The sequence below is a fragment of the uncultured Sphaerotilus sp. genome, assembly GCF_963924895.1.
Lineage (GTDB): Bacteria > Pseudomonadota > Gammaproteobacteria > Burkholderiales > Burkholderiaceae_C > Sphaerotilus.
The window spans coordinates 1-55,518 of record NZ_CAWURG010000015.1 but is presented as its reverse complement, the minus strand read 5'-3'; the positions used below and the strand labels follow the sequence as shown (position 1 = coordinate 55,518).

The 55,518-nt window shown below is 65.8% G+C and carries 57 protein-coding genes (1 of these 57 only partly in view); 39 read left to right on the top strand and 18 right to left on the bottom strand.

Translation table 11 applies throughout. The features are described from left to right. From typA to AABN02_RS06300, 3 genes are all read left to right on the top strand, one after another. Window positions 1–434, top strand: partial view of a translational GTPase TypA gene (gene typA, locus AABN02_RS06310; RefSeq protein WP_338414072.1) — the 3' end only. The gene continues 1,390 nt to the left of window position 1, outside the view; only the last 434 of its 1,824 coding nucleotides appear in the window; its start codon lies off the left edge, out of view; the stop codon is at window positions 432–434. A 96-nt stretch (window positions 435–530) separates the two neighbouring features. Beyond that, a complete protein-coding gene (locus AABN02_RS06305) occupies window positions 531–1,430 on the top strand; it encodes a DMT family transporter (RefSeq protein WP_338414071.1) in 900 nt (299 codons plus the stop codon). Window positions 1,431–1,454: 24 nt separating this feature from the next. Beyond that, window positions 1,455–2,585 carry an enoyl-CoA hydratase/isomerase family protein gene (locus AABN02_RS06300; RefSeq protein ID WP_338414070.1) on the top strand — a complete coding sequence of 377 codons (1,131 nt, stop codon included), beginning with the start codon at window positions 1,455–1,457 and terminating at the stop codon, window positions 2,583–2,585. Here AABN02_RS06300 and AABN02_RS06295 read toward each other — a convergent pair. Further along, window positions 2,539–3,603: a DUF1839 family protein gene (locus tag AABN02_RS06295; RefSeq protein ID WP_338414069.1), complete on the bottom strand. Its 1,065-nt coding sequence runs from the start codon at window positions 3,601–3,603 to the stop codon at window positions 2,539–2,541. The genes AABN02_RS06300 and AABN02_RS06295 overlap by 47 nt on opposite strands. A 100-nt stretch (window positions 3,604–3,703) precedes the next feature. On the opposite strand from AABN02_RS06295, the gene dusA reads away from it, so the two are divergent. From dusA to AABN02_RS06275, 4 genes are all read left to right on the top strand, one after another. Next, window positions 3,704–4,723: a tRNA dihydrouridine(20/20a) synthase DusA gene (dusA, locus tag AABN02_RS06290; protein WP_338414068.1), complete on the top strand. Its 1,020-nt coding sequence runs from the start codon at window positions 3,704–3,706 to the stop codon at window positions 4,721–4,723. 63 nt (window positions 4,724–4,786) lie between these two features. After that, window positions 4,787–5,218 (top strand): H-NS histone family protein, encoded by a 432-nt coding sequence (locus AABN02_RS06285; protein WP_338414067.1) that lies wholly within the window; start codon window positions 4,787–4,789, stop codon window positions 5,216–5,218. Between the two features lie 16 nt (window positions 5,219–5,234). Continuing rightward, window positions 5,235–6,515, top strand: a complete 1,281-nt coding sequence (locus AABN02_RS06280; RefSeq protein WP_338414066.1) for a DNA repair exonuclease — start codon at window positions 5,235–5,237, stop codon at window positions 6,513–6,515. Beyond that, the gene (locus tag AABN02_RS06275) at window positions 6,512–10,039 is read left to right on the top strand and encodes an AAA family ATPase (protein WP_338414065.1); all 3,528 of its coding nucleotides are present in this window, start codon (window positions 6,512–6,514) and stop codon (window positions 10,037–10,039) included. Before AABN02_RS06280 ends, AABN02_RS06275 begins: the two co-directional genes overlap by 4 nt. Here the strand turns inward: AABN02_RS06275 and AABN02_RS06270 are convergent. Then, window positions 9,999–10,823, bottom strand: a complete 825-nt coding sequence (locus tag AABN02_RS06270) for a metallophosphoesterase (RefSeq protein ID WP_338414064.1) — start codon at window positions 10,821–10,823, stop codon at window positions 9,999–10,001. The two genes, AABN02_RS06275 and AABN02_RS06270, sit on opposite strands and share 41 nt — an antisense overlap. A gap of 33 nt (window positions 10,824–10,856) precedes the next feature. On the opposite strand from AABN02_RS06270, the gene AABN02_RS06265 reads away from it, so the two are divergent. The 5 genes from AABN02_RS06265 (at window position 10,857) to AABN02_RS06245 (ending at window position 15,685) form a co-directional block, all read left to right on the top strand. After that, window positions 10,857–11,252: a hypothetical protein gene (locus AABN02_RS06265; protein WP_338414063.1), complete on the top strand. Its 396-nt coding sequence runs from the start codon at window positions 10,857–10,859 to the stop codon at window positions 11,250–11,252. Window positions 11,253–11,363: 111 nt separating this feature from the next. Continuing rightward, on the top strand, window positions 11,364–12,542 hold the full coding sequence (locus tag AABN02_RS06260) for an efflux RND transporter periplasmic adaptor subunit (protein ID WP_338414062.1): 1,179 nt from the start codon (window positions 11,364–11,366) through the stop codon (window positions 12,540–12,542). Next, on the top strand, window positions 12,539–13,258 hold the full coding sequence (locus tag AABN02_RS06255; protein ID WP_338414061.1) for an ABC transporter ATP-binding protein: 720 nt from the start codon (window positions 12,539–12,541) through the stop codon (window positions 13,256–13,258). The genes AABN02_RS06260 and AABN02_RS06255 overlap by 4 nt, the downstream gene beginning before the upstream one ends. Window position 13,259: 1 nt before the next feature. Next, window positions 13,260–14,468, top strand: a complete 1,209-nt coding sequence (locus AABN02_RS06250) for an ABC transporter permease (protein WP_338414060.1) — start codon at window positions 13,260–13,262, stop codon at window positions 14,466–14,468. A 14-nt stretch (window positions 14,469–14,482) separates the two neighbouring features. Further along, the gene (locus AABN02_RS06245; RefSeq protein ID WP_338414059.1) at window positions 14,483–15,685 is read left to right on the top strand and encodes an ABC transporter permease; all 1,203 of its coding nucleotides are present in this window, start codon (window positions 14,483–14,485) and stop codon (window positions 15,683–15,685) included. A 12-nt stretch (window positions 15,686–15,697) separates the two neighbouring features. Here AABN02_RS06245 and AABN02_RS06240 read toward each other — a convergent pair whose 3' ends face one another. Further along, the gene (locus AABN02_RS06240) at window positions 15,698–16,741 is read right to left on the bottom strand and encodes an acyltransferase (protein ID WP_338414058.1); all 1,044 of its coding nucleotides are present in this window, start codon (window positions 16,739–16,741) and stop codon (window positions 15,698–15,700) included. A gap of 4 nt (window positions 16,742–16,745) precedes the next feature. Continuing rightward, window positions 16,746–17,234, bottom strand: coding sequence for an SsrA-binding protein SmpB (gene smpB / locus AABN02_RS06235; RefSeq protein ID WP_338414057.1), 489 nt, complete (start codon window positions 17,232–17,234; stop codon window positions 16,746–16,748). Between the two features lie 27 nt (window positions 17,235–17,261). Between smpB and AABN02_RS06230 the strand changes: the two genes are divergently transcribed. Next, window positions 17,262–17,705: a type II toxin-antitoxin system RatA family toxin gene (locus tag AABN02_RS06230; protein WP_338414056.1), complete on the top strand. Its 444-nt coding sequence runs from the start codon at window positions 17,262–17,264 to the stop codon at window positions 17,703–17,705. Continuing rightward, the gene (locus AABN02_RS06225) at window positions 17,692–18,045 is read left to right on the top strand and encodes an RnfH family protein (protein ID WP_338414055.1); all 354 of its coding nucleotides are present in this window, start codon (window positions 17,692–17,694) and stop codon (window positions 18,043–18,045) included. Before AABN02_RS06230 ends, AABN02_RS06225 begins: the two co-directional genes overlap by 14 nt. Here the strand turns inward: AABN02_RS06225 and AABN02_RS06220 are convergent. Then, a complete protein-coding gene (locus AABN02_RS06220; RefSeq protein ID WP_338414054.1) occupies window positions 18,023–18,538 on the bottom strand; it encodes a DUF4124 domain-containing protein in 516 nt (171 codons plus the stop codon). The genes AABN02_RS06225 and AABN02_RS06220 overlap by 23 nt on opposite strands. A 110-nt stretch (window positions 18,539–18,648) precedes the next feature. On the opposite strand from AABN02_RS06220, the gene guaB reads away from it, so the two are divergent. From guaB to AABN02_RS06195, 5 genes are read left to right on the top strand one after another with little or no spacing between them, the layout of a single operon-like run. Beyond that, on the top strand, window positions 18,649–20,121 hold the full coding sequence (gene guaB, locus AABN02_RS06215) for an IMP dehydrogenase (RefSeq protein WP_338414053.1): 1,473 nt from the start codon (window positions 18,649–18,651) through the stop codon (window positions 20,119–20,121). Then, complete coding sequence (locus AABN02_RS06210) at window positions 20,121–21,404, top strand: TCR/Tet family MFS transporter (protein ID WP_338414052.1); 1,284 nt, start codon at window positions 20,121–20,123, stop codon at window positions 21,402–21,404. Before guaB ends, AABN02_RS06210 begins: the two co-directional genes overlap by 1 nt. Before the next feature lie 16 nt (window positions 21,405–21,420). Next, window positions 21,421–23,025, top strand: coding sequence for a glutamine-hydrolyzing GMP synthase (gene guaA, locus AABN02_RS06205; RefSeq protein WP_338414051.1), 1,605 nt, complete (start codon window positions 21,421–21,423; stop codon window positions 23,023–23,025). Between the two features lie 28 nt (window positions 23,026–23,053). Then, complete coding sequence (locus AABN02_RS06200) at window positions 23,054–23,662, top strand: 2-dehydro-3-deoxy-6-phosphogalactonate aldolase (RefSeq protein ID WP_338414050.1); 609 nt, start codon at window positions 23,054–23,056, stop codon at window positions 23,660–23,662. Next, entirely contained in the window at window positions 23,659–24,567 is a 909-nt protein-coding gene (locus AABN02_RS06195; RefSeq protein WP_338414049.1) for a 2-dehydro-3-deoxygalactonokinase, read from the top strand. The genes AABN02_RS06200 and AABN02_RS06195 overlap by 4 nt, the downstream gene beginning before the upstream one ends. A gap of 18 nt (window positions 24,568–24,585) precedes the next feature. Here the strand turns inward: AABN02_RS06195 and AABN02_RS06190 are convergent, their stop codons facing one another. Next, a complete protein-coding gene (locus AABN02_RS06190; protein WP_338414048.1) occupies window positions 24,586–24,852 on the bottom strand; it encodes a DUF1653 domain-containing protein in 267 nt (88 codons plus the stop codon). Then, the gene (locus AABN02_RS06185; protein WP_338414047.1) at window positions 24,849–25,898 is read right to left on the bottom strand and encodes a DUF72 domain-containing protein; all 1,050 of its coding nucleotides are present in this window, start codon (window positions 25,896–25,898) and stop codon (window positions 24,849–24,851) included. Before AABN02_RS06185 ends, AABN02_RS06190 begins: the two co-directional genes overlap by 4 nt. A gap of 22 nt (window positions 25,899–25,920) precedes the next feature. Here AABN02_RS06185 and tadA point away from each other — a divergent pair, with 22 nt between their 5' ends. After that, the gene (gene tadA, locus AABN02_RS06180) at window positions 25,921–26,583 is read left to right on the top strand and encodes a tRNA adenosine(34) deaminase TadA (protein WP_338414046.1); all 663 of its coding nucleotides are present in this window, start codon (window positions 25,921–25,923) and stop codon (window positions 26,581–26,583) included. Beyond that, complete coding sequence (locus AABN02_RS06175) at window positions 26,570–27,523, top strand: LD-carboxypeptidase (RefSeq protein ID WP_338414045.1); 954 nt, start codon at window positions 26,570–26,572, stop codon at window positions 27,521–27,523. The genes tadA and AABN02_RS06175 overlap by 14 nt, the downstream gene beginning before the upstream one ends. A 9-nt stretch (window positions 27,524–27,532) precedes the next feature. Here AABN02_RS06175 and AABN02_RS06170 read toward each other — a convergent pair whose 3' ends face one another. The 4 genes from AABN02_RS06170 to AABN02_RS06155 all read right to left on the bottom strand — a co-directional run bounded on the left by AABN02_RS06170 (window position 27,533) and on the right by AABN02_RS06155 (window position 32,239). After that, window positions 27,533–29,182, bottom strand: a complete 1,650-nt coding sequence (locus AABN02_RS06170; protein ID WP_338414044.1) for a GGDEF domain-containing protein — start codon at window positions 29,180–29,182, stop codon at window positions 27,533–27,535. A gap of 269 nt (window positions 29,183–29,451) precedes the next feature. Next, on the bottom strand, window positions 29,452–31,134 hold the full coding sequence (locus AABN02_RS06165) for a PhoH family protein (RefSeq protein ID WP_338414043.1): 1,683 nt from the start codon (window positions 31,132–31,134) through the stop codon (window positions 29,452–29,454). Window positions 31,135–31,266: 132 nt separating this feature from the next. After that, window positions 31,267–31,743 carry a peroxiredoxin gene (locus AABN02_RS06160; RefSeq protein WP_338414042.1) on the bottom strand — a complete coding sequence of 159 codons (477 nt, stop codon included), beginning with the start codon at window positions 31,741–31,743 and terminating at the stop codon, window positions 31,267–31,269. Window positions 31,744–31,855: 112 nt separating this feature from the next. Continuing rightward, entirely contained in the window at window positions 31,856–32,239 is a 384-nt protein-coding gene (locus AABN02_RS06155; RefSeq protein WP_310732877.1) for an Mth938-like domain-containing protein, read from the bottom strand. A gap of 105 nt (window positions 32,240–32,344) precedes the next feature. Here AABN02_RS06155 and AABN02_RS06150 point away from each other — a divergent pair, with 105 nt between their 5' ends. From AABN02_RS06150 to AABN02_RS06110, 9 genes are all read left to right on the top strand, one after another. Further along, on the top strand, window positions 32,345–33,574 hold the full coding sequence (locus tag AABN02_RS06150; protein WP_338414041.1) for a pyridoxal phosphate-dependent aminotransferase: 1,230 nt from the start codon (window positions 32,345–32,347) through the stop codon (window positions 33,572–33,574). A gap of 40 nt (window positions 33,575–33,614) precedes the next feature. Beyond that, the gene (locus AABN02_RS06145; protein ID WP_338414040.1) at window positions 33,615–34,925 is read left to right on the top strand and encodes a homoserine dehydrogenase; all 1,311 of its coding nucleotides are present in this window, start codon (window positions 33,615–33,617) and stop codon (window positions 34,923–34,925) included. A 30-nt stretch (window positions 34,926–34,955) separates the two neighbouring features. Continuing rightward, complete coding sequence (gene thrC / locus AABN02_RS06140) at window positions 34,956–36,374, top strand: threonine synthase (protein WP_338414039.1); 1,419 nt, start codon at window positions 34,956–34,958, stop codon at window positions 36,372–36,374. Continuing rightward, window positions 36,371–36,919 (top strand): molybdopterin-guanine dinucleotide biosynthesis protein B, encoded by a 549-nt coding sequence (mobB, locus tag AABN02_RS06135; RefSeq protein WP_338414038.1) that lies wholly within the window; start codon window positions 36,371–36,373, stop codon window positions 36,917–36,919. The genes thrC and mobB overlap by 4 nt, the downstream gene beginning before the upstream one ends. After that, a complete protein-coding gene (gene glp / locus AABN02_RS06130; RefSeq protein ID WP_338414037.1) occupies window positions 36,891–38,189 on the top strand; it encodes a gephyrin-like molybdotransferase Glp in 1,299 nt (432 codons plus the stop codon). Before mobB ends, glp begins: the two co-directional genes overlap by 29 nt. Window positions 38,190–38,212: 23 nt before the next feature. Beyond that, window positions 38,213–38,464 carry a molybdopterin converting factor subunit 1 gene (moaD, locus tag AABN02_RS06125; RefSeq protein WP_338414190.1) on the top strand — a complete coding sequence of 84 codons (252 nt, stop codon included), beginning with the start codon at window positions 38,213–38,215 and terminating at the stop codon, window positions 38,462–38,464. A 3-nt stretch (window positions 38,465–38,467) separates the two neighbouring features. After that, a complete protein-coding gene (locus tag AABN02_RS06120) occupies window positions 38,468–38,989 on the top strand; it encodes a molybdenum cofactor biosynthesis protein MoaE (RefSeq protein WP_338414036.1) in 522 nt (173 codons plus the stop codon). A gap of 5 nt (window positions 38,990–38,994) precedes the next feature. Then, complete coding sequence (gene crcB, locus AABN02_RS06115; protein WP_338414035.1) at window positions 38,995–39,384, top strand: fluoride efflux transporter CrcB; 390 nt, start codon at window positions 38,995–38,997, stop codon at window positions 39,382–39,384. A 101-nt stretch (window positions 39,385–39,485) separates the two neighbouring features. Continuing rightward, entirely contained in the window at window positions 39,486–40,466 is a 981-nt protein-coding gene (locus AABN02_RS06110) for an NADPH:quinone oxidoreductase family protein (RefSeq protein WP_338414034.1), read from the top strand. A gap of 86 nt (window positions 40,467–40,552) precedes the next feature. Here the strand turns inward: AABN02_RS06110 and AABN02_RS06105 are convergent, their stop codons facing one another. Beyond that, window positions 40,553–41,164, bottom strand: coding sequence for a PEP-CTERM sorting domain-containing protein (locus tag AABN02_RS06105; RefSeq protein ID WP_338414033.1), 612 nt, complete (start codon window positions 41,162–41,164; stop codon window positions 40,553–40,555). A gap of 417 nt (window positions 41,165–41,581) precedes the next feature. Between AABN02_RS06105 and carA the strand changes: the two genes are divergently transcribed. The 4 genes from carA to AABN02_RS06085 all read left to right on the top strand — a co-directional run bounded on the left by carA (window position 41,582) and on the right by AABN02_RS06085 (window position 47,354). Beyond that, a complete protein-coding gene (gene carA, locus AABN02_RS06100; protein ID WP_338414032.1) occupies window positions 41,582–42,769 on the top strand; it encodes a glutamine-hydrolyzing carbamoyl-phosphate synthase small subunit in 1,188 nt (395 codons plus the stop codon). After that, a complete protein-coding gene (gene carB / locus AABN02_RS06095; protein ID WP_338414031.1) occupies window positions 42,762–46,118 on the top strand; it encodes a carbamoyl-phosphate synthase large subunit in 3,357 nt (1,118 codons plus the stop codon). Before carA ends, carB begins: the two co-directional genes overlap by 8 nt. Window positions 46,119–46,233: 115 nt before the next feature. Beyond that, a complete protein-coding gene (greA, locus tag AABN02_RS06090; protein ID WP_338414030.1) occupies window positions 46,234–46,707 on the top strand; it encodes a transcription elongation factor GreA in 474 nt (157 codons plus the stop codon). 5 nt (window positions 46,708–46,712) lie between these two features. Beyond that, window positions 46,713–47,354 (top strand): rhomboid family intramembrane serine protease, encoded by a 642-nt coding sequence (locus tag AABN02_RS06085; RefSeq protein ID WP_338414029.1) that lies wholly within the window; start codon window positions 46,713–46,715, stop codon window positions 47,352–47,354. Here the strand turns inward: AABN02_RS06085 and AABN02_RS06080 are convergent. The 5 genes from AABN02_RS06080 to AABN02_RS06060 are packed head-to-tail and all read right to left on the bottom strand — an operon-like array spanning window position 47,351 to window position 49,432. Beyond that, window positions 47,351–47,587, bottom strand: a complete 237-nt coding sequence (locus tag AABN02_RS06080; protein WP_338414028.1) for a DUF4170 domain-containing protein — start codon at window positions 47,585–47,587, stop codon at window positions 47,351–47,353. The genes AABN02_RS06085 and AABN02_RS06080 overlap by 4 nt on opposite strands. Beyond that, window positions 47,584–48,123, bottom strand: coding sequence for a hypothetical protein (locus AABN02_RS06075; protein WP_338414027.1), 540 nt, complete (start codon window positions 48,121–48,123; stop codon window positions 47,584–47,586). The genes AABN02_RS06080 and AABN02_RS06075 overlap by 4 nt, the downstream gene beginning before the upstream one ends. Before the next feature lie 3 nt (window positions 48,124–48,126). Next, window positions 48,127–48,447 carry a hypothetical protein gene (locus tag AABN02_RS06070; protein ID WP_338414026.1) on the bottom strand — a complete coding sequence of 107 codons (321 nt, stop codon included), beginning with the start codon at window positions 48,445–48,447 and terminating at the stop codon, window positions 48,127–48,129. Window positions 48,448–48,449: 2 nt separating this feature from the next. Continuing rightward, complete coding sequence (locus tag AABN02_RS06065) at window positions 48,450–48,860, bottom strand: phage holin family protein (protein WP_338414025.1); 411 nt, start codon at window positions 48,858–48,860, stop codon at window positions 48,450–48,452. Between the two features lie 35 nt (window positions 48,861–48,895). Further along, window positions 48,896–49,432 carry a hypothetical protein gene (locus AABN02_RS06060; RefSeq protein WP_338414024.1) on the bottom strand — a complete coding sequence of 179 codons (537 nt, stop codon included), beginning with the start codon at window positions 49,430–49,432 and terminating at the stop codon, window positions 48,896–48,898. Window positions 49,433–49,638: 206 nt separating this feature from the next. Here AABN02_RS06060 and eno point away from each other — a divergent pair, with 206 nt between their 5' ends. From eno to AABN02_RS06040, 4 genes are all read left to right on the top strand, one after another. After that, window positions 49,639–50,913, top strand: a complete 1,275-nt coding sequence (gene eno / locus AABN02_RS06055; protein WP_338414023.1) for a phosphopyruvate hydratase — start codon at window positions 49,639–49,641, stop codon at window positions 50,911–50,913. Between the two features lie 101 nt (window positions 50,914–51,014). Continuing rightward, window positions 51,015–51,326: a septum formation initiator family protein gene (locus AABN02_RS06050; RefSeq protein WP_338414022.1), complete on the top strand. Its 312-nt coding sequence runs from the start codon at window positions 51,015–51,017 to the stop codon at window positions 51,324–51,326. A 117-nt stretch (window positions 51,327–51,443) separates the two neighbouring features. Further along, window positions 51,444–52,529, top strand: a complete 1,086-nt coding sequence (pdhA, locus tag AABN02_RS06045) for a pyruvate dehydrogenase (acetyl-transferring) E1 component subunit alpha (RefSeq protein WP_338414021.1) — start codon at window positions 51,444–51,446, stop codon at window positions 52,527–52,529. Then, window positions 52,529–53,911, top strand: coding sequence for a pyruvate dehydrogenase complex E1 component subunit beta (locus AABN02_RS06040; protein ID WP_338414020.1), 1,383 nt, complete (start codon window positions 52,529–52,531; stop codon window positions 53,909–53,911). The genes pdhA and AABN02_RS06040 overlap by 1 nt, the downstream gene beginning before the upstream one ends. A gap of 410 nt (window positions 53,912–54,321) precedes the next feature. On the opposite strand, the gene AABN02_RS06035 is transcribed toward AABN02_RS06040, so the two are convergent. Further along, window positions 54,322–54,747: a hypothetical protein gene (locus tag AABN02_RS06035; protein ID WP_338414019.1), complete on the bottom strand. Its 426-nt coding sequence runs from the start codon at window positions 54,745–54,747 to the stop codon at window positions 54,322–54,324. On the opposite strand from AABN02_RS06035, the gene AABN02_RS06030 reads away from it, so the two are divergent. Next, window positions 54,730–55,401 carry a hypothetical protein gene (locus AABN02_RS06030; RefSeq protein ID WP_338414018.1) on the top strand — a complete coding sequence of 224 codons (672 nt, stop codon included), beginning with the start codon at window positions 54,730–54,732 and terminating at the stop codon, window positions 55,399–55,401. The two genes, AABN02_RS06035 and AABN02_RS06030, sit on opposite strands and share 18 nt — an antisense overlap. Window positions 55,402–55,518 lie beyond the last annotated feature (117 nt).

Genomic DNA, 55,518 nt, shown 5'->3' with positions numbered 1-55,518 from the left:
CCCGTGGTTCGGGCCTGATCGCCAACATCTTCGAAGGCTACGAGCCGCACAAGGGCGACATCGCCAGCCGCAAGAACGGCGTGCTGATCTCGATGGACGCCGGTGAAATCTTCACCTACGCGCTGGGCAAGCTCGACGACCGTGGCCGCATGTTCGTGAAGCCGAACGATCCCGTCTACGAAGGCATGATCGTCGGCATCCACAGCCGCGACAACGATCTGGTCGTGAACGCCACGCGCACCAAGCAGCTCACGAACTTCCGTGTCTCCGGCAAGGAAGACGCCACGAAGATCACGCCCCCGATCGAGCTGTCGCTGGAATACGGCGTCGAGTTCATCGAGGACGACGAGCTGGTCGAGATCACCCCGAAGTCGATCCGCCTGCGCAAGCGCTTCCTGGCCGAGCACGAGCGCAAGCGCGCTGCCCGTTCCTGATCGACGACTGACCGACTGATCGCTTAGTCGTTAGTCGTTGTGCAGACCGAGCCCCGGAATTCCGCCGGGGCTTTTTTCATGGACGAAGGAAATCCCATGTCGCACCTGCGTGCGGTGTCGCTGATGGTGCTGGTCACGCTGCTGTGGAGCACGGCCGGCGTGGTCAGCCGCCATCTGGAGGCGGCCCAGAGTTTCGAGGTCACGTTCTGGCGCAGCGGCTTCAATGCCGTGGGGCTGGCGGTGGCGCTGTCGGCGCTGCGCGGCCCCGCGCTGTGGCGCGGACTGCTGCGGTCGCCGCGGGCGGTCTGGGTGTCGGGTGCCTGCTGGGCGGTGATGTTCACGGCCTTCATGGTGGCGCTGACGATGACGCGGGTGGCCAATGTGCTGGTGACCATGGCGATCGGACCGCTGGTGACGGCGCTGTTCGCGCGGCTGTTCCTGCACCACCGGCTGCCGGCGCGCACCTGGGTGGCGATCGCGGTGGCCGGGGCGGGCATTGCGTGGATGTTCGGCCACGAGGTGCAGGCCGCCGATGCGCGCAGCCTGCTGGGCATGGCGGTGGCGCTGGCCGTGCCGCTGGCGGCGGCCATCAACTTCACTGTGCTGCAGCACATCTCGCACGGCGAGGTGGCGGGCGAGTCGCAGGACATGCTGCCGGCGGTGCTGATCGGCGCCTTGCTCTCGGCGCTGTGCACGCTGCCGCTGGCCTGGCCGCTGCAGGCCTCCGCGCACGATCTCGTGCTGCTGGCCGGGCTGGGCGTGTTCCAGCTCGCGCTGCCGTGCCTGCTGGTGGTCGGGTTGACGCGCATCCTGCCGGCACCGGAAATCGCGCTGCTCGGGCTGCTGGAAGTCGTGTTCGGTGTGCTCTGGGCGTGGATCGGCGCGGGCGAGGCGCCGGGTCCGACCGCGCTGACCGGAGGCGCGCTCGTGCTGGGTGCCCTGATCGCCAATGAGCTGATCGCACTGCGGAGCCGGCCGGCTAGGATGGCTGCATGATCCACTCCAACGGAGCATTGCCCCATGCCTGCCCGATCGACTGCCTTGCCCCTGCCTGAACTGTGTGCTGCCGGCCACGTGCTGGCCGAAGTGCGTGGAGCCACTGGCTTCCTGACGCTGAACCGCCCCGGCGCGCTCAACGCCCTGTCGCTGCCCATGGTCCGCGACCTGACCACCGTGCTGCTGCACTGGGCGAGCGATCCGGCGGTGCAGGCCGTGGTGCTGCAAGGGCAGGGCCGCGAGGGCAAGCCGCCCGCCCTGTGTGCTGGCGGTGACATCCGCTTCTTCCACCAGGCGGCCCTGGCCGGAGATCCTCGTCTGGAGGATTTCTTCACCGAGGAGTACGCGCTCAACCACCTCGTCCACCGCTATCCGAAGCCCTACATCGCGGTGATGGACGGCATCACGATGGGCGGTGGCATGGGCATCAGCCAGGGCGCGAGCCTGCGCATCGTCACCGAACACAGCAAGCTGGCGATGCCGGAAACCCACATCGGCCTGTTCCCGGATGTGGGCGGGGGCTGGTTCCTGTCCCGCTGCCCGGGGCATGTCGGCGAATACCTGGCGATGACGGGCGAGACGCTGGGCGCCGCCGAGGCGATCGAGGTCGGGCTGGCCGATGTCCATGTGCGTGCCGCGGATCTGCCCGTGCTGCTGGCCCGCCTCGCCGCGGCGGAACTGGCGTCCGGCGAGGCCGTGCGTGCCTGTGTCGATGCGGTGGCCTCGCCGCCCGGGGCGTCGTCGATGGCGGCCCGGCGAGATGCCATCGACCTGCATTTCAGCCAGCCGACGCTGGCCGGTATCGCCGACTCGCTGGCGGCAGAGGCCAGCGAGTTCGCGCGCCACACGCTCGCCGCGCTGCACAAGCGCTCGCCGCTGATGCTGGCGGTGACGCTGTCGCAGACCCGCCGCGCCCGCACGATGACGCTGGCCGAGGACCTGCGCATGGAGCGCGATCTCGTGCGCCACTGTTTCCACCTGCGGCCGGGCACTGCCAGCGAGACGGTCGAGGGCATCCGCGCGCTGGTCATCGACAAGGACCACCAGCCGCGCTGGAACCCGGCGCACGGCGCGGACGTGACGGAGGCGATGGTGGCCGCGTTCTTCGTCAGTCCGTGGCCGGCGCACGTCCATCCGCTGCGGGCGCTGGCCTGAGCAGCGGCGTGGGCGGGTCGAGCACGATTTCGCCTGCGCCGAGCAGGTCCATGCCTCGGCTCCAGTGGCGGGTCATGCGCTCGACGAGGTCGTGCTCGTTGAAGGGCTGGCCCTTGGCCACGGCCCGTGCCCCCTTGAGCAGCAGCGCCCGGGCCAGCACGCTCAGTTGCCGGAAGGCATCGGCCGCCTGCACCAGATGGGCCGATCCGCTGGCATGTCCGGCGATCCACACCAGATAGAGCGCGGCCAGCTCGAAAGCCGCGCCGAGCTGGTGCGGACCTGCATCGGCCCAGTGCTGGTAGTGCGTCGGGCCGCCGGCCAGCAGCGGCGTGATCTCCTGGGCCAGGCGCCGTTTCCAGCGGCGCAGCGGATGGCGGGTCGGCACGCGCTCCAGGTACTTCTCCAGCAACTGGTGCGAGAGGTGGCGCAGCGTGTCGGGCGGGCGGCGCGCCAGATTGTGCAGATTGATGACCTCGGCGCGGCCCAGCAGGGTCTGCATGGCCGGACCGGCATCAGGGTGCAGGAGCCGCCGGTATTCCGCGCCTTGCAGCACCCGGTAGTCGGTCCGGTGGAAGCAGCCCAGGCGTTCCTGCGCGGTGTCGATCTCGTTGACGACGATGGTTTCCGTGGCATGGCGGGGATGCAGCAGTCCGCCACCCCCATCCGGCAGATGGCGCGCGGGAACGTCGACGATCACCAGCCGGCCCGCGCTGAGCTGCTCGTGCAGGTGATCGATCAGCGGGCGCCAGAGCGTGAGGGTCTGCACCTCGATGCCGTAGAGCAGGTAGAGGTCGTCGTGCGAGGGGCGGAACTGCGTCCACTGGTCGTCGAGAAAATCCACCGCCAGGGTATGGGGCAGGCAGGCCAAAGGATCCAGACGCAGCGCAGACAGCATCCCCAGCCAGAGATCCGTGAACCGATTGGTTTCTGGCCAGATCCGGTCTTGTGCTGGCCAGATGGGTGGAATGCCCAGGCGGTCCAGGCCGGTGATCAGGCAAAGCGGTCGGGCGGATGGCATGCATCAATGTAACACTACGTAAAAGAATGTCGCAATCGTTAACGGCGTCACGCGTCGTGGGGCAAACACCGGGTCGGCGGACTCCCGGGATAATGGGCGGGTGAATACTTCCGCCGCCCCCACTTCCCCCTGGCGCCTGTCCGTGGCCCCGATGCTCGATTGGACCGACCGGCATTGCCGTTACTTCCACCGCCTGCTCACCCGCGAGACCCGCCTCTATACCGAGATGGTCACGACGGGCGCCTTGCTGCACGGCGATGCGGCGCGGCACCTCGATTTCGACCCCGCCGAACATCCCGTCGCGCTGCAACTCGGCGGCAGCGATCCGGCCGATCTGGCCGCGTGCGCCCGGCTGGCGCTGCAGTGGGGCTATGACGAGGTCAATCTGAACTGCGGCTGCCCGAGCGAGCGGGTGCAGAAGGGGGCGTTCGGCGCCTGCCTGATGGCCGAGCCGCAACTGGTGGCCGATGGCGTGAAAGCCATGCGCGACGCGGTGGACCTGCCGGTGACCGTCAAGCACCGCATCGGCATCGACCAGGTCGAGCGCTACGACTTCGTGCGGGACTTTGTCGGCACCGTGGCCGAGGCCGGGTGTGGCGTCTTCATCGTCCATGCGCGCAACGCCTGGCTGAAGGGGCTGAGTCCGAAGGAGAACCGCGATATTCCGCCGCTGCGGCCGGAACTCGTCTACCGGCTCAAGCAGGACTTCCCGCACCTGACCATCGTGCTCAACGGCGGCGTGCGCAGCGATGACGAAATCGAGGCCCATCTGGCCCATGTCGATGGCGTGATGGTGGGCCGGCAGGCTTACCACGATCCCTGGATGATGTCGGGCTGGGACGCACGGTTTTTCGGCCAACCCGGCCCCGCAGGCAGCCGTGAATCCGTGGAAACCCAGTGGTTCGAATATCTGGACCGGATTCACCAGAGTGGCCGGCCATGGCCGACCGTCATGCGCCATGCACTGGGGCTCTGGAATGGCGAGCGGGGTGCGCGGCTGTGGCGCCAGTACTGGTCGGACCACCGCCACAAGTCCAGTCTCCCGTCGGAACTGGCCCGGCAATTCAACGCGCGGTCACGCCCGAATCCTGTGGAACTTCTGGCCATTCCTGTGGAATAAACCGCAGTCGGGTGTTTGCATGGCAGCACTGGGTTCATTCATTCCATTGGTTAATATTTTTTCATGAAATTGGTGGACTTTCATCGGGAAAAAGGCGGCATACTTCACCCTGAGCATGTGCTCTTCCTTCACCCAAAACCAATTTCAGCCATGACGACACTTCAGGAACTGATCGCACAGAAAGACGCATTGCTGCGCCAGCAGCAGGAAATCGCGAAATCGATCGCTGAATTCCAGTCGGCTCAGCGTGCCGGTGTGATCAACGAGATCAAGACCCTGATGGCGCAGCACGGCATCACTGCAGCCGACCTCACCGTGACCGGACGCAAGGCTGCCAATCCCGACAAGGAACCTTCCAAGGTTGCGGCCAAGTACCGTGATCCGATGACGGGTTCCACCTGGACCGGCCGTGGCCTGAAGCCGCGCTGGCTGGTGGCTGCACTGGAAAGCGGCCGCACGCAGGACGAATTCCTGATCGAAGCCCAGGCCCAGTGAGGCACTGCCGTCGCGCATGAAATTCCTGCACGCGGCGGATCTGCACATCGACAGCCCCTTGCGGGGGCTGAATGCCCAGGATGGGGCGCCGGTGGACCGCCTTCGAGGGGCTACCCGGCAGGCGTTTGTTGCGCTGATCGATCTGGCGGTGCGCCGGCAGGTGAATCTCGTGATTCTGGCCGGCGATCTCTATGACGGCGACTGGGTCGATTTCCGGACCGGCCTGTTTGTCCACGAACAACTGGCCCGACTGGCTGTTCACGGTATTTCCGTTTTTGTGGTGCGCGGCAACCATGATGCGGAAAGTGTCATTTCACGCCAATTGCCCCGACAGGACCATGTCCATGTCTTCAGTTCGCGCGCGGCGCAAACACGCGTATTGACCGAGCTGGGGGTGGCCGTGCATGGCCGCAGCTTCCCGAACCGGGCCGTCGCGGAAGACCTGGTGCCGGGTTATCCCGCTGCCGTGCGCGGATGCTTCAATATCGGCGTGTTGCACACCAGCCTCAGCGGCAGTCCCGACCACGGTACCTACGCGCCCACCCGGGTCGATCTCCTGGCCGCGACCGGATACGACTATCTGGCCCTCGGACATATCCATGCCCGACAGGTGGTGCGGGAATCGCAGCCCCGGATCGTGTTTCCCGGCAATCTGCAGGGGCGGCACGCACTGGAAACCGGGCCAAAAGGTTGCGAAATTGTTACCGTGCAGGACGGTCAAATCACGCAGACCGAGTTCGTGCCACTGGATGTCGTGCGCTGGCACGCATTGCCGCTTTCTTGCCAGCATTTGCACGATATCGACGCCCTGAGCGCGCAATTCCTCGCGGAACTGGCGACGCTGCTCGCTGGTGACCGCAACCGGCTGCACGTCGTGCGGGTCCGGCTGCTGGGCGAGTCGGTGCTCCACCCGATGGAGGCCGCCCAGCCCGGGATGCTGGAGGCCGCGTTGCAGGCGGGCTTGCGCCACTGGGACGGCCCGGACGTGTGGATCGAGCGGGTCCTGTCCGAGCTGGGTTCTCCGCTGGACCGGGCCGCCGCGTCCGAGCGCCCGGATGCGGTCGGGGAGGTGGTTCGCCTCGTCGATCAGCTCGCGGGCGACGACACCGCGCTCCGTCTATGGGCGCTGACGGCACTGGACTCTCTGCCGGCACTGCCCGCCGATCTGGGTGACGCCCGGCCCGACCGGCTGACGGCAGACCAGTGGCGCGCCTTGCTCGCCGATGCCGAGGCGATGGTGCTGGCACAACTCGGTGCCGGCCTGCCGGACAGCCTGACCGCCGACGGTGCCCGGTGAAGCTGCTGCGCCTGCATCTGCAAGCCTTCGGTCCGTTCACCGACCGCTGGCTCGATCTGGGCGATGGCGCGGTCGGCCTGCACCTGGTCTGCGGCCCCAACGAGGCCGGCAAATCCTCGACGCTGCGGGCGCTGACCGCGCTGCGCTACGGCATCGAGATGCGCAGCACCGACGACTTTGTTCACGACCACCCGGCGATGCGCCTGGGCGCCGTGCTGCTCGACCGTGATGGCCGCGAACTCAGCGTCGTGCGCCGCAAGGGCCGCGGCCAGACGCTCAGCGTGCGCGGCGCGGACGATGCGCTTGTGCCGGCGTCCGCCGATCTGGAGCACCAGCTCACCGGCGGTCTGACCCGGGCCGACTACGAATCGCTGTACGGCCTGGACCACGAGCGGCTGCGCCAGGGCGGCCGTGCGCTGCTCGCGGGGGAGGGCGACCTCGGCGCGGCGCTGTTCGAGGCCAGTGCCGGCGTGCGCAGCCTGCAAGCTGTGGTGACGCGGCTGGAACAGGAGGCGCGCCGCCACTTCGTGCCGGGTGCGCGGGGCAGCCGGGGGCGCATCAATGAAGCGCTGCGCCAGCACGCTGAACAGCTTTCCCTCCTGAAGGACGCGACCCTGCGTCCGACCGCCTGGGTCGATTTGCAGCGCACCTGCGACGAGACCGGACAGGCGCTGCAGACCCTGCTCGACACCCACGCCGGTCTGGACCGCCAGGCCCGGCAGTGGCGAGAACGGCTCGCGGTCGCGCCACTGCTGGTGCGGCTGGACCAGTCCCTGCAGCGCTGTGCCGAACTGGCCGATGCACCCCGGCTCGGCGAGGACGCAACCGCGAGCCGATCGGCGCTGCAGGCCAGCACCGCCGAACAGCAGCAGGCGCTGTCAGTGGTCAGCGACACCGTGGCGCGCCACCAGCGCGAGCTGGAGGTGTTGCCGTCGTCCGCGTCTGCCGTTCTGCTCGCGGCGGCGGCCATCGAGCGACTGGTGGCCCAGGGGGAGACGCTGGACCAGTGCCAGCGCGACACCGCTGAAACCGCCGCCGAGCAGGTGCGGCTCGAACAGCGCCTGGTGCAACAGCTCGCCGCCATCGACGACCGGCCTTCGCCCGAGACCCTGTTGCGCATGGCGCCGACCGCCGTGGTGCGCGCCCAGGCGGACGCCGCGCTCTCCGCGCGGGCCGAAGCCGAACGGGCCTTGCAGCAGCACCGCCAAGCCATGCAGCCGCGCACGGGCGAGGCGGGAGCGGCTGTACTGGGCGACCGTCCTGCTGCGCTGGTGCGGTCGGCATCAGACCCGGCTCGCGTGGCGCTGCGGAGCGCCTGCGATGCGGTCGTGCGCGCCGAGTCGGTGCTGGCCCGTCTGGTCGCCTTACCCGCCGAGCAGACCGTGGCCCGCCAGCGTCTGGCGGCGGCCCTGTCCGAGCTGGGCCACGGGCAGATCTGGAGCGTCGCACGGGCGCGCGAGGTGTGCCCGGTGCTGGAAGTGGACATCGACCAAGCCGTCCGCGCTGAGGACGAGGGCCGCACCCGCCAGCGGGAACTCGCGCTGCGGCTGGCGCAGATCGAGGAGGCCCTGCGTGGCCGGGAGGCCGAGCGCACGCAGCTGCTGTCGCAAGGTGTAGTGCCCACGGCGGACGATGTGCGCGCTGCCCGGATCGCGCGCGATGCGACCTGGGCTGGCTTGCGCGCGGATCTCGCCAGCGTCCCGTCCGGCGTGGCGGGAGAGGCGCTGCGCGGCTTCGAGCAGGCGGTGCGGCAGGCGGACGCACTCGCCGATGCACTCGCCCGCGATGCCAGCCGCGCCGCGCAACTCCAGGCCCTGCAGCGCCAGATCGCCGATCTGGCGCGTGATCGGCAGCTGCGCCAGACGGAACTCGGGCAGTTGCAGGCGGAGCAGGCGGCGCGCGCCACGGGTTGGCAGGCGCGGCTGCAGGAGGCCGGGCTGCCGGTGCTGGAGCCGAAGTCCCTGCGCGAATGGCAGGCCCGGCTGCGTGTCGTGCGTGCCGAGGCGGACCGCGTCGAGCTGCTGGCGCTGGAGTGCCAGCACGCCCAGGCCGTGGCCGATCAGGTGCGCCAGGGACTGGGTGCTGCCCTGCAGGCGGCTGCGCAAGCGTCCGACGGCGCAGCCGCCGACGACCACACGCCGATCGCCACCTTGCTGGCACTGGCCCGCCAGCGCGAAGACCATTTCGCGCGCGAGGAACAGGCGGCGCGGACCTCGGCGGCCGAACACGCTCTGCGCCAGGAACAACAGCAGCGCGAGCAGCGCGAAGCGCAGCGCCTGCTGGCACAGGCCGACGCTGCAGAAGTCGCGCTCCGGCCGGTCTACGAGGCCTTGCGCCTGCCCGGCCCGGCCGATGCGGTGGCGGCGCGTGCCCGCTTGCTGGAATGGGACGAGATCCGTGTCACCGCGGATCAACTGGCGCAGGCCCGGCTGGCCCACGAGCGGGCGCAGCGCGTGCTGGCCGATCTGGCGCGCAAGGCGACCGAGCTAGGGGCGGTCCTGCAGGAGCCTGCGCCGCCTGCGGATCTGCGCCACTGGATGGACGACCTGGGCCGGCGCCTGGAAGCGGCCCGGCGCATCGAGGGCCGTCGCCAGGTGCTCGCGCAGGCCCTGGACGAGGCCACTGGTCGGCGTCGGAGCCACCTCGCCGCGCTGCAGCAGCTGGAGCAGGCCCGGGAAGCGCTGTGCGCAGCGGCCGGCGTGCGCACCGAAGCCGAACTGCCCGCGGCCGAAGAACGAGCCCGGCAGCGGCGCGAAGCCGAACAACTGCGCGACCACGTCCGCGATCTGCTGGCGCAAGGCGGCTGGCGCGACGAGGCGGCCCTGCGCACGCTGGTTGGCGATCTGGATCTGGCACAAGCCCAGACCGACGCCGCGCAGTGCGAACAGGCGCTGGCCGATCTGGCCCCTCGGCTAGATACCGCCCGGCAGCGCGACGAAGCCGCCCGCCGCCAGCGCGACGCCATCGACTCCGGCGATCTGGCCGCGCAGGCCCGGGAGCGCATGGAAGAGGCGGGGGCGACCGTCCGCTCGGGGCTGGTGCCGTGGATGCGGGCCCGGCTCGCGCAGACCCTGCTGGCGCAGGCGCTGGGGCAGTTCCGCGAGCGGGCGCAGGGGCCGATCCTGCGCGCCGCCTCCACCTGCTTCGCGACGATGACGGGCGGGGAGTACGACCGCCTGCAAAGCGAACCGGGCGACGACGAACACCGGCCCGTGCTGCAGATCCACCGCCGCGATGGCCGTGCGCTGCGGGTCGAAGGCCTCAGCGAGGGCACGCGCGACCAGCTCTATCTGGCGCTGCGGCTGGCCGCGCTGCAGATGCACCGCGACCGCGGTACCCACCTGCCGCTGGTGCTCGACGACGTGCTGATGACCTCCGACGACGACCGGGCAGTGCGCGTGCTGCGGATGCTGGCCGATTTCGCGCAGGGATCCCAGGTGCTGGTCTTCACCCACCACCAGCACCTGCTCGATCTGGCGCGGCTCAGCCTGCCGGCATCGGTGCTGCGGTGCTCGACGCTGTGAAGCGCCGCGGCACCGTGAGCGTGGTCGCGGGCCGGAAGCTGTCCTGCTCGCCCTTGACCGAATAGCCGAGCGGATTCGCCACCACCCGACAGCCGCGGACAACGTGGTCGACGGGGCAGTGCAGATGGCCGTGGATCCACAGGTCGGCGCGTGCGACCAGATCGTCCAGCGCATTGCAGAAGCCCGCCGTGCCGGGCGCCAGGCCGTAGCGTGGATCGGCGCTCGCCAGCGTTGGCGCGAAGTGGGTCACCACCACGGTCGGGCCGTCGAACGGCTCGACCAGCGCAGCGCGCAGCCACTCCTGGCACTCCAGCCCCAGTTCGCGCATCGACTCGGCCAGCATCGGCTCGCCGCCGCGCAGGCAGGTGTTCTTGCGCAGGTAGAAGTTCGCGGCGCGGTAGGCCTTCTCGCGCGGGCCGATCGAGTCGAAGTCGCTCCACAGCGTCGTGCCGAGGAAGCGCACGCCGTCGAGCACCACCCGGCGCCGGTCCAGCCAGGTGATGCCCAGCCGCGCGCACAGCGCCTGCATCCGCTCGCCGGCCTCGCTCAGCTCGTAGCCGTCGTACTCGTGGTTGCCGGGCACGAACAGCACGTGCCGCCAGTGCCCCGCACCATGGGTGGGCGAAAACCGCGTCAACCCGAAATCGTCCTCGGTCAGCAGCGAGCCGGTCTGGTAGGAGCCGATGTCGCCCGCCAGCACCAGCACGTCGGCACCAGGGGCGGGCGTTGGCTCCCAGTGCGGGATGCGTTCGAGGTGGAGGTCGGAGAAGATCTGCAGGCGCATCGGGCGAGTCTAGCTTTGGTGGATGATGGCCGCATGCCTGCTGCCTATTTCCTCCATTGGCCCGACTCCGAACTCGCCAGCCTCACTGAAGTCACGCCCGCGACGCTGTGCCTGCGCCTGTCCGCTGCGGCCTGCCGCCGCACGGACGATGGTCAGGAGGGCTATCTGCACCCGCTCGAACTCCTGTTCGAGGGGGCGACGTGGCGCGGGGATGGCCCTGCGCTCGGTGGCGTCGCGCACGCCAGCCTGCTGCTCGACGGCCAGCCGCTCGGTCCTGCCGCGCACGTGCTGCCGCTGCCGCTCGACCGCCGTGGCGTGGTGGTCTGCACGCTGCGCCTGATCTCCGGCACGGTGCTGCAGATCGACGCGGTGCGGGTGGTGGTGCAGATCGCAGACGCTGCCCGTTTCCAGGCGTCGCATGCCTGCTGAGCGCGGTTCCGGTCAGGTTGACAACGATCAACCCTGCGCATGGAGTGGCCCCCGCTGACGCCGGGCGGCGCGCAGAATGTGTGCACTGCAGCACAAACCGTGACCGCGCCGATGACCAACCCTCTTGCCTCGCCCTGGCTACGCCGCAGCCTGATCGCCTTGGTCGTCCTCGGGCTGTTGGCCGGGGGCGTCGTGTGGCTGCGGCGACCCAAGCCGGTCGCGGTGCTCACGGTGGAGGTGGGGCGTGGTCAGGTCGAATCGTCGATTGCCAACACCCGCGCCGGCACGGTCGAGGCCTGCCAGCGCACCCGGCTGTCGACGATCATGGGCGGCCGCATCGAGTTGCTCAACGTCAAGGAGGGCGACCGCGTCCACAAGGGCCAGTTGCTGATGAAGCTCTGGAACGACGACCAGCAGGCACAGCAGACGCTGGCCACCGCGCAGATGGACACCGCCCGCAAGCGCGTCGTCGAGGCCTGCACCGCCGCCGACACCGCCGTGCGCGAAGCGAAACGCCAGACCGAGCTGCGCGCGCAGGGCTTTGTTTCCGTCTCCCGCGAAGACGCCGCCCGCAGCGAGGCCGACGCCCGCAGCGCCGCCTGCCAGACCGCGCGCTCGGACGTGGTCTCCGCGCAGGCCCGCATCGGCGCCACCCTGGTCGAGCAGGGCCGCACGCGCCTGGTCGCCCCGTTCGACGGCCGCATCGCCAAGATCGTCGGCGAGGTGGGCGAATACTCGACGCCGTCGCCGCCGGGCGTGCCCACACCGCCGGCCATCGACCTGATCGACGACTCCTGCCTCTACATCAAGGCGCCGATGGACGAGGTGGATGCGCCCCGCGTCCTGCCCGGCCAGCCGGTGCGCATCACCATCGACGCGCTGCCGGGCAAGACCTTCGCCGGGCGCGTCAAGCGGGTCGCGCCGATTGTCTCGGCGGTCGAGAAGCAGGCGCGCACGGTGGACATTGACGTCACCTTCGACCAGCCGGACAAGACGGGGCCGCTGCTGGTCGGCTACAGCGCCGACGTGGAGGTCGTGCTCGCGACCCGCAAGCACGTGCTGCGCGTGCCCGCGGCGGCGCTGGGCGAGGGCGGGCGGGTGCTGGTGGTCGAGGGCGACGCGCTGGTCGAGCACAAGGTGCGTGCCGGGGTGTCGAACTGGGAGTTCACCGAGGTGCTCGACGGGCTGAAGGGCGGCGAACGGATCGTCACCTCGCTGGAGCGCGAAGGCGTCAAGGCTGGCGCCCGCGTCACCGTCGACACCCCGACCAGCCTCGTCGCCAAGCCGTGACCGGGGCAGCGACCGTGACCGTGGCGCCGCCGCTGATCGAGCTGCAGGGCATCGAGCGTGTCTTCCACCTTGGGGACAGCGAGGTGCACGCGCTGCGCGGGCTGGACCTCCGCATCGGCGCGGGCGAGTACGTCGCGGTGATGGGGCCGAGCGGCTCGGGCAAGTCCACGCTGCTGAACATCCTCGGCCTGCTCGACCAGCCGAACGCTGGCCACCTGCTGCTCGAAGGTCGCGATGTGACGACGCTCTCGCCGGACGAGCAGGCGGCGGTGCGCAGCCGGCGCATCGGTTTCGTGTTCCAGAGCTTCCACCTCGTGCCCCGGCTGACGGCGGCCGAGAACATCGCGCTGCCGATGGTGCTGGCCGGGATGGCACCACGCGAGCGGGCGCAGCGGGTTGAAAAGGCGCTGCAGGAATACGGCCTGACCAACCGCGCCAACCACAAGCCCAACGAACTCTCCGGCGGCCAGCGCCAGCGTGTGGCCATTGCCCGCGCGACGATCATGCAGCCCGCGCTGCTGCTGGCCGACGAGCCGACCGGCAACCTCGACCGCGCCACCGGCGACGAGGTGGTGCGCCTGCTCGAAGCGCTCAACGCCAGCGGCGTGACGCTCATCGTCGTGACCCACGACCCCGCGCTCGGCGCCCGGGCGCACCGGCGGCTGATGATGGAAGACGGCGGTCTGAAGCTCGACACCGCGGCTGCCGCGCCCTGACATGCGCCGCCTCGACATCCTCAGCTTTGCGCGCGACGCCGCCACCGGCAGCCCGGTGCGCACGCTGCTGATGACGCTGGCGATGTCGATCGGCGTGGCGGCGGTGGTGCTGCTGACGGCGTTGGGCGATGGCGCGCGGCGCTATGTGGTGGACCAGTTCTCGTCGATCGGCACCAACCTGGTCATCGTGCTGCCGGGCCGCTCGCAGACGGGCGGTTTCAGCCCCGCCAACGCGGTCAGCACCACGCCGCGTGACCTGACGATCGACGACGCCCATGCGCTGCTGCGGCTGGCCTCGGTGCAGCGCGTCGCGCCGCTGGCGGTCGGGCTGTCCGAGGTGGCGCTGGCCGGGCGGCTGCGCGAGTCGATGGTGCTGGGCACGACGGCGGACTACCTCGCGGTGCGGCGCATGGCGATGGGGCAGGGGCGTTTCCTGCCGGACGAGGACTGGGGCCGCGGCTCGCCGGTGGTCGTGCTGGGGGCGAAACTGCGCACGGAACTGTTCGGCGCCGACAACCCGCTCGGCCAGACCGTGCGCATCGGCGGGCGGCGGCTGCGCGTGATCGGCGTGCTGGCGTCGTCGGGGCAGAGCCTGGGCATGAACTCGGACGAGTCGGCGATCGTGCCGGTCGCGCTGGCGCAGGCGATGTTCGACTCGAACACGCTGTTCCGCATCCTGATCGAGGCGCGCGACCGCGACGCCATCCCCGCCGCCAAGCGGCAGGCGACCGCGCTGATCAAGACCCGCCACGACGGCGAGGAGGACGTCACCGTCATCACGCAGGACGCCGTGCTCGCCACCTTTGACCGCGTGCTGGGCGCGCTGACCGCGGGCGTGGCGGGCGTGGCGGCGATCAGCCTGGCGGTGGCGGGGGTGCTGGTGATGAACGTGATGCTGGTGTCGGTGGCACAGCGCACGTCCGAGATCGGTCTGCTCAAGGCGCTCGGCACCCCCGCGGCGACGATCCGCGCGCTGTTCCTGACCGAGGCGGCGATGCTGTCGGTGGCGGGCGCCGTGGTCGGCTACCTCGTCGGGCAGGCGGGCGCGTGGGCCGTGCGCACGGCGTATCCGACCTTTCCGGCATGGCCGCCGACGTGGGCGGTGGTCGCGGCGCTGGGTACGGCGCTGTCCACCGGCATCCTGTTCGGCGTGCTGCCGGCGCGCAAGGCGGCGGCGCTGGAGCCGGTCGCCGCGCTCTCGAAACGCTGAAGGCGCCTGTTCCCATGCGCATCGCCGACACCCTCACGATGGCCTGGCGCTCGATCACGTCGCAGCGTGCGCGCAGCCTGCTGACGCTGCTCGGCATCGCCATCGGCATCGCCGCCGTGATCCTGCTGACCTCGATCGGCGAGGGCTTGCACCGCTTCCTGCTGGCCGAGTTCAGCCAGATCGGCACCAACGTCGTCACGCTGTCGCCGGGCAAGGTCTCCACGGGTGGCACCAACCCGGGCTTCCCGTCGTCGGTGCGGCCTCTGTCGCTGGAAGACGCCGACGCGCTCCGCCAGCGCATCCCCAATCTCGTCGGCGTGACACCCGGCGTTACCGGCAACGCCGAGATGGGTGCGAACGGCCGCGTGCGCCGCGCCATCGTCTATGGAACGAGCGCGGCGCTGCTGCCATCCTTCCGCCTGTCCACGTCGGCGGGCCAGTTCCTGCCGGACGAGGACTCGGCGCACGCGCGCAACTTCGCGGTGCTTGGCGCCAGCCTCAAGCGCGAGCTGTTTGGCGCGGACAGCCCGCTCGGTGCCCGCATCCGCATCGGCACCCAGCAGTTCCGCGTCATCGGCGTGCTGGCGCCGCGCGGGCAGTTCCTGGGCATCGACCTGGACGACGTGGCCTATGTGCCGGCGGCGCGGGCGATGGAGCTGTTCAACCGGCCGGGGTTGATGGAGCTGCACCTGACCTACACCGACGCAACCTCGTCTGCCGCGGTCGTCACGCAGGCGCGTGCGCTGATGAAGGCCCGCCACGGCCGCGAGGATTTCACCATCGTCACGCAGGCGGACATGCTGGGCGCGCTGTCCAACATCCTCAACGTGGTGACGGCGGCGGTGGGCGCGCTGGGTGGCATCTCGCTGCTGGTGGGCGGGGTTGGCATCGTCACGATCATGACCATCGCTGTCACCGAGCGCACGGCGGAGATCGGCCTGCTGATCTCGCTCGGGGCGCGGCGGCGCACGGTGCTGGCGCTGTTCCTCGGCGAGGCGGTGGTGCTCTCTGCGGTGGGCGGCGCGCTGGGGCTGGTGATCGGGATCGGCATCGCGCAGGGGGCGCACCTGCTGCTGCCGGCGCTGCCGGTGAGCACGCCGCTGCCCTTCGTGCTGCTGGCCGAAGCGCTGGCGATGGCGGTGGGGCTGCTGGCGGGGGTGATGCCGGCGCGGCGGGCGGCGCGGCTCGATCCGGTGGAGGCGCTGCGGTCGGAGTAGCGGGCTGGCGGCTCAGACGGCCCGTGGCCGCAGGCGCCGTTGTTCCAGCCGGTCCACCGTCCAGTGGTGCAGCCAGCGGTCCCACAGGTGGTGCGCCGCGAAGCCGGTCAGCACCGCTAGCGTCAGCGCCACCGGCCAGCGCAGCACACCCTTGTCGGCATAGAACAGCTGCTGCCACAGGTAGAGGCTGTACGACACCGTGCCGAAGGCGACCAGCACCGGGTGGCCCAGCCAGCGCGAACCTGCTCCCGCCGCGCGCGACAGGCTGGCGCAGCCAAGGGCGATCAGCGCCGCGCCGACGGTGTACTTGAGCAGGTCCGGCACCAGATTCACCTGGAGCAGCAGACCGGCGCCCAGTGCCAGCGGCCATGCCGGCAGCCGGTCTAGCGGTAGCCGGCTGCGGTCATGCGCCACCACGAACAGGGCGCCGAGCAGCATCGCGGTCAGCCGCGCGTCCGGGCGCCAGAAGGTGGTGTAGTAGGGCAGTGGTGCCCTGCCCGCTGCCTGCAGCCCGAGCACCGCCCAGGACAGCGCGACCACCGCGCCGATCAGCACGACCGGGTCCAGCCGCCAGCGCCGCGAGACCGCCGCCAGCCCGCCGAGCACGGCGTAGCCTTGCAGCTCGACGCACACCGACCAGAGGTGGCCGAGCCGTACCGGCCCCTCGCCCGAGTCGAGCAGCGGCTGAAAATTGGCCCAGCCGCTCAGACTCAGACCGACCGCGGTGGGGGAGAGCGGCCCGCCCCGCAGCAGCGTCACGCCGCAGGCGACCGCCACGAACACCCACATCGACGGCACGACGCGCGCGAAGCGCCGCACCGCGAAAGCACGCAGCGCCATCGCGCGGCCGAACAGCAGCGTGCCCATCAGGCAACCCGACAGCGCGAAGAACAGCTCGACACCGACCCGCCCGAAGTTGGCCGACCACGCGGGTGCGTCCAGCCCCAGGTGCGGCACAAAATGCCCGGCCAGCAGTGTCAGCACGGCGATGCCCCGCCAGCCATCGAGCACCTCGATCCGCGTGCCCGCCGCGGCATTGCCGATGACCAGCCGCATCCGGTCAGTCTTCCTTGCGCGGGCCGGACACCTTGTGGCGCATCAGGCGGCCCTTCTCGCGCTCCCAGTCGCGCTTCTTCTCGGTGTCGCGCTTGTCGTGCTCGGCCTTGCCCTTGGCCAGCGCGATCTCGGCCTTCACCCGGCCGCCCTTGTAGTGCAGGTTCAGCGGCACCAGGGTGTAGCCCTTCTGCTCGACCTTGCCGATCAGGCGCTTGATCTCGGCCTTGTGCATCAGCAGCTTCTTGGTGCGGTCGGCCTCCGGGTGCACATGGGTGGAGGCGCTGCGCAGCGCGTTGATGCGGCAGCCGATCAGGAACAGCTCGCCGTTCTTGATCACCGCGTGGCCGTCGGTGAGCTGCACCTGGCCTTCGCGGATGGACTTGATCTCCCAGCCTTCCAGCACGACGCCCGCCTCGTGGCGCTCCTCGATGTGGTAGTTGAAATGCGCTTTTCTGTTTTCTGCAATGGTGGCGGAGGTGTGGGCGGTGGACATGGGCAGCCTCAATACAATCCCTGCATTGTGAAGCACGTCAAAAAATCCGTCCTCCTCTGGTACTCGCCCCGCGAGATGTTCGATCTCGTGGTCGATGTGCCGGCCTATCCGCAGTTCCTGCCGTGGTGCCAGCGGGCCGAAGTGCTGTCGCAGGAGCCGGGGGTGGTGACGGCCCGGCTGCACCTCGCGTACGCCGGCGTGCGCCACGCCTTCACGACCCGCAACACGCAGGTCGAGGGCCAGTCCGTCGGCATGAGTCTGGTGGATGGGCCGTTCTCGCACCTGGAAGGCGTCTGGCGCTTCCTGCCGATCGGGCCGGAGGGCAAGGCGTGCAAGGTCGAGTTCGAGCTGTCCTACGCCTTCGCCAGCCGGCCGCTGGAGCTGGTGGTCAGCCCCGTGTTCGACCGCATCGCCAATACCTTCGTCGATGCGTTCGTGACCCGCGCCGAGCAGGTCCATGGCAAGCGCTGAGGCAGTGGAGCAGGGCGCGCAGACGATCCGGGTCGAGGTGGCCTACAGCCCCGCGCCGCGGCAGGTCGACCTGCAGGTGTTCGAGCTGCCGGTCGGCGCAACCGCCGGAGAGGCCGTGATCGCTGCGGGCTTGCCGGCGCGGCATCCCGGCTTTGATCTGGAGACGGTGAAGGTGGCGGTGTGGGGCCGGGCGGTGGCGCCGTCGGCCGTGCTGCGCGACGGCGACCGGCTGGAGCTGTGCCGGCCGCTGATCGTCGATCCCAAGGAAGCCCGCCGCGTGCGCTACCGGGCGCAGGGCGAGCGGGGCCGCCAGCGGGTCAGCGGCAGTCGCTCGCGATGACCTCGCGGGCGCGCGTCGATTCCCGGGCGCGCTGGGCGTCGTCCATGAACTCGCGTTCGCCCTTCTCGTTGGTGCGCGCGATGCGCTGACCGCTCTCCACCGTGCGGGCGTATTCCTTGGCCCGGGCGCAGTTCTCGACCTTCTGACGCGCGACGCGGGCTTCCTCGTCGCGCTTGCCCTGGTCCTGCGCGGCTTCGGCCTGGCGCTTGCGGGCTTCGATGGCGGGGTCGCTCGTGGGCGCCGATGCTGCACCTGTCGTTGCGCCAGCGGCTGCGGAGGCCGCCTGGGCGGGACGCTGCGCCGTGGGCACGGCGGCGGGTCGGTTCAGGATGTCGCGGTCGCGGACATCGTTCGGCGGTGGGCGGTCGCTGTACTGCACGCGGCCCTGGGCATCGCGCCATTTCCATTGTGCGGCGCAGGGCAGGGCCAGTGCGAGCGCCGCCAGGGCCAGCAGCGCGCCACGCAGGTGTCGGGGCTTGGAGGTCGAAAACATGGGGCGCAGTGTAGCGGCGGCCCCGCGCCCGCAGTGTGTCTGCAACAGTCCGGCGGGGCTGGGTGTGTAACCGGTCCGTATAATCTCCTTTTGCGTCTGGAGCCCGACTCATGCGCCTGCTTGGCAAAGCACTGACCTTCGACGATGTGTTGCTGGTCCCCGCGTACTCCCAGGTGTTGCCCCGCGACACCTCGCTGGCGACGAAACTGTCGCGCAACATCACCCTGAATCTGCCGCTGGTCTCCGCCGCGATGGACACGGTCACCGAGGCCCGCCTCGCGATCGCGATCGCCCAGGAGGGCGGCATCGGCATCGTCCACAAGAACCTCAGCCCGAAACAGCAGGCCGCCGAAGTGGCCCGCGTCAAGCGCTACGAATCGGGCCTGCTGAAGGACCCGATCACCGTGTCGCCGGACGTACCGGTCCGCGAGGTGATCGAGCTGTCGCGCGCCCACGGCATCTCCGGCTTCCCGGTGGTCGAGAACGGCCGCGTGGTCGGCATCATCACCGGCCGCGACCTGCGCTTCGAGACCCGTCTCGACGCCCCGGTGCGCGAGATCATGACCCCGCGCGAGCGCCTGGTCACCGTCAAGGAAGGTGCGTCGCTGGCACAGGCCAAGGCGCTGATGCACCAGCACAAGCTGGAGCGGGTGCTGGTGCTGAACGACGCGTCCGAGCTGCGCGGCCTGTTCACCGTCAAGGACATCACCAAGCAGACCAGCTTCCCCAACGCCGCCCGCGATGCCCATGGCAAGCTGCGCGTCGGTGCGGCGGTCGGCGTCGGTGACGGCACGGAAGAGCGCATCGAGCTGCTGGTCCGGGCCGGCGTCGATGCCCTCGTCGTCGACACCGCCCACGGCCACAGCCACGGCGTGATCGAGCGCGTGCGCTGGGTCAAGCAGAACTATCCGCACGTCGATGTCATCGGCGGCAACATCGCCACGGGCGCGGCGGCGCTGGCGCTGGTCGAGGCCGGCGCTGACGGTGTCAAGGTCGGCATCGGCCCCGGCTCGATCTGCACCACCCGCATCGTCGCCGGTGTCGGCGTGCCGCAGATCACCGCCATCGACAACGTGGCAACCGCGCTGCGCGGCACGGGCGTCCCATTGATCGCCGACGGTGGCATCCGCTACTCGGGCGACATTGCCAAGGCCATCGCCGCCGGTGCCTCCACCGTGATGATGGGCGGCATGTTCGCCGGCACCGAGGAAGCCCCGGGCGAGATCGTGCTGTTCCAGGGCCGCAGCTACAAGAGCTACCGCGGCATGGGCTCGATCGGCGCGATGAAGGCGGGTTCTGCCGACCGCTACTTCCAGGAAAACGACGAGACCAGCAACCCGAATGCGGACAAGCTGGTGCCGGAAGGCATCGAAGGCCGGGTCCCCTACAAGGGCTCGATGCTGTCGATCGTCTTCCAGATGGCGGGCGGCATCCGTGCCTCGATGGGCTACTGCGGCTGTGGGTCGATTGCCGACATGCAGGAGCAGGCCGAGTTCGTCGAGATCACGTCCGCCGGCATCCGTGAGAGCCACGTCCACGACGTGCAGATCACGAAGGAAGCGCCCAACTACCGCATGGAGTGATGCGCTTGACCGACGATCCGAGCGTCGACCACGTGTCGAAGCCGAAGGGCCGCGCTGCCGCGATGCCCTTCATCATGATCACCGTGCTGATCGACATGGTCGCCATCGGCCTGATCATCCCGGTGCTGGCGCCGCTGGTGGGCAAGTTCACCGGCTCGCAGGCGGACCAGGCCTTCTGGTACGGCGTGGTGACCTTCGCCTTCGGCGTCGCCAACTTCATCGGCTCGCCGGTGCTGGGGGCGCTGTCGGACCGCTACGGCCGCCGGCCAGTGCTGCTCATCGGCTTCACCGGGCTGGCGCTCAGCTTCTTCGTCACGGGGCTGGCCACTGCGCTGTGGATGCTGGTGGCGGTGCGGCTGGTCAGCGGGGCGCTGCAGGCCAACGCCTCCATCGCGCAGGCCTACGTCGCCGACATCAGTGCGCCGGACCAGCGCGCCAAGCGCTTCGGTCTGCTGGGCGCGATGTTCGGCATGGGCTTCATCCTCGGTCCCGTCATGGGCGGGCTGCTGGGGGCCATCGACCTGCACCTGCCGTTCTTCGTGGCCGGCGGGCTGGCGGTGCTGAACGCCATTTACGGCGCCTTCGTGCTGCCCGAGTCCCTGCCAGTGGAGCGCCGCAGCCCGGCGATCGACTGGACCAAGGTCAACCCGGTGGCCTCCCTGCGCCGCCTGACCGAGCTGCGCGGCGTCGGCCCGCTGGTCTTCGTGATGGGCCTGTCCAGTCTGGCGCAGTTCATCCTGCACACCACCTGGGTGCTCTACACGATGTTCAAGTTCGGCTGGGGCCCCAAGGAAAACGGCTGGTCGCTGTTCGCCGTGGGCGTCATGTCGGTGCTGGTGCAGGGCGGGCTGATCCGCGTGGCCCTGAAGCGCACGACGCCGCAGCGCATCGCCGTCATCGGCCTGATCTCCTCGGCCATCACCTACGCCCTGTGGGGCGCGGCCACCGAGGGTTGGATGATGTACGCCGTCATCGGCCTGAACGTGTTCGGCTTCATGGTGCAGGCCGCCATGCAGACGCTGGTCTCCAACGCCGCCGACGACGAGTCGCAGGGCCGCACCATGGGCGCGCTCGGCTCGCTCAACAGCCTGACCGCCGTGTTCGCGCCGGTCATCGGCTCGGGGCTGCTTGGTTTCGTGTCGCACCTGCCCCGCGGTGACTGGCGCATCGGCGCGCCGTTCTTTCTCTGTTCGGCGCTGCAGATCACGGCCACCGTGCTCGCCCTGCGCCACTTCCGCCGCCATCCCGCCACGCCGCCGCACCCGGCGCACGTGGTCGCCTGAGTTCGCTGAGTTCGACATGCAACACGACAAGATCCTCATCCTCGACTTCGGCTCGCAAGTCACCCAGCTCATCGGCCGCCGCGTGCGCGAGGCCCATGTCTACTGCGAGATCCACCCCAACGACGTCTCGGACGACTTCATCCGCAGCTTCAACCCGAAGGGCATCATCCTCTCGGGCAGCCACGCCAGCACCTACGAAGACCACCAGCTGCGCGCCCCGCAGGCCGTGTGGGACGCGGGCGTGCCGGTGCTTGGCATCTGCTACGGGATGCAGACCATGGCCGTGCAGCTCGGCGGCGTGGTGAGCTGGAGCGACCACCGCGAGTTCGGTTACGCCGAAGTCCGCGCCCACGGCCACACGAAGCTGCTCGACGGCATCCAGGACTTCGGCACCCCCGAAGGCCACGGCATGCTCAAGGTCTGGATGAGCCACGGCGACAAGGTGACCACGCTGCCGCCCGGCTTCAAGCTGATGGCCTCCACGCCGAGCTGCCCGATCGCCGGCATGGCCAACGAGGACAAGGGCTACTACGCCGTCCAGTTCCACCCCGAAGTCACGCACACGCTGCAGGGCGCGGCGATGCTGACCCGCTTCGTGCGCGAGATCGCCGGCTGCAAGGGCGACTGGATCATGGGCGACTACATCCAGGAAGCGGTCGCGAAGATCCGCGAGCAGGTCGGCGACGAAGAGGTGATCCTCGGCCTGTCCGGCGGCGTCGATTCGTCGGTGGCCGCAGCGCTGATCCACCGTGCCATCGGCGACCAGCTCACCTGCGTGTTCGTCGACCACGGCTTGCTGCGCCTGAACGAAGGCGCGATGGTCATGGAGATGTTCGCCGGCCGCCTGCACGCCAAGGTCGTGCACGTGCAAGCCGCCGAGCAGTTCCTCGGCCACCTGAAGGGTGTCACCGACCCCGAGCAGAAGCGCAAGATCATCGGCCGCGAGTTCGTCGAGGTCTTCAAGGCCGAGGCCGCCAAGCTGAAGGCGTCGGGGCAGGGCCACAAGGGCGCGACCTTCCTGGCCCAGGGCACGATCTACCCGGACGTGGTGGAAAGCGGCGGCACCGCCAGCAAGAAGGCGACGATCAAGAGCCACCACAACGTCGGCGGCCTGCCGGAAAAGCTCGGCCTGAAGCTGCTGGAGCCGCTGCGCGAGCTGTTCAAGGACGAGGTCCGCGAGCTGGGTGTGGCGCTCGGCCTGCCGCACGAGATGGTCTACCGCCACCCGTTCCCGGGTCCCGGTCTGGGCGTGCGCATCCTCGGCGAAGTGCGGGCGGATTTCGCCAGCCTGCTGCAGCGCGCCGACCACATCTTCATCGAGGAGCTGCGCGCCACCATCGACCCCGCCACGGGCAAGAGCTGGTACGACCTGACCAGCCAGGCCTTCACGGTGTTCCTGCCGGTGAAGAGCGTCGGCGTGATGGGCGATGGCCGCACCTACGACTACGTCGTCGCGCTGCGTGCCGTGCAGACCAGCGACTTCATGACGGCGGACTGGGCCGAGCTGCCCTACGCGCTGCTCAAGAAGGTGTCGAGCCGCATCATCAACGAGGTGCGCGGCATCAACCGCGTGACCTACGACGTGTCGAGCAAGCCGCCCGCGACGATCGAGTGGGAATGACGGTCTGAGGACCTGAGGCCCTGACACCATGTGGACGACCTCGCTCCCGCTCATCGCCATCCTGCGTGGCGTGACGCCGGACGAGGTGCTGGGCCACGCTGGCGCACTGGTCGACGCCGGCTTCGACACCATCGAGGTGCCGCTCAACTCGCCCGACTGGGCGCTGAGCGTTCGGCGCCTCGCCGATGCCTTTGGTGACCGCGTGCTGGTCGGTGCCGGGACCGTGTTGAGGGAGTCGGATGTGGACGCGCTGCTGGCCGCTGGCGGTCGGCTGATGGTGACGCCGAACACGCGGCCTGCCGTGATCGCCCACGCGGTGGCCTGCGGGCTGCAGGTGGCGGCCGGCTTTGCCACCGCCAGCGAGGCCTTCGACGCGCTGGACGCGGGTGCGCAGGCCCTCAAGCTCTTTCCCGCGACCACCTACGGACCGGGACATGTGAAGGCGCTGCGGGCCGTGCTGCCGCCGGTGCCGCTGTTCGCGGTGGGTGGCATCACGCCGGACAACCTGAGCGATTACCTGCGAGCCGGCTGCACGGGGGCCGGACTCGGCGGCGATCTGTACCGCCCGGGGCAGGATCCTGCTCGCACCGCGGCACTGGCCCGCGGCTTCGTGGCGGCCTGGCGCGCCGCGACATGATCGCCATCGACTGGGGCACGACCAGCTTCCGCGCCTACCGGTTGGATGCGCACGGCGATGTGCGGGACCAGCGCAGTGCCGCAGCGGGTTTACTGGCGTGCGGTGGCGACTTCGAGTCCGTGCTCGCGCGCGAGATCGCCGGCTGGGACGATCCGGTCATCCTGATGGCCGGCATGGTCGGCAGCCGCAGCGGCTGGCGCGAGGTGCCCTATGTCCCTTGTCCGGCCGGCTTGACGGAAATCGCCGCAGGGCTGGTTGACGTGCCCGCGGCCCGCCTGCCCGGACGCTGGTTAGGCATCGTGCCCGGACTGGCAGACCATCCTGCCGGCCGCTCCCCCGAGGTCATGCGTGGCGAGGAAACCCAGGTGCTTGGCCTGTTGCCGAACCTGCCCGGCGCCGGTCCGCACACGGTCTGCCTGCCCGGCACGCACAGCAAGTGGGTGCAGGTGCAGGACGGCTGCATCGTCTCGCTGCGCACGGCGATGACGGGCGAGCTGTACGCGCTGCTGCGCCGGCAGAGCCTGCTGGCAGCGCTGATGCCGGACGCGCCGGCCAACGGTGTAGACGATCCGGACGATGCCGAGGCCTTCGCGCGCGGTGTGGCTGCGAGCGCCGGGCCTGGCGGACTGGCGAACCACCTGTTCGGCGTACGCACGCAGGGGCTGTTCGGTCAGTTGGAAGCGGCGCAGGCCCCGTCCTACCTCTCTGGTCTGCTGATCGGGCATGAGCTGCGTGGTCTGCAGGTCCCCTCGACGGGGGCTGCCATCCACCTCGTCGGCGGCTCGGCGCTGACTGCGCGGTATGCGCGTGCGCTGGCGCTGCTGGGCGCGGCCAGTGTCATCCATGCGGAAGCTCTGACCGCGCGCGGCCTGCACCGGCTGGCGCAGGCCCGCGGACTGGTCTGACCGGCAGCGCGACGCCGGTCAGGCGACCGGGCTGAAACGCGCCTGGGTCACGCCGTCGATGCAGACTTCGCCGACGAACATTGCGTGCGGCCGCACCCACATCCCCGTCGCGTTGTAGAGCGGCCGGTACACGACCAGCGGCTCCTGCGTCTCGCTGTGGCGCGCCATGCCGAGCACCTCGTACTCGCCGCCCTTGTAGTGCCGCCAGCGGCCGGTGGCGATGTCGGGCAATGGGGCGAGGTCGTCCTGCGCGGTTGGCGTGGGTGGCGTCGGGGAATGGCTCATGAAAGCTCCGGTTGGTGGGGTGGGTCGGCCGTGATGGCCCGTGCCAGTTCGAGCACCGACAGCGGCGCACACCCTTCGGCCTTGTTGTTGGCCGAGACGTAGACCGGAAAGCCTGCGCCTGCGGTGCCGCGGATGATGCGCGCCAGTGCCTCGCGGGTGCCGGGGTCCGGATCGACCAGCTGGTCGAAGGGGGCGTAGCCGGCCTTGGCCGCTTCATAGCCTTGTGCGCCGTGCAGGCGGTTCAGGCTCCAGCGGCAGACCAGCGGCCCTGGCCACATCGCGCGCAGCAGGGGCAGCTGTTCGGTGATCGGCGGCAGGCGCGGGTGCAGGCCCAGGCAGTAGCGGGCGCCGTGGTCGCGCAGCACGTCCCGGAAGGCCGGCACCAGCCAGTCGGGGTCCCGCACCTCGACGGCGAGCACTCCGTCCGGTGCGGTCGGCGCCAGCGCGGGCAGGGCGGCGAGCAGGCGCCCGAGCTGCGCGAACAATGCCGGCATGTCGCGCCGCAGCGCCGTCGGCAGGGGCGGGATCTCGAACACCAGCGCGCCGATCTTGGCGCCGAGGCCGTCGAGCGCTGGCTGGACAAAGTGTTCGATCGCCACCTGCGGGTCGAGAAAGGTGGGATTTGGCTGCACGCCGCGCCCGTCGCTGGCGCGCAGCACGGCGTCGGTGACGAGGGCCGGCGCCTTGACCATGAAGCGGAAGTCGTCGGGCACCTGGGCAGCGTAGGCCGCAAATTGGGCGGCGGTCATCGGGCGGTAGAAGCTGCGGTCGATGCTGACGGTGCGCAGCAGCGGGTGCTGCGCGTAGGCGCGCAGGCCGCCGCGGGACAGGGCGGCGTCGGTGTGGGCGCCGGCCCAGACCAGTCCCTGCCAGCCGGGGAAACTCCAGGACGAGGTGCCCAGGTGGATGCGGGGCGAGAGTGCCCGTGCCAGTCCACGCACGGCCTCGTCGACGGCTTGCGGGGCGATGGCGTCGGCAAGGGGCGGTGTGGGGGTCTCGCCAAACAGGCCCGACTGGTGCGGGCCAGGGTGTGCGGAATGCGACATCCCGCCAGCATAATCGGCGCCCATGCCAGAGACCACCTGCTCCGCCGCCGACGAACACGCCATGCGCCTGGCGCTCGACCAGGCGCTCAACGCGGCGCTGGTCGGGGAGGTGCCGGTCGGCGCGGTCATCCTGCGCGACGGCCAGGTCATCGCCACCGGCTACAACCGCCCGATCACCACGCACGACCCCACCGCCCACGCCGAGCTGGTCGCGTTGCGCCACGCCGCCACGCTGCTGGAGAACTACCGCCTGCCCGAGTGCGAGCTGTTCGTGACGCTGGAGCCGTGCGCGATGTGCGCGATGGCGCTGCTGCACGCGCGCTTCAAGCGGGTCGTGTTCGGCGCCTACGACCCGAAGACGGGGGCGGCCGGCTCGGTGGTCGACCTGTTCGCCCAGCCGCAGCTCAACCACCACACGGCGCTGCAGGGCGGCGTGCTGGCGGACCAGTGCGGCGACCTGCTGCGCGCCTTCTTCGCCCGGCGGCGCGCCGAGCAGAAGGCGCAGCGGCTACTGGAGCGCCACCAGGGGGCCTCTGTCACGGTGCCTGCGCTACCATCGTCCGCCGTTCAGCCGCTGTCCGAGGATGCCATCCCGGCCGGCGAGGCGAGCGAGCTGAACGACCTCCTCGTCGACGACGACCTGAACCTGCACCTGCACCCGGACTGCCACCATGAGCGACCTTGAGCGCGACCCCGATTCCACCGTCATCGCTGTCGCCACCCCGACGCTGACGATCTACAGCCCTTCCGGCGTGGTCGCCAAGGCGGCGACCATCAAGCTGGCTGCCAAGCGGCTCGGCGCACTCGGCTTCGACGTGCAGATCGACGAGAGCGCCACCGCCAAGTTCCAGCGCTTCGCTGGCGATGACGAGGTGCGGCTGGCCGCGCTGCACCGCGTCGCGCGGGCGGCCCCGTCCGTCGCGATGGCCACGCGCGGCGGCTACGGCCTGACCCGCCTGCTTGACCGCATCGACTGGCAACTGCTGGCCGACGCCACCGCCCGCGGCACCCGCTGGGTCGGCTACAGCGACCAGACGGCGCTGCAGATGGGCCTGCTCGCCCACACGAAGACGCCGAGCTGGGCCGGCCCGCTCGCCTGCGACGACTTCGGCCGCGCCAAGGCCGACGGCGGTCTCGACGAGATCACGCCGGACTGCTTCCGCGAAGCCATGTCGGGCGAGCTGGAGGCGGTGGGCTTTCGCACCGAAGCCGGCTTCGACGGACTGGACGTGAAGGGCACGCTCTGGGGCGGCAACCTGTCGGTGCTGTGCTCGCTGCTGGGCACACCGCATTGGCCGAAGGTGAAGGGCGGCGTGCTCTTCGTCGAGGATGTCAACGAACACCCCTACCGCGTCGAGCGCCAGCTGCTGCAACTGCACCAGGCGGGTGTGCTCGCGGCGCAGAAGGCCATCGTGCTGGGCGACTTCGGCAACTGGAAGAAGTCGCCGCTGGACCGCGGCTACAACCTCAAGGCGATGGTCACGCACCTGCGCTCGGTCTGCGACACGCCGATCCTGACCGGCTTGCCCTTCGGCCATGTGCCGACCAAGGTGACGCTGCCGGTGGGCGTGAAGATCGAGCTGGTGGTGCAGGGCCGCGATGTCCTGATGTTCTGGGGCGACTGACCCGGGCGGTCAACGGTCCAGCGGGGCGGCGCCGGCCTGCTGGGCGAGGTGTCTGGCGAGCTTGTCGGTCTTGTTGGCGTACATGCGCAGATCGCTGCGGCGCAGCAGGCTGGCGCTGGTGTCGTCGCCGTGGGCCTGGGCCAGTCCGATGCTGGCGCGCACGGCCAGCCCGGGCTGGATGGCGGACCACGGATGCTGGTCGATCGTCCGGTTCAGACGCTCGACGAAGAGGTTTCCGACCGGCTCGGTCGTGTCACGCAGGATGAGCACGAACTCGTCCCCGGCCAAACGCACCGCCAGATCCTGCGGCCGCGTGACCTCGCGCAACAGCTGTGCCATCTTGCGCAGCACGTCGTCGCCGAGCACGTGCGAATACCGGTCGTTGATCTGCTTGAAGCCGTCGATGTCGATCATCACCAGGCACCACGGTGTCGCCGGGTGATCCGGGTAGTCCGGGTGCGGCGTCAGCAACTCGTCCAGCTTGCGCTCCAGGTGGCGGCGGTTGGCCAGACCGGTCAGGGGGTCTTCCAGCGTCAGCCGTTCCAGCACACGGGTGCTGGTGTGCAGCGCTTCGAGCGCCCGCGTCTGCTCACGCCAGGCCAGACGCAGCGACGCCATCCGCTCCCGGCTGATGATGATCTCGGTCTGCTGGCGCAACTGGCAGTGGCGAAAGGCATGGAATTTGGCCAGCACGCCAGCGGAATCGCCGAGGGCTTCGAAGGCTTCCATGCGCTGGTACAGCGACATGAGTTCGAAATTGAGCTGTCCTTGCGCGCGGGCGATGTCCAGCGTGCGCTGCGTTGCCGTCAAGGCGGCTGGCCATTGCCCCGCTGCCAGCTGGCAGCGCGCCACGATGCAGCAGACAAACGCGTGCAGCCACGGCGGTAGCGGGCCGGTGTCCACACCCAGCGCCATGTCGAGCGCCACCAGGCGCTGCCCGCTGTGGGCCAGGAAGCCGGCATGGACGATGTCCAGCATGGACCGCATCACCGGAACGCAGGGGTCAGACGCTGAAGCCTCCGCACCGTGTGACTGCAGCGCGAGCGTCCGGTAGTCCTCCAGCTGTGCCCACATGGCGGGCTGGACGACCGGCGCCTGCCCCCGCTGCAGGCACAGCTCGAGACGGTACAGCTCGTTGATCAGCCGGTTCACCATCGGTCGGGCCGCCGCGTGGGGCGGGAGGAGCCGTTGCGCGAGCGCGATGGTCTTGGCCAGGATGCGGTCTGCATAGTCCGCCTCGACCCAGGTGGCGGCCACACCCAGGTAGTTGTAGGCGTCCACCGTGTGCGGGCCCGGCGGCAGGGTATCGGCCAGCTGCACGCTGAGCGTGGCGTTTTCGACGGCTTCTTCCGATAGTCCGAGCAGGCTGGCCAGGTGCGCGACATGCGACAGGGCGGTGGACTCTTCCAGTGGCTTGTCCAGGACGTGAAACAGGTGCGCCGCTTGGCGCGCCAGGGACAGGCCGGCGTTCAGATTGGCATCCAGATGCTCTGCGCGTCCAAGCAGGTACAAGGCCCGCGCCTGCGTCAGCAGATCGCCCTCGGCCTTGGCGCGAGCCAGCACCGCTGCAGCCAGCGCATGGGCCCGCCGAGGCTGCTGCCCCTGGTGCAGGACGGCGCTGACCTCGTCCAATGCCGCTGAATAGTTGCCTTCGTGCATCGCTTCCTGTGCCATCCCTGGCCCGTGTTCCGATTGAAATGGGTTTGATTTTTTCGCGCGATGATAGGCAATGGAATCGGGCGGTCAACCTCCAGGGCGGGCATAGTTCACGGAGTGGCCGCCAGTGACCAATGGTCACCGAGTGCGCTCATTTGGTGCGCAATGACGAATATTTGCGCAGCAAGCCGCCAGATTGTTGAGATTTTTTCGTCAAAACAATGAAAAAGGCGCCGTTAGGCGCCTCTGGTGAGCGTGCGGAGAAGGTGTGCTCAGAGCACTTCGGAGGCGAAATCGGCCAGCCGCGAGCGCTCGCCGCGCGCCAGCGTGATATGGCCGGCGTGCGGCCAGCCCTTGAAGCGGTCCACGGCGAAGGTCAGGCCCGAACTGCCCTCGGTGAGGTAGGGGGTGTCGATCTGCGCCAGGTTGCCCAGGCAGATGATCTTGGTGCCCGGACCCGCCCGCGTGATCAGCGTCTTCATCTGCTTGGGCGTCAGGTTCTGCGCCTCGTCGATGATGACGATCTTGTTCAGGAAGGTGCGCCCGCGCATGAAGTTCAGGCTCTTGATCTTGATCTTGCTGCGCACGAGGTCGTTGGTGGCGGCACGGCCCCACTCGCCAGCGGCCGTCTCGCCGCGGGCCAGCACTTCGAGGTTGTCGTCGAGCGCACCCATCCACGGGCTCATCTTCTCCTCCTCGTTGCCGGGCAGGAAGCCGATGTCCTCGCCCACCGGGACGGTCACGCGGGTGACGATGATCTCGGTGTAGCGCCGCTCGTCCAGTACCTGGCTCAGCGCGGCGGCCAGCGTCATCAGCGTCTTGCCGGTGCCGGCCGTGCCGGTCAGCGTGATGAAGTCGCAGTCCGGGTCCATCAGCAGGTTGAGCGCGAAGTTCTGCTCGCGGTTGCGCGCTGCCACGCCCCAGACGCCGTTCTTGGCGTGGGTGTAGTCCTTGAGCGTCTTCAGCACCGCCGACTTGCCGGTGATCTCGGTGACGCGGGCGTACAGCGGCGCGTTGCCCGGGCTCTCCAGATAGACGAACTGGTTGATCATCAGCGACGGGACCAGCGGGCCGCTGATGCGGTAGAAGGTCGAGCCGCCTTGCTGCCAGCTCTCCATGGTCTTGCCGTGGCGCTCCCAGAAGTCCGCGGGCAGCGGCAGGACGCCGGTGTAGAGCAGATCGCCGTCTTCGAGCGTCTTGTCGTTGAAGTAGTCTTCCGCCGGCAGACCCAGCGCACGCGCCTTGATGCGCATGTTGATGTCCTTGGACACCAGCACGATCTCGCGCTCGGGTTGCTGGCCGCGCAGCGCCTGCACGACGCCGAGGATCTGGTTGTCGGCCTTGCCCTGCGGCAGGCCGTCGGGCAGCTTGAAATCGACGAAGGTGGTCTGGAAGAACAGCTTGCCGCCGGCGTCCTTGTGGCCCGTGCGTGCCAGCGGAATGCCTGCGGCGGGATCGAATTTCGAGGAATCGCCCTGGCTGGCGGCCAGCGCGTCCAGCTCGCGGCTGACCTGCCGGACATTGCGCGAGACCTCGCTCATGCCTTTCTTGTGGCCGTCCAGCTCTTCGAGCGTGATCATCGGCAGATAGACGTCGTGTTCCTCGAAGCGGAACAGACTCATCGGATCGTGCATCAGCACGTTCGTGTCGAGGACGAACAGCTTGGCCGGGCCGGTGCGGGCGGAACGTGCCCGGGTCGCCTTGGGCGTCGGACGGGCGACTGGGGACGGGCGCGCTGCCGGAGACACGGCGGCCTTGACGGGCAGGCCGGTCGGAGCCGGTTTGACAACCGGCGGTGCCGCGGCGGGAGGCGGCGGCGGCTGCAACTCCAGGGCGACGGACTCCTCGGCGGGCGCTTTCAGCGTGCGGCGCGCGGGTTTGGGCGCGGCCTGGGCGTCAAAGGCAGAAGGATCAAGGATGGTGCCGCGCTTGGCGGGCGGTTTGGGCAGAGGCATGAGCTATGGCGTCACTGGAAAAAGAAAAAGCCGCACAGCAAGCTGTACGGCTTCTCGTTGGTCGGCGGATGCGGTTCATGTCTTACGCGCATGAACCCATTATGCACAGGCCGCCGGTGGCGCCAAGGGTGCTCAGGCGGGGCTCTTCAGCTCCTTGACGGTCTTGAGCACTTCTTCCACATGTCCGGCCACCTTGATGCCACGCCATTCGGCGCGCAGCACTCCGGCGGGGTCGATCAGGAAGGTCGAGCGCTCAATGCCCTTGACCTTCTTGCCGTACATGATCTTGTTCTTGACCACGCCGAACATGTGGCAGAGCTTTTCTTCGGTGTCGGCGATCAGCTCGAAGGGCAGTTCGAGGTTTTGCTTGAACTTGTCGTGCGAGGCCATGTTGTCGCGGGATACACCGAACACCACGGCGCCAGCGCTCGTGAAATCCTTGTGGTGATCACGAAACTGCATGGCTTCAGTGGTGCAGCCGGGCGTGTTGTCTTTCGGGTAGAAATACAGCACCACGGTTTTGCCGAGGAACGCCTGGGGGGTGAATTTCACGCCGCCGGTTGCATTCGCTTCAAGTTCCGGAAGAGGTTTGTTGAGAGCGGGCGTCATGCAATTTCTTTAAGTCTGAGGATCCCTGACGGGGATAAGCCGTCTATTATAAGTCCAGTCGGTGTCCTGCCGCTATCCGGCAGGATGGGCAGATGCATCCCCTCAGCTTCGATCAACCGATCAGCAGCGCGGCCACGACCCGGCGGTTTTCGCTGGCGAGCACGTTGTAGGTGCGACAAGCTGCCAGCGTGTCCATGCATTCCACCCCGATGCGCGCGTCGATCAGCGTCCGGATCAGCGATGGGTGCACGAAGCGGATCTTCTTGCCGCTGCCGAAGATCACCAGTTCCGGCTTGTAGACCATCAGCGCATCGAAGTCCTCGCGCGTCAGATCCTCGTGGCGCGTGCAGGCCCAGGCCACCACATCCCCCTTGAACGGCACGATCACGCTGCTGCGCCACTGCTGCAGGCCGACCTGGTTGTTCACGGACACGGCGTCGTGCGTCGTGGAAAAGATGGCGTTGACGCCTTCGATGCGGTCGGGCTGGAGTTTCACGGCGGTCGGCGCAGGCGCCAGGAAGTGGGGGACGGTCCGGAGATGGGGCCGGGATGCGTTAAATTCTAGCTTTTGTCGCAATCTCATTCGAACAGGACCCCCCTCGTGCTCAAGACCGTCGCCAAGTCCAGCAAGCTCGCCAACGTGTGCTACGACATCCGCGGGCCCGTGCTGGAGAAGGCCCGCCAGATGGAGGAGGAGGGCCACAAGATCATCAAGCTCAACATCGGCAATCTGGCCGTGTTCGGGCTGGAGCCGCCGGACGAGATCGTGCAGGACATGATCCGCAACATGCCGCACTCGGCCGGCTATACGGATTCCAAGGGCCTGTTCGCGCCGCGCAAGTCCGTGGTCCATTACACGCAGGAGAAGGGCGTCAAGGGCGTCACCGTCGATGACGTGTACCTGGGCAACGGCGCCTCCGAGCTGATCGCCATGAGCATGAACGCGCTGCTCGACGACGGTGACGAGGTGCTGATCCCGTCGCCGGACTACCCGCTCTACACGGCGGTCGTGGCCCTCTCGGGCGGCAAGCCGGTGCACTACGTCTGTGACGAGCAGTCCGAGTGGATGCCCGACATCGCCGACATCCGCGCGAAGATCACCCCGCGCACCAAGGCCATCGTCGTCATCAACCCGAACAACCCGACCGGCGCGCTCTACCCGGACGCGGTGCTGCGCGAGATCGTGCAGGTGGCGCGCGAGCACCAGCTCATCATCTTCGCCGACGAGATCTACGACAAGACGCTCTACGATGGCCACACCCACACCAGCATCGCGGCCCTCGCCGACGACGTGCTGATCCTGACCTTCAACGGCCTGAGCAAGAACTACCGCGCCTGCGGCTATCGGGCGGGCTGGATGGTGGTGTCCGGCGACAAGCGCCATGCCCGCGACTACATCGAGGGACTGAACATGCTGGCCTCGATGCGCCTGTGCGCGAACACGCCGGGGCAGCTCGCTATCCAGACCGCCCTCGGCGGCTACCAGAGCATCAAGGACCTGGTGCAGCCCGGCGGCCGGCTGTGCCGGCAACGCGACCTCGCGCACAAGCTGCTCACCGAGATTCCGGGCGTGACCTGCGTGAAGCCCAAGGCCGCGCTCTACATGTTCCCGAAGCTCGATCCCAAGATGTACCCGATCGCCGATGACCAGCAGTTCGCCTACGAGCTGCTGGCCGAGGAGAAGGTGCTGATCGTGCAGGGCACCGGCTTCAACTGGGCCACGCCGGACCATTTCCGCCTCGTCTTCCTGCCCAACTCGGACGACCTGTCCGACGCGGTCGGTCGCATCGCCCGCTTCCTTGACGGCTATCGCCGCCGTCACGGCGCCTGATAGTTTTTTTGACCTGTTTTTTGACCGTAGATCAATCGCCATGAAACCCATCCAAGTCGGCCTGCTGGGCATCGGTACCGTCGGCAGCGGCACGTTCAACGTGCTCAAGCGCAACCAGGAAGAGATCCGCCGCCGTGCGGGCCGCGGCATCGAGATCACGATGGTGGCGGACCTGAACGTCGAGCGCGCCCGCGAGATCGTCGGCGACGGCGTGAACGTGGTCGCCGATGGCCGCCAGGTGATCGCCAATCCCGAGATCGACATCGTCATCGAGCTGATCGGTGGTTACGGCATCGCCAAGGCGCTGGTGCTCGAAGCCATCGCGGCGGGCAAGCATGTCGTCACCGCCAACAAGGCGCTGCTGGCCGTGCATGGCACCGAGATCTTCGCGGCCGCCCGCGAAAAGGGCGTGATCGTCGCGTTCGAGGCCGCGGTGGCTGGTGGCATCCCGATCATCAAGGCGCTGCGCGAAGGCCTGACTGCCAACAGGATCCAGTGGCTGGCCGGCATCATCAACGGTACGACGAACTTCATCCTGTCCGAGATGCGCGACAAGGGCCTCGACTTCGAGGTGGTTCTGAAGGAAGCGCAGCGCCTGGGCTACGCCGAAGCCGATCCGACCTTCGACATCGAAGGTGTCGATGCCGCCCACAAGGCCACGCTGATGAGCGCGATCGCGTTCGGCGTGCCGGTGCAGTTCGACAAGGCCCATGTCGAGGGCATCACGAAGCTGTCGGCCGTGGACATCCGCTATGCCGAGCAGCTCGGCTACCGCATCAAGCTGCTGGGCATCGCCAAGCGCCGCGACGAAGGCATCGAGCTGCGCGTGCACCCGACGCTGGTACCCAGCAAGCGCCTGATCGCCAATGTCGAGGGCGCGATGAACGCCGTGATGGTGCAGGGCGACGCCGTGGGCACGACGCTGTACTACGGCAAGGGCGCTGGCTCCGAGCCGACCGCCTCCGCCGTGATCGCCGACCTGGTCGACATCACCCGCCTGCACACCGCCGACCCGGACCACCGCGTGCCGCACCTGGCCTTCCAGCCGGACGAGCTGCACACCACGCCGATCCTGCCGATCGAACAGGTGCGCACCGCGTTCTACCTGCGCCTGCGCGTGGCGGACCAGAAGGGCGTGCTGTCGGCGATCACCTCGATCCTGGCCACGTCCGACATCTCGATCGACGCCGTGCTGCAGCGTGAATCGAACGACGGCGAGCACCAGACCGACGTCATCATCCTGACGCACGAGACGCAGGAAGGCGTGATGCGCGCAGCGCTGGCGCAGATGCAGGCGCTGCCGACGGTGCTCGCGCCGATCGTGTCGCTGCGCAAGGAAGAGCTGGCGTGAGCCGGCAGCGGGCCCCCTGAAGCACACACGATGAACTACATCAGCACCCGAGGCGACCAGACCGAGCGCCGTTTCTGCGAGATCCTGCTGGAGGGCCTCGCGCCCGATGGCGGTTTGTACCTGCCGGTCCGCTACCCCCAGATCGACGCGGCCACGCTCTCCCGCTGGCGCAGTCTGTCCTACGCCGAACTCGCCTTCGAGATCCTGTCGCTCTACATCGACGACATCCCGGCCGACGACCTGCGCGCCCTGACCCGCAAGACCTACACCGCGGACGTTTTCGGCACCGAAGCCATCGTCCCGCTCAAGCCGCTGGAGCCAGGCCTGTGCCTGGAGTCGCTGTCCAACGGGCCGACGCTGGCCTTCAAGGACATGGCGATGCAGCTGCTGGGTAACCTGTTCGAGTACGAACTGGCGCGCCGCGGCGAGCAGCTCAACATCCTCGGCGCCACCTCCGGCGACACCGGCAGCGCGGCCGAATACGCGATGCGCGGCAAGGCCGGCGTGCGCGTGTTCATGCTCTCGCCCCACGGCCGCATGAGCCCGTTCCAGCAGGCGCAGATGTTCAGCCTGCAGGACGAGAACATCCACAACCTCGCCGTCGAAGGCGTGTTCGACGACTGCCAGGACATCGTCAAGGCGGTCTCGAACGACCTTGAATTCAAGCGCGCCTACCGCATCGGCACCGTCAACTCGATCAACTGGGCGCGGCTGCTGGCGCAGGTCGTCTACTACTTCGCCGGCTATTTCCAGGCCACGAAGTCCAACGACGAGCAGGTCAGCTTCACCGTGCCGTCCGGCAACTTCGGCAACGTCTGCGCCGGCCATGTGGCGCGCATGATGGGCCTGCCGGTCAAGCACCTCGTGGTGGCGACCAACGAGAACAACGTGCTCGAAGAGTTCTTCCGCACCGGCACCTACCGCGTGCGCGGCAGCAGCGAGACCTGGGAAACGTCGAGCCCGTCGATGGACATCAGCAAGGCGTCCAACTTCGAGCGCTTCGTGTTCGACCTGCTCGGCCGCGACGGTGCGCGCACCAAGGCGCTGTTCGGTGATGCGCTGAACCGCGCGGGGGTGTTCACCGTGTCCCCGGAAGAGTTCGCCCGCATCGCCGGTTACGGCTTCCAGTCCGGCCGCTCGACCCACGCCGACCGCCTCGCCACGATCCGCGCGACCTACGCAGGCCAGGGCGTGCTGATCGACACCCACACCGCCGATGGCGTGAAGGTGGCGCGCGAACTGCGTGAAGACGGCGTGCCGATGATCGTGCTGGAAACGGCGCTGCCCGCGAAGTTCGAAGGCACGATCGCCGAAGCGCTCGGCCCCGACGTGCACGCGCCGCGCCCGGCCGCGCTGGCCGATCTGGAATCGCGCCCCAAGCGCTTCCAGGTCATGCCGGCCGACACGGCGGTGATCCAGCAGTACGTCCGCGACCACGTGCCGCTGTGAACGTCATCGGACTCTGCGGCTCGTCCGGCTCGGGCAAGACCACGCTTGGCGAGGGCCTGATCCGGGCCTTCAAGGCGCAGGGTTGCCGGGTCTCGGTGATCAAGCACGCCCACAAGCGCTTCGACATCGACCGCCCCGGCAAGGACAGCTTCCGTCACCGCGAGGCCGGCGCCTTCGAGGTGCTGGTCGCCAACCAGCATCGGCTGGCGCTGATGCGCGAGTTCGAGGTCGACGCCGATCTCACGGTCCACCAGCTCATCGCCGAGCTGAGCGACCTCTCTGCGTTCGACTCCGAGCACTGGGTGATCGTCGAGGGCTTCAAGCACGCCGACCTGCCCAAGGTCGAGGTCTGGCGCGCCGCCCACGGCGCCCCGGCGGCGTACCCGAACGATCCGTTTGTCGTCGCGGTGGCCCGCCCGCTGGCCGACACCGTGCCCCATCCCACCGGGCTGCCGCTGCTGGATCTGGACGATCCTGTGTCGGTGGCCGATTTCCTGCGAAGCGACCCGCAACGCTATGGCTACCGAGCCCCTGAACACCGCTGAACTGCAGGCCGCTCCGCGCCGCCCCGTGCTGCAGAGCCTGGACGACGCGCTGGCGACGCTGCTGGCCGCGGTGTCCGCGACCTGCGCGGCGCAGTCCGAAACCGTCTCCACCTTCGACGCGCTCGGCCGCGTGCTGGCCGAGGACGTGTGTTCGCTGCTGGACGTGCCGCCTGCCGACAACACCTCGATGGACGGCTACGCGATGCGCGCCGCCGATGTGCCCGCCGCCGGCACCGTGCTGCTGGTGAGCCAGCGCATCCCCGCCGGTGTCGTCGGCCAGCCGCTGCAACCCGGTACCGCGGTGCGCATCTTCACGGGGGCGCAGGTGCCGCCCGGCGCGGATGTCGTCGTGATGCAGGAGCAGTGCGAGGCGGTGGCCGGCGACGGGCTCGGCGCTGTGCGTATCAACCTCGTGCCGCCCGCCGGGCAGTGGATCCGCCGCCGCGGCGAGGACGTGCAGCGCGGCGCCGTCGTGCTCGCGGCGGGTACCCGCCTGACGCCCGCCGCGCTCGGACTGGCCGCTTCGGTCGGCGCTGCGACGCTGAAAGTCGCCCGCCGCCCGCGCGTGGTCGTGTTCTCGACCGGCGACGAGCTGGTGATGCCGGGCGAGGTGGCACCTGAGCAGATGCGCCCCGGCGCGATCTACAACTCCAACCGCTACACGCTGCGCGGGCTGGTGCAGGCGATGGGCTGCGAGGTGCAGGATCTGGGCATCGTGCCGGACCGGCTCGACGCGACCCGCGCCGCGCTGCGTGCAGCGGCGGCGCATTGCGACCTGATCCTCACGTCCGGCGGCGTCTCGATGGGCGAGGAAGACCACCTGCGCCCCGCGGTGCAGGCCGAAGGGCGGCTCGACCTCTGGCAGATCGCGATGAAGCCGGGCAAGCCGCTGGCCTTCGGCGCGGTGCGGCGCGAGGACGGCAGCGAGGCCTGGTTCATGGGCCTGCCGGGCAATCCGGTGTCGAGCTTCGTGACCTTCCTGCTGACGGTGCGGCCCGTGTTGCTGCGGCTGCAGGGCGCAAACGCCGAGAACTGGGCGCTGCGCAGCTACCCCTTGCGTGCCGACTTCGACTGGCCGAAGCCCGACCGCCGCCGCGAGTTCGTGCGCGCCCGGGTCAACGCCGAGGGCGCCGTCGAGCTGTTTCCGAACCAGAGTTCCGGGGTGTTGACCTCGGCGGTGTGGGCCGACGGGCTGGTGGACATCGCGGCGGGGCAAGTGATCGTGCGCGGCGAGGTGGTGCGTTTCGTGCCACTGAGTGAATTGGGCTGAGGCGGGATGAAAGCGGGATGACCATGCAGATCCAGATCCGATATTTCGCCTCCCTGCGCGAGTCGCTCGGCGCAGGCGAAACCCTGACGCTCGACACGCCGCTGACGGTCGGTCAGTTGCGCGACCAGCTCATCGCACGCGGCGAGCCGCACGCCGAAGCGCTGGCGCGGGGCAGGGCGCTGCGGGCGGCGCTCAACCAGACGATGTGCGCCGAAACGGCGGCCCTGACACCCGGCGCCGAGGTCGCGTTCTTCCCGCCGGTCACCGGAGGCTGAGCGATGTCGTCGTCCTCGCTGCCGTTGCCCCGCCTGTCCAGCGTCTCCATCCAGACCGAAGACTTCGACCTCTCCGCCGAAGTCGCCGCGCTGCGCAGCGGGGATGCGGGTGTCGGCGCCATCGCCACCTTCGTCGGCACCGTGCGCGACCGCCACGCCGGTCAGCCCGACGCCGGCTCGATCAGCGCGATGGAGCTGGAGCACTACCCCGGCATGACCGAGCGCAGCATCGAGGCGATGATCGACGACGCCTTCCGCCGCTTCGACATCCGCGGCGTGCGCGTCATCCACCGCGTCGGCCCGCTGCAGATCGCCGACCAGATCGTGCTGGTCGCGGTCACGTCGATGCACCGCGGCGAAGCCTTCCAGGCGTGCGAGTTCCTGATGGACTACCTCAAGTCCGAGGCGCCGTTCTGGAAGAAGGAAACCACGCCCGAAGGCGCCCGCTGGGTCGATGCCCGCGTCAGCGATGACGCGGCGCTGAAGCGCTGGGGCATCGTGTCGGGCAACGCCACCGGCGCCTGACCGCCATGCACCCGACGCTGGTGCAGGCGGCTTCGGTGGCGCTGGGCGCCTCGCTGGGTGCGCTGCTGCGCTGGCGGGCCGGGATGCGTCTCGGCTTCGTTGTCGCCGGCTTTCCGCTGGGCACGCTGGCGGTCAACGTGGTGGGCGGCCTCCTGATCGGTCTCGCACTGGTCTGGTTCCGTCTCCATCCAGAAGCTACTAACGGCAGACTGTTCGTCGTCACCGGCTTCCTCGGCGGGCTGACCACGTTCTCGTCTTTTTCCGGCGAGTCGCTGCTCTTGCTGCAGTCCGGCCAGGTGCCGCTCGCGCTGGTCCACAGTGCCGCCCACCTGCTGGGCGCACTGGCGGCCGTGGCGTTGGGGTGGTGGCTGGGGCGGCTGGTGTTCGGCGGCTGAGCACCCGGCCGCCGGGCCTGTCACCCTGGAGTCAGGGCGATCGCTTCCAGGCCGGCAGACTGCGGGCCTTCTTGCCGAACTTTCCTCCCGGAGACCTGCCCATGCGCGCCCTGATCTGTGAATCCTATGGCCCGATTGCGCAACTGCGCGTGCTTGACGTGGCGACCCCTGAACCCGGTGTGGGCGAAGTGCGCATCCGCGTCGAGTCGGCTGCGGTCAATTTTCCCGATGCGCTGATCGTCCAGGGCCTGTACCAGGTCAAGCCGGCCTTGCCGTTTTCGCCGGGGGCAGAGCTGGCGGGTGTGGTCGAGGCGGTCGGCGAGGGGGTGCGCCATCTCCAGGTCGGACAGCGCGTGATCAGCTTCTGCGGCCACGGCGCCTTCGCCGAGCAGGCCGTCGTCAACGCCCGCCAGGTGATGCCGATGCCCGAAGGCATGGACATGGACACGGGTGCTGCGCTGGTGCTGACCTACGGCACCTCGCTGCACGCGCTGAAGGATGTCGGTCGCCTGCAGGCCGGCGAAACGCTGCTGGTGCTGGGTGCGGCGGGGGGCGTGGGGCTGGCGGCGATCGAGATCGCGAAGCAGATGGGCGCGCGTGTCATCGCTGCTGCCTCCAGCGAGGACAAGCTGAGCCTGTGCCGAGAAGTCGGCGCGCACGAGACCATCAACTACGCCACCGAGGATCTGCGCAAGCGCGTGGACGCGCTGACAGACGGGCAGGGCGTCCAGATGGTCTATGACCCGGTGGGCGGTGACTACACGGAGCCGGCACTGCGGGCCACGGCGTGGCGGGGCCGGTATCTGGTTGTCGGGTTTGCGGCTGGCGCGATCCCGAAGGTGCCGCTCAACCTGGCGCTGCTCAAGGAGCGCGTGATCATGGGCGTGTTCTGGGGCGATGCGGTGCGCCGGGATCCGGCGATGCACCTGGCGAACATGCAGCAACTGGCGACCTGGTTCGCCGAAGGCCGCATCCGCCCCGTGATCAGCGAGCGGGTCGGACTCGACGGTGCGCGCGATGCCATCACGCGCATGGCGGCGCGCCAGGTCAAGGGCAAGGTGGTGGTGCATCCCCATGCCTGAACGCGTCTGAATGCAAAAAGGCGCCCCGAAAGACGCCCTTTGCAGCTGCGCAGCGCCACTCGGGCACTGCACGGCTTGCGCTCGGCTCAGCGCTGCTGACGGCGGCGGCTGATGAAGCCCAGCACGCCCAGGCCGGCGACCAGCATGGCGTAGCTCTCGGGTTCCGGCACCGGGGTCACGGCGGTGACCGAGACGTTGTCCAGTTGCAGGCCCATGGTCATGCCCGGCAGGCCAGCACCCAGCGAGCCGAAGTACAGCTTGTAGCTGGTGTTGTCGGCCAGCGTGAGGCTGCTGTTGTCGGTGCCCATGCCGTTGAGCTGGACCAGCGGACCGGTCGAGATGTAGTTGGACATGTTGACGTCGTACAGCGCCCAGAAGCCCGAACCGTTGTAGTCGAAGTTCAGGGTGTACGCGCCACCGGTGTTCACGCCGAACGCGGTGTAGGCCGAATCGCCGCCGCCGAACTGCATGAACTGGTTGCCGGCGACGTCCACGATCTTGTGGGTGCCGCTGGTGGAGTCCGAGCCCCACAGCGTGGCGCCGTAGCCGCCCAGGTTCGTGTAGGTCTCGAACGAGTTCGTTGCCACCACGGGCATCTCGAAGTCGCCGTCGGTGATCAGGTTCGTCGCAGCTTGTGCGCCGGTGCCGAAGGCGGCCAGCAGGAGGGCGGCGGCCAGGGAGGTCAGGGTCTTTTGCATGTGCAGTTCCAGTCGAAGATTCGTTGCAGATTGGAAGTTGGCGGGGCGTTGAAGCGCCTCGTTGTTTCCTGTCTGCACCTTAGCAAGCCCGCTTGAAATGAAAACACCCGCAATGGTGGTCGCTCCCCCAATGAGGGGTAGCGCGGTAAACGGCGCGGCCAATTTGTACCGAATGGCATCAGCCGACCCTTGATCCAAGGGGGATCTGTCCGCCGCACGAACATTCCAGCGAGTTGATGTCCGCGTCTGACCGGGAAAACCCCCGGGCGGCTATAATCCACAGGTTTGTCTGCCAACAACGCTTCCCAGCGTCTCATGCTTGCCCAACGTTTCCGGAATGGCGCTTGTCGCCGGTGCTCCATCCGCAGAGCCCGACCGGTCTGAAGCAGCGCTGGGGGCGCTCTATCCGGAGTTCCCGTGCTGCCCGTCCTGCCCCCCGCTATCCTCGCACTCGCAGACGGCACAGTCTTTCTAGGCACCTCGATCGGCGCTGCCGGTCACACAGTCGGCGAAGTGGTGTTCAACACCGCGCTCACCGGCTACCAGGAAATCCTCACTGACCCGAGCTACTGCCGGCAGATCGTGACCCTCACGTATCCGCACATCGGCAATTACGGCGTCAACGAGCAGGATGTCGAGGCCTCGAAAGTCCATGCCGCTGGTCTGATCATCAAGGACCTGCCCGTCCGCGCGTCCAACTTCCGCCAGTCGATGACGCTGGCCGAGTACCTCGTGCGCGAAGGCACCGTCGCCATCGCCGACATCGACACCCGCCGCCTCACCCGTGTTCTGCGCACCAAAGGGGCCCAGAACGGCTGCATCATGGGTTTTCCGGCTGACACTGCTGTGACGCAGGCCATGATCGACGAGGCCGTCGCGCTGGCCCGCCGTGCGCCAAACATGGCTGGTCTGGACCTCGCCCAGGTCGTCACCCGCCGCGAGCCGGAAGTCTGGACCGAGACCGAGTGGCAACTGTTCTCCGCCAATGGCGCACCAGGCTTCGGCGAACAGACCGCACCGCAGTTCCACGTCGTCGCCTATGACTTCGGTGTGAAGCGCAACATCCTGCGCATGCTGGCCGAGCGTGGCTGCAAGGTGACCGTGGTGCCCGCGCAGACGTCGGCGGCCGACGTGCTCGCCTACCACCCGGACGGCATCTTCCTGTCCAACGGCCCTGGCGATCCGCAGCCCTGCGACTACGCGATCGCCGCCGCGAAGACCCTGATCGAGACCGGGATCCCGACCTTCGGCATCTGCCTGGGCCACCAGATCATGGCGCTGGCCTCGGGTGCGCAGACCTTCAAGATGAAGTTCGGCCACCACGGCGCCAACCACCCGGTGAAGGACCTCGACACCGGCCGCGTCTCGATCACGAGCCAGAACCACGGTTTCGCGGTCAATGCCGACACGCTGCCCGCGAACCTGCGCCCGACGCACGTGAGCCTGTTCGACGGCACGCTGCAGGGCCTGGCCCGCACCGACAAGCCGGCGTTCTGCTTCCAGGGTCACCCGGAAGCCTCGCCCGGCCCCCATGACATTGCCTACCTGTTTGACCGCTTCACCGCGCTCATGACCCAGCACGTGGCGGAGAAGAACAATGCCTAAGCGCAGCGACCTGAAATCCATCCTCATCATCGGCGCCGGCCCGATCATCATCGGCCAGGCCTGCGAGTTCGACTACTCCGGCGCGCAGGCGTGCAAGGCCCTGCGCGAAGAAGGCTACAAGGTCATCCTGGTCAACTCGAACCCGGCGACCATCATGACCGACCCGAACACGGCGGACGTGACCTACATCGAGCCGATCACCTGGCAGGTGGTCGAGAAGATCATCGCCAAGGAGCGCCCGGATGCGGTCCTGCCGACCATGGGTGGCCAGACGGCGCTGAACTGCGCGCTCGACCTGCACAAGCACGGCGTGCTCGACAAGTACAAGGTCGAGATGATCGGTGCCAACGAGCACGCGATCGAGAAGGCCGAAGACCGCCTGAAGTTCAAGGACGCGATGACCAAGATCGGTCTCGGCTCCGCGAAGTCCGGCATCGCGCACTCGATGGAAGCTGCCTGGTCTGTCCAGAAGTCGATCCTGGCCGACATCGGCGGCAGCGGGTTCCCGATGGTGATCCGCCCCAGCTTCACGCTGGGCGGCACCGGCGGCGGCATCGCCTACAACCCGGAAGAGTTCGAGGAAATCTGCAAGCGCGGCCTCGACCTCTCGCCGACGAAGGAACTGCTGATCGAGGAATCGCTGATCGGCTGGAAAGAGTACGAAATGGAAGTGGTCCGCGACAAGGCGGACAACTGCATCATCGTGTGCTCGATCGAGAACCTGGATCCGATGGGCATCCACACCGGCGACTCGATCACCGTCGCCCCGGCCCAGACGCTCACCGACCGCGAATACCAGCTGCTGCGCAACGCCTCGATCGCGATCCTGCGCGAAATCGGCGTGGACACCGGTGGCTCGAACGTGCAGTTCTCGATCAACCCGGTCGATGGCCGCATGGTCGTCATCGAGATGAATCCGCGCGTGTCGCGTTCGTCGGCGCTGGCGTCCAAGGCGACCGGCTTCCCGATCGCCAGCGTCGCCGCGAAACTGGCGGTTGGCTATACGCTCGACGAGATCGAGAATGACATTACCGGCGCCACCCCGGCGTCGTTCGAGCCGACGATTGATTATATAGTCACCAAGATTCCGCGCTTTGCCTTCGAGAAGTTCAAGGGCGCAGAGCCATTGCTGTCGACCGCGATGAAGTCAGTCGGTGAAGTCATGGCGATTGGCCGCAATATCCATGAATCGATGCAGAAAGCGCTGCGTGGGCTGGAAACCGGGCTGGACGGCTTCAACCGTGTAGTGGAGCTCGAAGGGGCGGACCGCGACGATATCGCCGCCGCTCTTGCCCGGGCGACCCCGGACCGTCTGCTAGTTGCCGCCCAAGCGATGCGCGAAGGTTTTACTGATGCGGAAATCCATGCCATTGCCGGTTTCGATCCCTGGTTTCTGGCCAGAATTCGCGAAATCGTCGATGCCGAGCAGGGCGTGATAGACAATGGTCTGCCGAATGATGCGCAAGCCTTGCGCAAGCTGAAATCCATGGGCTTTTCCGATCAGCGACTGGCCAAACTGGCGATTGATTCGGTCCATATTGCCGGCGGAGCCGGGCGAGCCGTCGCTGGCGGACGCGGGCTGGTTCATGACGCGCTTGCCGCCATGGCGGGGGCAACGACCGAATCCGATGTCCGGACCTTGCGTCACAAGCTGGGTGTGCGGCCGGTGTACAAACGGATCGACACTTGCGCAGCAGAATTTGAAGCCAAGACGCCTTATATGTACTCGACCTATGAAGCGCCGATTTTCGGCGCGCCGGAATGCGAGGCGCAGCCATCGGATCGCAAGAAAATCATCATTCTCGGCGGCGGTCCAAACCGGATCGGGCAGGGGATTGAGTTCGATTATTGCTGTTGCCACGCCTGCTATGCGCTTTCGGAAGCGGGCTATGAAACGATCATGGTCAACTGCAATCCGGAAACCGTGTCGACCGATTATGACACATCTGACCGGCTCTATTTCGAGCCGCTGACTGCCGAAGATGTGCTGGAAATCTTGCATGTCGAAAAGCAATCGGGCGAACTGGTTGGCGTGGTTGTTCAATTTGGCGGGCAAACCCCGCTGAAACTGGCGCAGGCGCTGGAAGATGCCGGCATTCCGATCCTCGGCACCTCGCCGGATGCGATCGATCTGGCCGAAGACCGCGAGCGTTTTGCCAAGCTGGTCCACAAGTTGAAACTCAAGCAGCCGGAAAATGGCATGGCCCGGACCCGCGACGAAGCGGTGAAAATCGCCGAACGTATCGGCTATCCGGTATTGATCCGGCCAAGTTTCGTGCTTGGCGGGCGGGCGATGGAAATTGTCGACGGCCCGGCCCAGCTGGAAGATTATATCAATACCGCGGTACAGGTGTCGGGTGACAGTCCGGTGCTGGTCGACAAATATCTGCGCGATGCGATCGAAGTCGATGTCGATGCGATCTGCGACGGCGACGAAGTCGTGGTTTGCGGCGTGCTCCAGCATATAGAGGAAGCTGGGGTCCACTCGGGCGACAGCGCGTGCACGATTCCGCCTTATAATCTTAGCGATGACATCATCGCCGAAATGGAGCGGCAGACCGAAGCGCTGGCTTTCGGTCTGAAGGTCAAGGGGCTGATGAACATCCAGTTCGCGGTCAAGGACGGCGAAGTCTATCTGATCGAGGTCAATCCCCGTGCCAGCCGAACGGTGCCTTTTGTCGCCAAGGCGATCGGCGTTCCGATTGCCAAGATCGCATCGCGGGTGATGGCCGGAGAGAAGCTCAAGGACTTGCCGGTGATCAACCGGCATATCGACTATATCGCGGTCAAGGAGGCGGTCTTCCCGTTCAACCGTTTCCCCGGTGTCGATCCGGTGCTGTCGCCGGAAATGAAATCGACCGGCGAAGTCATGGGCATCGACCAGAATTTCCCGATTGCCTTTGCCAAGGCGCAACTGGGTGCGAGCAATATATTGCCCGATAGCGGGACGATCTTCATTTCGGTCAAGGAAACCGACAAGAAGGTGATCGAACCGGCAGCGCGTCTGGCCGAGAAGCTTGGCTTCCGTCTGATCGCTACGTCCGGAACTGCGGCTTATCTGACCGAACGGGGGATCAAGGTCGAGAAAGTCAACAAGGTCGCCGAGGGACGCCCCCATATCGTCGACCGGATCAAGGATGGCGATGTCAATCTGATCTTCAATACAACCGAAGGCTGGCAGTCGCTCAAGGATTCCAAATCGATCCGGGCGGCGGCGCTGGTTGGCAAAATTCCTATCTATACAACCGCCACCGCCAGCAATGCCGCGATGCAGGCGATTGAGGCCCTACGCGATCAGACTCTTGAAGTTCGCGCGTTACAGTCCTATTATAAGGCTTCGCAGACTTAATTTTCCGACATTTTGTCACACTGCGGGCGGCCTTTGCAAAAGGGGACGCCGGAAAACTGTTTTTGACGCTGCACGGCTGAAATCGGTAGCGTATCTGTAAGGAAGGGCCAATCTAATGGCTGTTGAAAAAGTACCAATGCTGGCCGAAGGCCATGTAAAGATGGAAGCCGAACTCAAGGCGCTAAAACTGGAGCGTCCGATCATTGTCGACGCGATCGAAACCGCGCGTGCCCATGGTGATCTGTCGGAAAATGCCGAATATCATGCCGCCAAGGAACGGCAAGGCCAGGTAGAGGCAACAATCGGCGATCTCGAAGACAAGCTGTCCCGCGCCCAGGTCATTGACCCCAAGACATTGTCCGGGGACAAGGCTGTATTTGGCGCGACGCTGACCTTGCGCGACGAAAATGACAAGGCGGTAAAATATCAGCTGGTGGGTCAGGCCGAAGCCGATGCCAAGGCGGGCATGATCAGCTATAATTCACCTATAGGCCGGGCTTTGATCGGCCGCAGTGTCGGCGACGATATCGAAGTGACCGTGCCGTCTGGCGACAAATATTTCCTGCTCGAGAAGATCGAGTTCATCTAGATCGGATGAATATGCCAGCTGGAAAACTGTCCAACGGGCTGATCATCGTCAATGTCGCAATCTTTATGGTAATCTGGATTTTCGGCTGGCAGCAGGAAGCGCTGCTGCGCGGCGGTATGTTCCCAATCCGGCTGAGCGGAGAAGCACTTGATCTGACAGCCTATGGCTGGCTGGTGCCCGCCTGGTTGACACCGCTTTCCTCGGCTTTTTTGCACAGCGGGCTGCTCCACATCAGTTTCAACATGCTAATACTTTTGTTTTGCGGTCGGTTTGTCGAGCAGGCGATGGGGCCGGGGCTGATGGCGATCCTCTATGTCGTCGGCGCCTATGCGGCGGCCTTTGCGCAATATGCTGTCGACAGCGGTTCCATGATTCCGATGGTCGGCGCGAGCGGCGCGATTTCTGCGATATTGGGCGCCTATGCGCTGCTATTCGCGCGCAACCGGGTTGATGCTGTCGGGCCGATTCCGGGCTATGTCGTGCGCATCGTTTGGCTGACCCTCGCATGGATCGGCATTCAGCTGATGATCGGTGTGGTCACCAGCGGGAACCTCCAGGGTATCGCAATATTCGCGCATATTGGCGGATTTGTTGCGGGGCTGCTGCTCACCAGACCATTGCTCGGATGGCGTTTTAGGAGCGCCTAGGCTTCGTCCGGAAGGTCGGGTTCGAGCAGCCTGTGTAAATGGACGACAACATATTTCATCTCGGCATCATCGACCGTCATCTGGGCTTTTGAACGCCAGGCATCCTCGGCTGCATCATAGTCAGGATAGACTCCGACCAGATCCATCTTGTCGAGGTTGACGAACTCCACTCCGCGTGGATCCTTGACCCGTCCGCCCATCACCAGATGAATTTTGCTGCGTTGTTCGCTCATTTTTTGCCCTGATGTTCTTCTTTCACCGCATCCTGTGCTGCGGTCATCGCGGCCTTAGCAGCCTCGATGGCTTTGCCAAACAGATCTTTGAACTGCGCGCGCATATTGTCATTGCTCAGACCCAGTTCACCGATCTGGTCGCGACTCGCATCCTTGGCGGCTTGATAAGCGGTTTTTGCGGTTTCGTTGACCTTGCGACCGGCGCCGCCGACATACTTTTCTTCGGTTTTGCTTTTCGGCAGCAGCATCCCGATCAGGACACCCAGGGCGGCACCACCGGCGACAATCGCCAGCGGGCTGTTGGAAATGGTTTCTTCGGATTTGGCCACGGCCTTTTTCGCCGCATCCTTGGTGGCTGCAATGCTTTCAGCGGCTTTTTCACGTCCTTCACCAAGCATGGCTGCAGCCCGTGCTTTGCTTTCGGACATTTTTTCGCGGGCGACGAGAGAACCTTCGGTAGCAATTTCTCTAGCCGTTTCGAGCCGTTCCCGGGATGCGGCGCGGGCTTTGTCAATATTGTCGGTCAGTTTGTTCATAGTCTATTCCTCGATTGGATTCGGCTCGGATATTTTGCGGTTGGCTATAAGCTTGGCAATCGGTTTGCGCATCGCGATCAGAGTCGCGGTCGCTGCTACGGTTGCGGTGAGGCCCGGATTGACCCGGACTACGTTGATTGCGCGTGCTCCGGTTTTCTGGACGCGCCTTGCGAATTTGCTCTTTGCTTCTGTTATCAGATTGGCCGGTTTCAACCGCTTCCTGGTCTCGGCCGTATCCTTCCTCAGATTTGCGCGCGCCTGATCCCGGTCGATCGCTAGGTTGCGCAGGTTTAATATCTTGTCATTTTTTCTCGGCATCATCATTCTCACATATCATTTTCGTCCAGTGGCAGCTTTCTCGCCCGTTTGATTGCCATGCTCATCGTGATCGTGGCAACCAGCAGGGCCGACCCCGTAACGATTGCTGTCGCCGCCGACGGGCCAAGATAATCCGACAGGACCAGTAATACTCCCAGGATAAGGGCTATGATTGCCATTGATCCGAACAAGATTGCCATCCCAAAGAGTGTTAAAACGCGCTTGGTCGCCGCCATATTGATCGAAAGTTTAGCAACATAATATTCGACTTCGGCATGGGCCAATATGCGCACGTCCTCAATCAGGTTGGTGACCTGTGACGTCAGAGACTTGGCTTCCGTTTCACCCGCAACAGAAGCTGCGGCCTCGCCGGGAAGAGGCTCTTCATCCAAAACTGGAATATCATTGTCCTGCAACATTCGTCACCCGCTGATATGGTGGCGCCATGCTACACTCATGCGTCGCGATCATCCATCCCTGATTTGATAAGTCGGGATACCAGAAATCCTACCACGGCTGCTGCGCCGATGGCCACTGCCGGACTTTTCCGAACAAAGCCGCGCGCGTCTTCAACCATTTCATCAATTTCTTTGGCGTTGAGCTTCTCCGCAAAGGAGGACACGGCGTCCGCTGCCGAACGGGCATAGTCGCCATATTTTTCGCCGACATTGTCGTCGATGGTTTTTGCACTATCTTCGATTATCTTGCTCAGATTCTCGATCGCATTGCCTGTGCGTTCCTTGCCTTGGCTGGCGGCCGATTTTGCTTTTGTCAGGGCGCGATCCTTGAAATCACCCGTGGTGTCTTTCTTCGTTGCCGCAGCTTTGGTCGCGCCGGCTTTCAGCGGAGCAGCTTTTTGCGCTTTTGTTGTGCGCGTTTCCGATGTGTCTTTTTGGGGCGCAGTCTTTTTGGTTGCCGCTTTCTTCGCGGCCGGTTTCTTTGCAGCGGCTTTTGTCGTCGACTTTATGGTTGGTTTCTTGACTTCTGCCATGATCAATATTCCTTCTTAATTTGTCTCTTGCCAACATTCCACAAGCGGAAGGCGCCCTATTTGTGGCTCCACTTATACTCGAAATGGGATCATTTTGCTTTGAATCAAGAGGCAAGGCGACGATAAAAGCGGTGCAATGGATTGCAAGAAGCCGGTCATCGCGATAAGAACGAGGCCACCATTTATACTTCATTCGGAGCATCATCATGACCGCAATAATCGACCTGCATGCCCGCCAGATTCTGGATAGTCGGGGTAACCCGACGGTAGAGGTTGATATATTGCTCGAGGATGGCAGCTTCGGTCGCGCGGCTGTCCCTTCCGGTGCTTCAACAGGGGCCTATGAAGCGGTTGAATTGCGCGATGGCGACCAGAGCAAATATCTTGGCAAAGGCGTTCTCAAGGCGATTGCTGCGGTCAATGGTGAGATCAAGGATGCGCTGACTGATCTGGATGCTGAAGACCAGGAAGAACTGGATGCGGTGATGATTGCGCTTGATGGTACGGCAAACAAAAGCAGGCTGGGCGCCAACGCGATATTGGGGGTCAGTCTGGCCGTCGCAAAAGCCGCGGCCGACGCGCGGGGCCTGCCTTTATATCGCTATGTTGGCGGCGTTTCGGCGCATGTCCTGCCGGTACCCATGATGAACATCATCAATGGAGGTGAGCATGCCGACAATCCGATTGATTTCCAGGAATTCATGGTGATGCCAGTGGGTGCGGGAAGCCTCTCGGAAGCCGTCCGCTGGGGATCGGAAATATTTCATACACTGAAGATGGGTCTATCCGAAAAAGGACTGGCCACGGCGGTGGGCGACGAAGGCGGTTTTGCACCGAATCTTGGTTCGACCCGCGAAGCCCTCGATTTTATCATGGCTTCGGTGGAAAGAGCCGGGTTCAAGATCGGTGATGAAGTGGTGCTGGCGCTGGATTGCGCCGCCACAGAATTTTTCAGGGATGGTAAATACCATATTTCGGGCGAAGGTAAGATACTCAGCCCGCCTGAAATGTCAGACTATTTGGCCGACCTGTGCCGGGACTATCCGATCCAGTCGATTGAAGACGGTATGTCCGAAGATGATTTTGAAGGTTGGAAACTGATCACCGATGCAGTTGGTGATACGGTGCAGCTGGTTGGGGATGATCTTTTTGTGACTAATCCCGAACGCCTGTCCATGGGTATCGCAGACGGGCTGGCCAATTCGCTGCTGGTGAAGGTCAACCAGATCGGAACTTTGTCCGAAACGCTGGCAGCCGTGCGGATGGCGCAAAATGCATCCTATACGGCGGTAATGTCGCACCGGTCGGGAGAGACCGAAGATTCGACTATTGCCGATCTGGCGGTTGCCACCAATTGCGGTCAGATCAAGACCGGGAGTCTGGCGCGGTCGGACCGGCTGGCCAAATACAACCAATTGATCCGGATCGAGGAAGAATTGGGCAATGTTGCGCGTTATGCAGGACGCTCAATTTTCAGATGATCGCCAGCTCCTCGTTTTTGGCGAGTGTTGGGGTGCTGAACTTCCAAATTGGTTATTAAGGCTCTTGCCAGCGAATCATTTTTCTGATTCAAGGTAAATCTATGGCGCAACGCGAAAAAATTTCAGGTTTGATAAGAGCTGCTCTCGGGCCCGGATTTGCATTAATGACTTTGCTTGGCATCGCGGGCTATGCCGTGCTCGGACCAACCGGGGTTTTGGCATGGGGCGAATATCAGGCAAAACTGGAAACGCGGGGGATCGAGCTATCCAAGCTGGAATCCGAACGCGATTCTTTGAAGAACCGGGTAGAGCTGCTGGATCCGCGGGGCGCTGATCCGGATTTGATCGGTGAACTTCTGCGCAATAAGGTCAATGTTGTTCATCCTGACGAGATTATCATTCCGTTGAAATAGCGTTCGGCTGTTTCAAGCGACGATCACAAATTCCAGTCTTTGACTGAGTCTAAGTGCTTGGGTAACGGAGCAGTTTTGGCTATGCTATCGGCTCGTTAAAAAAAGGATCCCGCTCGCGTGGCAAAAGCTCCCCGGAAAACCGCCCCAGCCAAAAAACCTGCTGCGCCTAAGCGCGCACCAGCCAAAGTCAAGCCGGTGGTGCATTCCACGGGCGGACTTAAGGCGCCGATTTACAATGCAACCAAGGCAGAGATGCTGGACTTCTATGAGCAGATGCTGCTCATCCGCCGCTTCGAGGAAAAGGCGGGGCAGCTCTATGGTCTTGGCCTGATCGGCGGATTTTGTCATCTCTATATCGGTCAGGAAGCGGTCGTTACAGGCCTGCAATCGGCGATCAACCCCGGCAAGGACAGCGTGATCACCGGCTATCGCGATCATGGTCATATGCTGGCCTGCGGCATTGACCCAAATATTGTGATGGCGGAACTTACCGGCCGCGCGTCCGGCATTTCGAAAGGCAAGGGCGGTTCGATGCACATGTTCTCGGTCGACCACGGTTTTTATGGCGGTCACGGCATTGTCGGCGCGCAGGTCTCGCTTGGCACCGGTCTGGCCTTTGCCCATAAATATAAAGAAGATGGCGGCGTCTGCCTGGCCTATTTCGGCGACGGGGCTTCCAATCAGGGGCAGGTCTACGAAAGTTTCAACATGGCGGAGCTCTGGCAGTTGCCGGTGATCTTCGTGATCGAGAATAACCAATATGCCATGGGCACGAGCGTCAACCGCTCCTCCGCCGAAGATCAGCTTTACCGGCGCGGCGAGAGTTTTCGCATTCCCGGCGTGCAAGTGGATGGCATGGATGTGCTGGCCGTCCGCGGTGCAGTAGAAGAAGTGTTGAAGGATGTGCGCGGCGGCGGTGGCCCGGTGTTGATGGAGCTTAAAACCTATCGCTATCGCGGCCACTCCATGTCTGATCCGGCTAAATATCGCAGCCGTGACGAAGTACAGGATGTGCGTGAGAAATCCGATCCGATCGAACGTTTGAAAGCAGCCTTGCTGAAAGAAGGAGTGAAAGAGGAGGATTTGAAAGCGCTGGACAAAAAGGTCCGCAAGACGGTGATGGAAGCGGCTGACTTTGCCGAGGAATCTCCAGAACCGGAGCTGTCCGAACTTTATACCAACGTTCTGGTGGAGCAATATTGATGGCGATCCAACTAAAAATGCCCGCTCTGTCGCCAACCATGGAAGAAGGCACGCTGGCCAAATGGTTCGTCAAGGAAGGTGATACAGTCACTTCCGGAGACATATTGGCGGAAATCGAAACCGACAAGGCAACGATGGAATTTGAAGCGATCGACGAAGGCGTGATCACGAAAATTTTGATTGCGGCGGGAACTGACGAAGTTGCGGTTGGCACGGTCATTGCCGAAATGGTCGGAGAAGATGAGGAGACTGGCCCAGCTGCTGATGCGGAATCCGCCAGCGCATCGAAGGAAATTGCCACTCCCGAACCGGCGGAAGAAGCGAAGCCTGAAATCATAGAAACCTCACCACCGGTTCCAATTTTCCGCGCCGATGACCCGTCCGTGCCTGCTGGCACCGCCTTGGTCTCGGTCACCGTTCGGGAAGCGTTGCGCGATGCCATGGCTGAGGAAATGCGCAAGGACGACACGGTCTTTGTGATGGGCGAAGAGGTCGCGGAATATCAGGGCGCTTACAAGGTTACCCAGGGTCTGCTCGACGAATTTGGCCCGAAACGGGTGATTGATACGCCGATTACCGAACATGGTTTCGCCGGCATTGGCGCCGGCGCGGCCATGGGTGGTCTGAAGCCGATTGTCGAATTCATGACCTTCAATTTTGCTATGCAGGCGATCGACCAGATCATCAATTCGGCCGCCAAGACCAATTATATGTCCGGCGGCCAGATGCGCTGTCCGATTGTCTTCCGTGGTCCCAATGGCGCAGCCTCCCGGGTGGGTGCGCAGCATAGTCAGAATTACGCCCCATGGTATGCGGCGGTTCCCGGCCTGATCGTTATAGCGCCTTATGATGCGGCGGATGCCAAAGGCTTGCTAAAAGCAGCGATTCAGTCTTCCGATCCCGTCGTATTTCTGGAAAATGAACTGCTCTACGGCCGGTCATTCGAAGTGCCCGAGATTGAGGATTATACTCTGCCGATTGGCAAGGCGCGGATTATGCGCGAAGGCGGCGATGTTACGATTGTCAGCTATTCTATCGGCGTCGGTCTGGCGCTGGAAGCGGCAGATAGTCTGGCCGGCGAAGGCATAGAAGCGGAAGTCATCGATTTGCGCACGTTGCGACCGCTGGATAGGGAAACGATATTGCAGAGTCTGACCAAAACAAACCGGATGGTCATTGCCGAAGAAGGCTGGCCGACCTGTTCGATTTCGAGCGAGATCATTTCCTTATGCATGGAGCACGGATTCGATGATCTCGACGCTCCGGTGCTGCGGGTGACCAATGAAGATGTCCCGCTGCCTTATGCGGCCAATCTGGAGAAAGCAGCGCTGATCGACAGCGCGCGGATCATCGCGGCTGTAAAAAAGGTCTGCTATAAATAGATCGGAAACGGATGACGCCTTACTTTCTGGTCTGACGGCTTAGCTGGGCGGATTTTCTATCTGCCATAGACGTTGCATTTCCACAGCTCGCTGCTCGGTATGGAACTGGCATTTTTTAGCGCGTGGTCATTCCGCTCACGCACGACAAAGGCGCTTTGATAGCGGATGACCGTATCCCCAAAAAACCTGTCTGAAACCAGAGGTTGATAATCGTAAATGACTTCGGCGAAATTGACCGCAGTCGATCCGGATGCCAATATTTTATTTCCGGTCGGTCCGATGCCCGCGGCCAGGCTGGAGTCGTTTTTTCCGTCATTTTCCTCGCCATAGGAAGATACAGAGCATGCATTGCCGCCGCAGCAGCGCTGCCAGCGTATCCATTGGTCCGCGGAGGACCCGCTTTCGCCATTTTACTCCAGATAGGAGAGAATGATGCATGCGTTGGGAGAAAAATCGATCGCCTTGCCTGTCAGATGGGCGCCGTTAAATATCTCACGAATATCGGCCTCATCGATAGAGGAGCGCACACGCGATGCATTGTCCTCGACGAGCATTGCGATTTGGCTGACTTGCAGATGGGCGACGGCGAGATTCGCGGTTTCCATTCCAGTCAGGCCGATAAGCAGCATTGCCGGTGCTGTGAAAGCAAACTCAAGCAGTGCGAGACCACTTGTGACTTCGACTATCGGAAGATTCCTGAGCCGATCGACGATTTCGAATGTGCCAGATACGAGAAAAAGGGTTAGAGGCGGCCAAACAGTTATGGTTAAGGCGAAGTTTACCTTGATTTTGCCAAGAAAACTCCCGACCGCGGCGTTATGAGTGATGCGCTGCAAGAACTGGAGCCGCTACAACGGTTGATTGTAGCCTATGCAGGGTCTGAGGACCGTGATCGCTATGCTTTGCTTTTTTCGCTCGATGCGCGGTTCGCAGAGATTGTCCGCTCGACAACGGAAATATTGATCGGACAGATACGGTTAACATGGTGGCGGGATATTTTAACTAAACCTGCGGCAGAAAGGCCGGCAGGCGAACCGCTGGTCGAGCAAATTAATCGGCTCGAAGACCGCGGAGAAAACCTCGCTCCGCTCTTAAATTTGCTCGATGGGTGGGAAGTGATGCTCGATGATTTTCCCTGGCAGGATCGTAACTTCGACAATTATGCCACTGCCCGCGGTTGCGGACTGTTCGAATTTGGTTTGGCGGGTGGAAAACCACTGAGCGAAGGTCAAACCGAACTGAGCATGGCCTGGGCGTTATGGGATTTTGCTCGCCATTGTTCTGATGCCAACATGCGGCGGTCTGCGTTCGACCGCTGCACCGAAATCATGTCATCTAAGCTGCAACCCAATTTTAACGGAAGCGGACGACCACTCTCAATCCTTTGCAAGCTGATGATTCGCGATGTTAAAAAAAACCAACTGACTGCTAATCTCTATCGTCCGGCTAACGCTGTGCGCATAATCTGGCACGGGGTTACCGGTCACTAGATCGACAGTCGCTGATCCGCGGATTTCGCTTATGAAGAAATTTTCCGCCGGTGCCGCCGTCATATTGCTGATGCTGACTGTGGGCCTGTTCCTGTGGATTGGTGCACAGGAACAGGA

Coding starts and splice junctions, on each gene's coding strand:
- AABN02_RS06305 (WP_338414071.1), top strand. CDS start 531: ATGTCGCACCTGCGTGCGGTGTCGCTGATGGTGCTGGTCACGCTGCTG.
- AABN02_RS06300 (WP_338414070.1), top strand. CDS start 1,455: ATGCCTGCCCGATCGACTGCCTTGCCCCTGCCTGAACTGTGTGCTGCC.
- AABN02_RS06295 (WP_338414069.1), bottom strand. CDS start 3,603: ATGCCATCCGCCCGACCGCTTTGCCTGATCACCGGCCTGGACCGCCTG.
- AABN02_RS06285 (WP_338414067.1), top strand. CDS start 4,787: ATGAAATTGGTGGACTTTCATCGGGAAAAAGGCGGCATACTTCACCCT.
- AABN02_RS06280 (WP_338414066.1), top strand. CDS start 5,235: ATGAAATTCCTGCACGCGGCGGATCTGCACATCGACAGCCCCTTGCGG.
- AABN02_RS06270 (WP_338414064.1), bottom strand. CDS start 10,823: ATGCGCCTGCAGATCTTCTCCGACCTCCACCTCGAACGCATCCCGCAC.
- AABN02_RS06265 (WP_338414063.1), top strand. CDS start 10,857: ATGCCTGCTGCCTATTTCCTCCATTGGCCCGACTCCGAACTCGCCAGC.
- AABN02_RS06260 (WP_338414062.1), top strand. CDS start 11,364: ATGACCAACCCTCTTGCCTCGCCCTGGCTACGCCGCAGCCTGATCGCC.
- AABN02_RS06250 (WP_338414060.1), top strand. CDS start 13,260: ATGCGCCGCCTCGACATCCTCAGCTTTGCGCGCGACGCCGCCACCGGC.
- AABN02_RS06245 (WP_338414059.1), top strand. CDS start 14,483: ATGCGCATCGCCGACACCCTCACGATGGCCTGGCGCTCGATCACGTCG.
- AABN02_RS06240 (WP_338414058.1), bottom strand. CDS start 16,741: ATGCGGCTGGTCATCGGCAATGCCGCGGCGGGCACGCGGATCGAGGTG.
- smpB (WP_338414057.1), bottom strand. CDS start 17,234: ATGTCCACCGCCCACACCTCCGCCACCATTGCAGAAAACAGAAAAGCG.
- AABN02_RS06225 (WP_338414055.1), top strand. CDS start 17,692: ATGGCAAGCGCTGAGGCAGTGGAGCAGGGCGCGCAGACGATCCGGGTC.
- AABN02_RS06220 (WP_338414054.1), bottom strand. CDS start 18,538: ATGTTTTCGACCTCCAAGCCCCGACACCTGCGTGGCGCGCTGCTGGCC.
- guaB (WP_338414053.1), top strand. CDS start 18,649: ATGCGCCTGCTTGGCAAAGCACTGACCTTCGACGATGTGTTGCTGGTC.
- AABN02_RS06210 (WP_338414052.1), top strand. CDS start 20,121: ATGCGCTTGACCGACGATCCGAGCGTCGACCACGTGTCGAAGCCGAAG.
- guaA (WP_338414051.1), top strand. CDS start 21,421: ATGCAACACGACAAGATCCTCATCCTCGACTTCGGCTCGCAAGTCACC.
- AABN02_RS06200 (WP_338414050.1), top strand. CDS start 23,054: ATGTGGACGACCTCGCTCCCGCTCATCGCCATCCTGCGTGGCGTGACG.
- AABN02_RS06195 (WP_338414049.1), top strand. CDS start 23,659: ATGATCGCCATCGACTGGGGCACGACCAGCTTCCGCGCCTACCGGTTG.
- AABN02_RS06190 (WP_338414048.1), bottom strand. CDS start 24,852: ATGAGCCATTCCCCGACGCCACCCACGCCAACCGCGCAGGACGACCTC.
- AABN02_RS06185 (WP_338414047.1), bottom strand. CDS start 25,898: ATGTCGCATTCCGCACACCCTGGCCCGCACCAGTCGGGCCTGTTTGGC.
- tadA (WP_338414046.1), top strand. CDS start 25,921: ATGCCAGAGACCACCTGCTCCGCCGCCGACGAACACGCCATGCGCCTG.
- AABN02_RS06175 (WP_338414045.1), top strand. CDS start 26,570: ATGAGCGACCTTGAGCGCGACCCCGATTCCACCGTCATCGCTGTCGCC.
- AABN02_RS06170 (WP_338414044.1), bottom strand. CDS start 29,182: ATGCACGAAGGCAACTATTCAGCGGCATTGGACGAGGTCAGCGCCGTC.
- AABN02_RS06165 (WP_338414043.1), bottom strand. CDS start 31,134: ATGCCTCTGCCCAAACCGCCCGCCAAGCGCGGCACCATCCTTGATCCT.
- AABN02_RS06160 (WP_338414042.1), bottom strand. CDS start 31,743: ATGACGCCCGCTCTCAACAAACCTCTTCCGGAACTTGAAGCGAATGCA.
- AABN02_RS06145 (WP_338414040.1), top strand. CDS start 33,615: ATGAAACCCATCCAAGTCGGCCTGCTGGGCATCGGTACCGTCGGCAGC.
- thrC (WP_338414039.1), top strand. CDS start 34,956: ATGAACTACATCAGCACCCGAGGCGACCAGACCGAGCGCCGTTTCTGC.
- glp (WP_338414037.1), top strand. CDS start 36,891: ATGGCTACCGAGCCCCTGAACACCGCTGAACTGCAGGCCGCTCCGCGC.
- moaD (WP_338414190.1), top strand. CDS start 38,213: ATGCAGATCCAGATCCGATATTTCGCCTCCCTGCGCGAGTCGCTCGGC.
- AABN02_RS06120 (WP_338414036.1), top strand. CDS start 38,468: ATGTCGTCGTCCTCGCTGCCGTTGCCCCGCCTGTCCAGCGTCTCCATC.
- crcB (WP_338414035.1), top strand. CDS start 38,995: ATGCACCCGACGCTGGTGCAGGCGGCTTCGGTGGCGCTGGGCGCCTCG.
- AABN02_RS06110 (WP_338414034.1), top strand. CDS start 39,486: ATGCGCGCCCTGATCTGTGAATCCTATGGCCCGATTGCGCAACTGCGC.
- AABN02_RS06105 (WP_338414033.1), bottom strand. CDS start 41,164: ATGCAAAAGACCCTGACCTCCCTGGCCGCCGCCCTCCTGCTGGCCGCC.
- carB (WP_338414031.1), top strand. CDS start 42,762: ATGCCTAAGCGCAGCGACCTGAAATCCATCCTCATCATCGGCGCCGGC.
- greA (WP_338414030.1), top strand. CDS start 46,234: ATGGCTGTTGAAAAAGTACCAATGCTGGCCGAAGGCCATGTAAAGATG.
- AABN02_RS06085 (WP_338414029.1), top strand. CDS start 46,713: ATGAATATGCCAGCTGGAAAACTGTCCAACGGGCTGATCATCGTCAAT.
- AABN02_RS06080 (WP_338414028.1), bottom strand. CDS start 47,587: ATGAGCGAACAACGCAGCAAAATTCATCTGGTGATGGGCGGACGGGTC.
- AABN02_RS06075 (WP_338414027.1), bottom strand. CDS start 48,123: ATGAACAAACTGACCGACAATATTGACAAAGCCCGCGCCGCATCCCGG.
- AABN02_RS06070 (WP_338414026.1), bottom strand. CDS start 48,447: ATGATGATGCCGAGAAAAAATGACAAGATATTAAACCTGCGCAACCTA.
- AABN02_RS06065 (WP_338414025.1), bottom strand. CDS start 48,860: ATGTTGCAGGACAATGATATTCCAGTTTTGGATGAAGAGCCTCTTCCC.
- AABN02_RS06060 (WP_338414024.1), bottom strand. CDS start 49,432: ATGGCAGAAGTCAAGAAACCAACCATAAAGTCGACGACAAAAGCCGCT.
- eno (WP_338414023.1), top strand. CDS start 49,639: ATGACCGCAATAATCGACCTGCATGCCCGCCAGATTCTGGATAGTCGG.
- AABN02_RS06050 (WP_338414022.1), top strand. CDS start 51,015: ATGGCGCAACGCGAAAAAATTTCAGGTTTGATAAGAGCTGCTCTCGGG.
- AABN02_RS06040 (WP_338414020.1), top strand. CDS start 52,529: ATGGCGATCCAACTAAAAATGCCCGCTCTGTCGCCAACCATGGAAGAA.
- AABN02_RS06030 (WP_338414018.1), top strand. CDS start 54,730: ATGAGTGATGCGCTGCAAGAACTGGAGCCGCTACAACGGTTGATTGTA.